The following is a 45,984-nucleotide window of genomic DNA, read 5'->3' as shown; positions in this document are numbered from 1 at the left end:
CCCACGTTTCTCTTTCTTCTCATATTCAATTGTCAAAAAACAGACCACTCAAAGCAGTCAAAAAATCAAACCCCCAAGGCTCAAAACCCCGGAAACCAACAAGCATTCAGCTCATCAACTTGATTTATTTAGAACGAAAGACTTCGTCGCCAGCAGCGCCGCCGCCCTCGTTCAGTGAGCGGACTTATAAGAGAACCGCACCGAACAAGTCAACAGCCCAAATTCGAAAAACTTACAAAAACATACAAACGACTGTAATTAAAAGGTAATTTGAGATTTATCGTATAAATTAACGGCTTTTAACGATTTCAGGCTCGCGGGCCGCAAGCTATGATGGGCTTCCCCTATATAGGGTTTGTATTTGGCCCTAACAGGCCAGCGGCCCCATGCGGAAATCAATCGGAAGATGGGCTGAAACGGGCGACCAGCGCATGCGCATTTCCCGGATAGGTAAAACGCACATAGGTGACCGCGCCTGAATTGCTCCAGGTGCGACGCTCCACGACAAGACAGGCCTGCCTGTCCGAAATAGCGAGCAGGCGCGCGATCTCCCTGGATGGCGTTTCGGCGCTGATCCGGTGTTCGGCGGTACTCCATGGCACATGGCCAAGCAGCCAGGGGCCGGGTGCGATTTCGCTGAAGTCGGTTTCAGCCGCTTCCGGCACGGCGGCCAGATTGATGAGGCGCTGTTCGACACAAAATTCGCGCGCGCCCGCGAAATGGATGCAGATGATTTCGAGCAGGTCTGTGCCGGCGGAAACGTCGAGCCTTTCACGATCCCCGCTTTTGGCGCTGCGTCTCGTGCCTTCCAGGACTTTGAAACCATAGTCGAGACCGAGCGATTCAACCTCGGCCCCGATGTCATGAATCTGAAGAACGGCGGACTGGATCTGCGGCTGGCGAACGAAACTGCCGGACTTCTTGCGGCGTTCGATCAAACCGGCCTTGGCGAGCTGGCCCATGACCTTGTTCACGGTCATGCGCGAACAATGATATTGATCGGCAAGGTCAACCTCGAAAGGCAGCCGATGACCCGGCGGCCATTCTCCCGAAACGATCCGGCCCTCGATGTCGCTGAGGATTCGCTGGTGCAGGGTCTGCCCGGCCGATGATTTCGTCACGTCCGAAATGCCTTTCCCCACTGGCTTTTTTCCGTTGCTGCCGAGGCCATATCAGCTATCGAGGAGTTCGGCCATGACCTTGTTAAAGCGACCGGATATTTCACGGCGACGGATATGCTGGCCGGCCTGCACCAGTTTTTTGCCGCGCACCCAGACGGAATCGACCGCGATGCCGCCGGCAAATATCCACTGATCGAGAATCTGGGAAGTTGGAAGATAGGAGACGGCGGACACATCGAGAGCGACAAAATCGGCGCTTTTTCCCTTTTCCACGCCATTTGGCGATGCCAAAGCCCTGCCACCGCCTTCGAGCGCCTGCAGGAAGAGTTTTTCACCCGTGGAACAACCGGCATCGGCGATGACGTTACGCGCCCGAAGCGAGAGGCGCTGCGAATATTCAAGCGTCCGCAACTCTTCCGGTACGGAAATCAGGATATTGGAGTCGGATCCGACACCGTAATGGCCGCCTTCGGCGAGAAAGACCGGGGCCGGGAAGATACCGTCACCGAGATTGGCCTCGGTGATCGGGCAGAGACCGGCAATGGCACCCCTTTGCGCCATACGTTTCGTTTCGGTTTCCGTCATATGCGTCGCGTGGATAAGGCACCAGCGGCCATCGACTGACGCATTGTCCAGCAGCCATTCCACCGGCCGGGCGCCGGAAAAGGCGAGCGAATCGTCCACTTCCTTCGTCTGTTCCGCCACATGAATATGGATCGGCCCACCCTTTGCCAGCGGTTCGATGGCCGCCAGCTCGTCGCCGGTCACGGCGCGCAGGCTGTGCGGCGCGATGCCAAGCATGGCGCCCGGCAGGCTGTCCACCACGGCTTGGGCGCCCTGTATCAGCTTTCCGTAACTGTCGAGTGAATGGATAAAGCGTTTCTGCCCGTCGATCGGCGCCTGACCGCCAAAACCGGAATGGGCGTAAAAGACCGGCAGCAATGTGAGACCGATGCCCGTCTGCGAAGCGGCCGCGCCGATACGCTCGGCCATTTCTGCGATATTGCCGTAGTGCGAACCGTCCCTGTCATTATGCAGGTAGTGGAATTCGCCGACCCGGCCGAAACCCGCCTCGAGCATTTCCATATAAAGCTGGGCGGCGACCGCCTCGACATGGTCCGGTGTCATGGAGAGCGCGAATTTATACATGACCGTGCGCCAGCTCCAGAAACTGTCGTCACCGGGGCCGCGAATTTCGGCAAGCCCGGCCATGGCGCGCTGAAAGGCGTGACTGTGAAGGTTGGGCATGGCCGGAACGATGACGGCGTGGCGCTCATCCTGGGGCTGCGGAGAAACGCCGGTTTCGACGGATGAAATAACGCCGTCCTCGCAGATGATGCGAACATCTTTCGCCCATCCACCAGCCAGAAGCGCCGCGCCCGCGTGAATTGCCGTCATGCCACCCTCTCCTTTGGTTCTTTCCGGCAAGGCCATTTCAAACCCGAAATTGCAGCTTGCCAAGCCGATTATTATGTATATACATTTAACTCACAAAGGAAAGGCGAAAAGCAAATGCCAGGGAACAATTCTACGAAGGGAACGGCGATGGGGAACGCCACGGCTTTGTGGCGCAACGCCCGGCTGGCGACTTTCAATCCTGCCATTGCCGGCATCGGCGCTGTCGAAAATGCCGTCATTGCCGTGCGTAACGGCCGCATTGCCTTTGCTGGCCCGGAAAGCGATCTGCCCGCCGATCTCTCGACAGCCGATGAGACAACCGATTGCGGCGGCCGCTGGATCACACCCGCCTTGATCGACTGCCACACCCATCTCGTCTTTGGCGGCAATCGCGCCATGGAATTCGAGATGCGGCTGAATGGCGCCACCTATGAAGAGATCGCCAAAGCGGGCGGCGGCATCGTTTCTTCGGTGCGCGACACGCGCGCGCTTTCGGAAGAGGCATTGGTCGCGCAGGCGCTGCCGCGTCTCGACACGCTTCTTTCCGAAGGCGTTTCCACCATTGAAATCAAATCCGGTTACGGTCTCGACATCGAAACCGAGCTGAAAATGCTGCGTGTCGCCCGCAGGCTTGAGACGCTGCGCCCGGTGCGCATCGTCACCAGCTACCTCGCCGCACACGCGACACCCACAGACTATAAGGGCCGCAACGCCGATTACATTACTGAAGTCGTTCTGCCCGGGCTGGAAAAGGCCCATGCGGAAGGACTGGCGGATGCGGTGGATGGTTTTTGCGAAGGCATCGCCTTTTCCGTCGCGGAAATCGATCGGGTTTTCGCGGCAGCGAAGCAGCGGGGGCTCCCCGTCAAACTGCATGCCGAGCAGCTTTCCAATCTCGGCGGCGCCGAGCTTGCGGCATCCTACAACGCACTTTCGGCCGATCATCTGGAATATCTCGATGAAACCGGTGCGAAGGCGCTGGCAAAAGCGGGAACGGTGGCCGTGCTTCTGCCCGGTGCCTTCTATGCGCTCAGGGAAAAGCAGCTGCCACCGATGCAGGCGCTGCGTGATGCCGGAGCCGAGATTGCGCTCGCAACGGATTGCAACCCCGGCACCTCGCCGCTCACCTCATTGCTGCTGACCATGAATATGGGCGCCACGCTTTTCCGCATGACCGTGGAAGAGTGCCTGACGGCGACGACGCGCAATGCGGCAAAGGCGCTCGGTCTGCTTGCGGAAACCGGCACACTGGAGGCCGGAAAATCCGCCGATTTTGCCATCTGGGATATCGAGCGCCCGGCCGAGCTTGTCTATCGCATCGGTTTTAACCCGCTCCATGCCCGTATTTTCAAGGGACAGAAGGTTTCCCCATGACCATGAAAACCATCACGCTTCATCCAGGCGCCGTGACGCTTGCCGATCTTGCCGCGATCTACTGGGAAAACGGTTCGGCAAAGCTCGACCACTCCTTCGATGCCAGCATTAAAAAAGCGGCTGCCCGCATCGCCGAAATCGCCGCCGGCAATGCGCCGGTCTATGGCATCAATACCGGTTTCGGAAAGCTTGCTTCCATCAAGATCGACGCCGCCGATGTGGCGACGCTGCAGCGCAATCTCATCCTGTCGCATTGCTGCGGGGTTGGCGCACCGCTTCCTGAAAATATCGTGCGGCTGATCATGGCGCTGAAGCTGGTTTCGCTCGGCCGCGGCGCGTCCGGTGTGCGGCTGGAACTGGTTCGGCTGATCGAAGGTATGCTGGAAAAGGGCGTCATCCCCGTCATTCCCGAAAAGGGTTCGGTCGGCGCATCCGGCGACCTCGCGCCGCTTGCCCATATGGCCGCCGTGATGATGGGCGAAGGCGAGGCCTTTTATGAGGGCGTGCTTCTTTCCGCCGGCGAGGCACTCGCTAAAGCCGGGCTGACCCCGGTGGTTCTTGCGGCAAAAGAAGGGCTGGCGCTGATCAACGGCACACAGACTTCTACGGCGCTGGCGCTGGCCGGTCTTTTCCGCGCCCATCGCGCCGCACAGGCAGCGCTGATTACCGGCGCGCTTTCCACCGATGCCGCCATGGGCTCATCCGCGCCCTTCCATCCCGATATTCACAGCCTGCGCGGCCACAAGGGCCAGATCGACGCCGGTGCAGCTTTGCGCCGGCTGCTCGAAGGTTCGGAAATCCGCGTCAGCCACATTGAAGGCGACGAGCGGGTGCAGGACCCCTATTGCATCCGCTGCCAGCCGCAAGTGGATGGCGCCTGCCTCGATCTTCTGCGCCAGGTGGCCCGCACACTGGAAATCGAAGCCAATGCGGTGACCGACAATCCGCTGGTACTATCGGACAATTCGGTCGTTTCCGGCGGCAACTTCCACGCCGAACCGGTGGCCTTTGCCGCCGACCAGACGGCGCTTGCCATTTGCGAAATCGGCGCGATCGCCCAACGCCGCGTGGCGCTGCTGGTCGATCCGGCGCTTTCTTATGGTCTGCCCGCTTTTCTTTCCAAGAAGCCCGGGCTGAATTCCGGCCTGATGATCGCCGAAGTCACCTCCGCTGCGCTGATGAGCGAGAACAAGCAGATGGCGCATCCGGCCTCGGTCGATTCGACACCGACTTCGGCCAATCAGGAAGACCATGTCTCCATGGCCTGCCATGGTGCGCGGCGTCTGCTGCCGATGACGGATAATCTCTTTGCCATTCTGGGCATCGAGGCGCTTTCCGCCGTTCAGGGTGTGGAACTGCGCGGGCCGCTGAAAACCAGCCCCGAGCTGCAAAAGGCGATTGCCGTGTTGCGTGCAGCGATCCCTTCGCTGGAAGAAGACCGCTATATGGCGCCGGATTTGAAAGCGGCGGCAGAGCTGATCGCCTCCGGCGCGCTGGTCTCAACCATTTCGGGCGGCATTCTGCCGAAGCTGGAGGTTTGAGATGATGGACGTTTTATCCTCCTCCAACTCCGTTTGTGAACTGGGGTTACCCCCGACAGAAAGGGCTGATCGATGACCACCCCTTTTTCTCTTCACCAGGGCACCTCACCCATCATCCTCGGCCTGCCTCACACCGGTACGGATGTGCCGGCGGACATCCGGGATCGTCTGAACGACAACGGCAAAATTCTCGCCGATACGGATTGGCATATCCATGAGCTTTATGCCGGGCTTCTCGACAACGCGACGACCGTGCGGGCCACCTTCCACCGCTACGTGATCGATGCCAACCGCGATCCGGCCGGCGTGAGCCTTTATCCGGGCCAGAACACGACCGGCCTTATCCCGGAAACGGATTTCGACGGAAAGGCCATCTGGAAAGAGGGAGCGGAGCCGAACGAAGCCGACATCGCCTATCGCCTTGAAAACTTCCACGCGCCCTATCACTCAGCCCTTGCGGCGGAAATCGAACGGGTGAAATCCATTCATGGCATCGCCATTCTTTATGATTGCCATTCGATCCGCTCACATATCCCCTTCCTGTTCGAGGGTAAGCTGCCGGATTTCAACATCGGCACGGATATGGGCAAGGCCTGCGATCCGGCGATCGAGACAATCGCCGTCGAGGTGACTGCAGCAGCAAAGGGCTATGACAGCATTCTGAACGGCCGCTTCAAAGGCGGCTGGACGACGCGCCATTACGGAAAACCGGAGACCGGCGTGCATGCCATTCAGATGGAGCTGGCGCAATCCACCCATCTTCAAAACGAGCACCCGCCTTTTGCCTATGACACGGGTAAAGCAGAACGGCTTCGCACCCATCTCAAGACCATTCTCACGCGCATGGAAAAATTTGCGCTCGACACGAAATGATAAGGGGAAAGCACATGAACAATCCACGCCACAATATTCGCGACGTCCGCGCACCGCAGGGCACTGAACTCAATGCCAAAAGCTGGATGACGGAAGCGCCGCTGCGCATGCTGATGAACAATCTCGATCCTGACGTCGCCGAGCGCCCGCATGAGCTGGTGGTTTATGGCGGCATCGGCCGCGCCGCCCGCACCTGGGACGATTTCGACCGTATCGTCGCGACGCTGAAGGACCTGAACGAGGACGAAACCCTCATCGTGCAGTCCGGCAAGCCGGTCGGCGTGTTCCGCACCCACAAGGATGCACCGCGCGTGCTGATCGCCAACTCCAATCTGGTGCCGCATTGGGCGAACTGGGATCATTTCAACGAGCTGGATAAGAAGGGCCTTGCGATGTACGGCCAGATGACGGCCGGTTCGTGGATTTACATCGGCACGCAGGGCATTGTGCAGGGCACCTATGAAACCTTCGTCGAGGCTGGCCGCCAGCATTATGACGGCAACCTGAAGGGCAAATGGATCCTGACCGGCGGCCTTGGCGGCATGGGCGGTGCGCAGCCGCTGGCCGCCGTCATGGCTGGCGCCTGCTGCCTTGCCGTCGAATGTGATGAAACGCGCGTCGATTTCCGCTTGCGCACCCGTTATGTCGATGCGAAGGCGCATACGCTGGATGAGGCGCTGGCGCTGATCGACCAGTGGACCAAGGCAGGCGAGGCGAAATCCGTCGGCCTGATCGGCAATGCCGCGGAAATCTTCCCGGAACTCGTCCGTCGCGGCGTCCGCCCCGATATCGTCACTGACCAGACCTCGGCACACGATCCCGTGCATGGCTATCTTCCCGCCGGCTGGACCGTTGCCGAATGGCGCGCCAAGCAGGAAAGCGACCCGAAGGCCGTTGCCGCTGCCGCCCGCGCCTCGATGAAGGTGCATGTTCAGGCCATGGTCAGTTTCTGGAATGCCGGCGTTCCGACGCTCGATTACGGCAACAATATCCGCCAGGTCGCCAAGGATGAAGGGCTGGAAAACGCCTTCGCATTCCCGGGCTTCGTGCCGGCCTATATCCGCCCACTCTTTTGCCGCGGCATCGGCCCGTTCCGCTGGGCTGCCCTTTCCGGTGATCCGGAAGACATCTACAAGACCGACGCCAAGGTGAAGGAACTGCTGCCCGACAACAAACACCTGCACAACTGGCTGGATATGGCGCGCGAGCGCATCGCTTTCCAGGGCCTGCCGGCGCGCATCTGCTGGGTTGGGCTTGGTGACCGCCATCGCCTCGGGCTTGCCTTCAATGAAATGGTCAAGAACGGTGAATTGAAGGCACCGATCGTCATCGGCCGTGACCATCTTGACAGCGGCTCCGTTGCCTCACCCAACCGCGAGACCGAAGCCATGAAGGACGGCTCGGATGCCGTTTCCGACTGGCCGCTTCTCAATGCGCTGCTCAACACCGCATCCGGCGCGACCTGGGTTTCGCTGCATCACGGCGGCGGCGTCGGCATGGGTTTCTCGCAGCATTCCGGCATGGTCATCTGCGCCGATGGCACGGATGATGCCGCGCGCCGACTGGAACGGGTGTTGTGGAACGACCCGGCCACCGGCGTCATGCGCCACGCCGATGCCGGTTACGATATCGCCGTGGAATGCGCCAGGGAGCAGGGCCTGCGCCTGCCCGGCATTCTCGGCAATTGATCCTCCCACGGCCGGGGATGGGGAACACCATTTCCGGCCGATCCTTCTTAGAGATGGAAACCATGACCCTGCTGCGCGCAAGCGACTACAAGCGAATGCCCTGGAAAAATGGTGGCGGCGAAACAGTGGAAATCGCCATTTTTCCGCCCGGCTCTTCCGTGGAGGACTTCGACTGGCGCATCAGCATGGCAACGGTTGCGAGCGACGGACCGTTTTCGATCTTTCCCGGAATAGACCGCACTCTGTCGATTCTTCAGGGAAACGGTATGGCGCTTTCGATCGCGGCTGGCGATCCGCTGCTGCTGACGAAGGAAAGCCCGCTCCTGCCCTTTCCGGCCGATGTTCCGGTGAACGCGACCTTGCCGTCTGGCCCGATTACCGATCTGAACGTCATGACCCGGCGCTCAACCTTTCGTCATGTGGTGGAAAGGCATTCCGGGCCATTTTCAGGCGAAGCAGCCGGAAACATCACACTTGTTCTCGCGCTGGAACCTCTGACGGTCTCCACCGGCGACAGTAAGAGCCGTCTGGAGAAGCTCGATGGCCTGCTGATGGAAGCTGGTTTGCCGTTCTCCATCGAAGCGGATCAGAGCGAAGACGCGTTTTTTCTGATCACGCTCGAGCATATCTGAAGTCTTTCCAGAACATGTGTCGCGGTTCCGCTTAGACAAGGCGCAAACTGCTAACGCCTCAATCCAGACCTAGCGGATCGGCCACGCGCGGCCAGAGTTCAAGGCTCGCCTTGCGATAGGGCGTTTTTGCCGGATCGGTCGGATAGGACGTCGGAGCCGCTATATAAACGATTTCGGAGGCGATCGGCGCAAAGCCGGCGTGAAAATGGTTGGTCGATTTGACCAGCAGCACATTCTTCTTCGCGAAATCGATGCCGAGATTGGAAAAGATATCCGGCTCATAAGTCTGCGTTCGGCTGGTGATGAGGATAATATCGATCTCCGTGCCGAGCGGCCGGACGACAGCGGCGCGGCCAAGCGTTACGCGGCTATTGCGGAAACTCTGCCAGCCGGCCTCGGCCGTGCGCATCACCCTTATGCGGAAATCGAGCGGCTCCCCGCCCTCGGGGCTGGATTTACCTCCGATGCGCAGATCGATCTCGGCCCCCTCGCCTGCGGCGTGACAGAAAGACACTGCAATCGGATCCCAGATCGTCGCGACGGCAAAATTGTCCATGCCGCGCTCCACCATGCGCCGCAGAATATGAGTGGCGTCGCCGGCAACACCGCCGCCGGGATTATCCCATATGTCCGATACGACGACCGGCTTCTCCGGGTTGTTGCTGCGAAGGTTGAGAACGAGGTCGAGGCCCGATTCCGTATCCAGCATCGGCATCGCGGTCAGCTTGCGCATGGCATAAAGCTCGTGGCCGAGTTTTTCGGCCAGCGCATCACCCTTTGCCTTGTCATTGTCGGTGACGACAACGATCCGGGTCCCCATATCCGGTACGTCGCCGGCCATGAAGCCGTGAATGACGGAAATCGACAGGACACCGTCCTTGCCCTCCATCGCCTTCAATCGGTCGACATAAGAACGCATCGGTTCGCGGCTGGTCGGGTAGATGGTGATCATGCGGCAATCGAAAGTGGAGATGACCGGACTGATCTCCCCCCGAAGCGTACGCAGCGCCATTTCCACGACATGCTCGCCGCGTTCCTCAAAATCCGTATGCGGAAATTCCAGAAATGTTGCCATGATATCGAGATTTTTGACCCGAAGCGCCGTCAGATGGCTGTGCGGATCAAACTCCGCCGCGACCAGCACATCCGGTCCGACCAGAGCCCGAACACGGGACAGGAAATCCCCTTCAGGGTCGTCATAACCCTGTGCCACCATGGCGCCATGCAAGCCAAACACCACGGCATCGACCGGCAGGGCCGCAGCAAGCTCGGCAAGAATGGTATCCCGCAACGTTTCATAGGTCTGGCGCTGGATGAGACCCGCCGGTTCCGCCCAGCAGGAGGTACCTTCGATCACCGTAAACCCTTCCGCCTTGCCGCGACGGCGCAAAATCGGCACGGGTGACGAGCAAAGCGTCGGCGTTTCCGGATGCTCCCCCGGTCCGGCATAAAAAGCCGCGCGAAATGCATCCATATCCGTCGGGACGGGTGAAAACGTATTGGTTTCCGTGGCGAGCGACGCCGTGAAGATGCGCATGTCTTTCGATTCTCGTTGCCGGTATCTGCATTCCCGCAGCTTCCGATTCAAAATTTACTTAGCCGGGTAATTTTACCAGACCGTTCCCCGCGCCGCGACCTCTTCAACCCGCGTTACAACGCCGTTTCGATGAAACACCATCCGGTCGAAAAGATTGCTGACGACGCAGGTGTGGTTCGGCACGACCTGGAGCACATCACCGATTTCAGGCCGACCCCCGGTGCAGCCGGATAGATCGACAACCGCATGCTCTTCAGAAAGCGAGATGATTTTTGCGCCCTCGTAACCCTCGATCAGCCCATAATCGCTGAAACCCAGAAGATCTGAGGTCAGGGCCTTGGAACCGCAATCCAGTACCGCCCGATCGGCGGTCGGCCTTGATACGACCGTGGCGAGAACATGCATTGCGAGATCGCCAGCGCTGCAATGCCCGGCGCGCAGCATCGAACGGTCATTATAGACATAGGTGCCGGCCCGATGTTCGGTGGCGGAAGGAACGAGATGGGCGGAATAAAAATCCGGTGAGCCGCCGCTGGATCGAACCGGGCAATCTACTCCCCTTGCCGCAAGCAACGCCATGGTCTCACGAATGAAGTTTTCCACCGTCTCGGCGCCGCCCGGTGCCGGATAGGTCAAAATGCCCTTGAATGTCAGGCCCGGTGCCGCAACGATCTGTTCCGCAAGCGCCAGTGCCGCTTCCGGCGTCTGCACACCACAGCGCTTGCCGCCCGTATCGCATTCAACGAGCACGGCCAGCGGTCTTTCCACATCGAATGTATCGGCAAGGCCGGCAATCGTCACGGCGCTGTCGGCCACGACACTCAGCCTGCCGATGCGTGTATTCAGCGTCTTCAACCGCGAAAGCTTTACCGCACCGAGAATATTATAGGTGATCAGGATATCATCGAAACCGGCATCCGCGAAAACCTCTGCCTCACTGACCTTCTGGCAATTGATGCCGATCGCGCCCACCTGAAGCTGCTGTTTGGCAATGGCGGGTATCTTGTGTGTCTTGATATGCGGCCGGAACGCCTTGCCATGCGCATCCAGATAGGATTGCGCCCTGAGGATATTGGCGGCGAGCCTGTCCTCATCAATGACGGGCATGGGCGTCGAAATCGCGTTGAGGGCTGTGCCCGCATCAGGCCAGGGATAGCTCATGATCTACTCGCAAAATTGCAAAATCGGAGGCTTAAGCCAGCGGCTTATAGGCGATAACGTCCATTTCCACCTTGGCATCCACCATCAGCGGCGATTGCACGGTCGAGCGCGCCGGCGGATGATCGATGAAATGTTTCTGGAAAACGGCGTTAAAGCTTGAGAAATCCCGCGCATCATCCAGCCAGACATTGACCTTGACCACATCGGCAAGCGTACAATCGGCAAGCGCCAGAACATCCCTGATATTGGCGACGACCTGCTCCGTCTGCGCGACGATGCCGCCAGTCACGACCTCACCGTCGACGGTCGGCACCTGACCGGACACGTAAACGAAATCGCCAGCCCGCACGGCCTTGGCAAAGGGCCGACGCTGTCCGCCCGCCTGATTATCGGCCGTCTCGTATCTTACCAGTTTCTGTTTTTCCACGCGCCCTCGCAAATTATTTTCATAATCTCAGAATATTTCAGCTTTTGTAGCCGATTTTATGGCGCATTTCCATAAGTCATGTAAATTATTTAGCGCACCGCAATCGTGCGCGCATGTCGTACCGTTGGGCCTCATTCTCATTTACAGGCATGAAATACGCGGTTCGCTTACGGAAGCGGGCTCTATCTCAATAGGAATACCGCCCTTCTACAGCGCGCGCCAACCTGCGCAATACCTTCACGCACGGTTCTCCAGCTCGTGACCGGCATGTCGCAAGCTTCCACACACAAGCGCGAAAAGTTTGCCGCGGCTAACATGGCGCGAGATCTTTACCGCCCGCCCGCGACAAGAGGCTATATGTTTCAGCTGGCCCTTTCAGCCCATCAGCCCCGCGCGGAAACCCGATCGATTGTCGAAACGACCTTGTCGGTGACGATCTGCGCAATCTTCTGCGCCTGCACGCGAATATCCGGAACAGCGGTTATTTCCCAGAACCGGCCCGCCGTCAGCGCACCGGCGGCAAACAGACCGAGCCAACGTTTCCCGTCTGTCCGCAACAAACGGGACTCATCATCCACCTCGACCCCCAGCCCGAAGGGATCGAGCACAAGAACCCCGTCATCCCGCATGGTTTCAAGAAGGCGCGAGTGGCCGATACCGGCCCGCTCCATGCCCGTGCAGTTGATGACCCAATCCACCTGCAGCTCCTTCAGCACCTGCGTGTGCCTGCGGCGATAACGCACCGCAATCCCCTCCTCCTGTTCCTCAATCGCGCGAAGGTAACCCGCATGGATCTCCAGAACGCCATCCGAGAGCAATTTCGCGAAAGCATCGGAAACTTCAGGCGCGATGCGGTGCCGGTGAATATTCCACCATGGCAGGGCATGCCGAAGGAAACGGCTGCGTTGCGCCGGTGTAAGGCTCTGCCAAAGCGTTTGCGTTCTTGGCCGCAAACCATCCATCACGGCGCGCCACGGCGTTCCCTCTCCCACCTGCCTGCGCAGGGTCTGCAATATCCGGCTGATTTCCAGCGCACCCTGCGGCAAGTTCGGCTCCGCGGGAGGCGATGGCGGACTGACATGTGGGTGCGGTACTAATCCACGACGGGACAGGACATGGATCGGCCCCTGATGCCCCTTCCCCCGTAGCGTCAAAACCTGATCGATCATCGTCAGGCCTGAACCCAGAATGCAGATGCGATCACCCGCTTTCACTTTGGACAGCCATCCCGGCTGCCAGCAATGGCTGACGATACGGTGTGGCTCACCTTCGTCCTTCGCAACAGTTTGCACCGGCAAACTGGCCGCGCCGACGCCGAGACATAAAATCACATTCTTCGCATGTAGCTGCTCGTCATTTTCCAGGACAAAAGAAAAGCCACCGACACCGTCCGGCCGACAGGCGGAAGCCTTGGCCCGGATGAAATCCACCCTTGCGCGCTGCTCCCTGCTTCTCAGCAGGTTTGCCAGTCTGTCTCGAAGATAGAGGCCATAGTCCCCGCGCGAAGCGAAGGCCAGCGGGTCTCTCGTGATACCGTTCTCTATCAGCCAGTCGACAAAGTCTTGGGGCCGATCGGGAAAGACGCTCATTCTTCCCGCTGGCACATTCAGCCGGTGATAGGGCAACTCCGTACGATAAGCAGTGCCACGACCGAAATCCGATTCATCACCAACGATGGCAATCGACGCCTCCGCCGGCAATGAGGATAAAAGATGAGCGGCCGTACAGATGGCCGAGAAACCCGACCCGACAAGAGCGACATCATAGGACATTCATTCCTCCAACCTGCGACAGTTTAGACAAGCGAGCGGCGGGCGCCCAACTGAACAATACCCTAGTCAACAAGTAGAGATTAAACGCCCGCCAATGTCTACCCCACACTTTCCGCCATTATGATTCATTATATGGGGCACAGATCGAGCCAAAAGTTAGCCGCGGCAAACTTCAGTGGCAGGCGCTAGCCACCCGGAAACAATCCAGCCGTTGCTCCATTATTGACGTCGAGAAAGAAAAGTTAGCCGCGGCTAACCGTCAAACCGTCACAAAAACCAAATGTGATTCTTCCACAATGCCTTAGCGGCACTTTCGCACCTGAGAAAAAAGCCTATTGCGCCAAAAAGAGAATCGGCGCTTATATCTCAGTTGCGGAAAAAACCGCCTTTTTCGAAAAAAACCGCTACTGCAATTTCGAGCGAAAGAAGACCGATGACACAGAGTGCCGATTTAAGACGTGCCGCAGGAGCACCGGACCTGACCAGTCTTATACAACAGCATTCGGCTGCATTGTCAGCCCAATTGCAGGCTCATAATGCAAATACATTTTCACCCCATACCGAAAAGAGCATGCGCCATTTTTCGCCGGCCGAAACCGCACGGTTGATCGGCATTGGCGAGGCCTATCTGCGCCAGATCGCCGCCGAGCGTCCCGAGCTCGACGCAGCGCAGGCTTCCGGCCGCCGTTCCTATTCGGTTGAGGATATGGACGAGATCAGAAAACTGCTTGATCAGGGTGCACGCGGCACCCGCCGTTATCTGCCGCATCGCCGGGACGGCGAAGAGTTGCAGGTCATCGCGGTCATGAATTTCAAGGGCGGTTCGGGGAAAACCACGACCTCGGCGCATCTGGCACAATATCTGGCACTGCGCGGTTATCGCGTGCTTGCCATCGATCTCGATCCGCAGGCCAGTCTCTCCGCCCTCTTCGGCCATCAGCCGGAGATCGATGTCGGCCCGAACGAAACACTTTACGGCGCGATCCGCTACGACGATGAGCGCCGCCCGATCGCCGAGATCGTTCGCGGTACCTATATTCCCAATCTCCATATCGTTCCTGGCAACCTGGAACTGATGGAGTTCGAACATGATACGCCCCGCGCGCTGATGCGCCGCGCTCCCGGTGATACGCTGTTTTTTGCCCGCATCGGCCAGGCCATCGCCCAGGCGCAGAACTTCTACGATGTCGTCGTCATCGATTGCCCGCCGCAGCTCGGTTATCTGACGCTTTCAGCGCTGACGGCCGCCACATCGGTTCTCGTCACCGTTCACCCGCAGATGCTGGACGTCATGTCCATGAACCAGTTTCTTGCCATGACCGGCGATCTTCTCGCGGAAATCGGCAGGGCCGGTGCGCGTTCGGATTATAACTGGATGCGTTACCTGATCACCCGCTTTGAGCCGAGCGACGGGCCACAGAACCAGATGGTCGCTTTCCTTCGCTCTATCTTCGGGGAAAACGTCCTCATCCACCCCATGCTGAAAAGCACGGCGGTTTCGGATGCGGGACTGACCAACCAGACACTTTTCGAAGTCGAAAGAACCCAGTTCACCCGGTCTACCTATGACCGCGCGCTGGAAGCCATGAACAATGTAAACGCTGAAATCGAAGGACTGATTAAAAAAGCGTGGGGTAGGGCAGCATGAGCAGAAAACAGATCTTCGCCAATCTTGGCACCCCGGCCGCAGATAGCAATGACACCGCAGCCGAGCGGTCGCGTCCGCGCATCAGGCCCATTCTCGGCTCTCCTGAGCTCGTGACGGATGTTCTGAATTCACCGGTCGGCATGATCGGCCAGTCGCTCAACGAAGTCTCCGAACGCGCCAAGCGGGCGGAAGAGATCGAAAAGCAGCTTGCGGAAGGCCTGACGATCGTTTCGCTCAGCCCTGCGGATATCGATCCATCCTTCATACCGGATCGCATGCCAGCTTCTGAAGAGGCCGATGCGGGTCTGGTGGAAGCCATTCGCGAGCAGGGTCAGCAGGTTCCCATTCTGGTTCGCCCGCATCCCGATTTCCCCGGCCGTTATCAGGTCGCCTTCGGCCATCGCCGTCTGCGTGCGGTTTCGAGCCTCAGTATTCCGGTCAAGGCGGTCGTTCGCGATCTGAGTGACGAACAGCTGGTCGTCGCCCAGGGTCAGGAAAACAACGAGCGCCGCGATCTCACCTATATCGAAAAGGCGCGCTTCGCCCAGAAACTGCAGATGCGGTTTCCGCGCGACACGATCATGGCTGCCATGTCGCTGCACAAGGGCGATCTTTCCAACATGCTATCGGTTGTCGGCCGCATTCCGGAGGATCTGGTCGATCTCATCGGCCCGGCGCCAAGTGTCGGCCGCCGCAACTGGATGGACCTTGCCGACCAGCTTTCCTCATCACAGGTCAAGGAAGCGGCCCGCGCCTATGTAAAGGATGCGTCCGTTGCTGCTCTGCCATCGGAAGAACGGTTCAAGTCACTGCTCGATTTTCTGAAGCCCAAGGCACAGGCCAAAAAAATGGGCGTCTGGTCTTCGGAAACCGGGGGGCGACTAGCAAAGGTGGTCGAGAGTGATCGCAAGGTGGATATCTCGATCGACAAGAACGAAGCCCCGGAATTTGCCGAATTCGTTCTCGAACATCTTCAGACGCTGTTTGCCGAATACCGGTCCAAACAGTGAGTTTTAACGCGAACGACTAACAGGAGACGCATCACAAAAGAAAAAAGCCCCCGAACGTTGCCGCGCGGAAGCCTTTCTTTGATTTAAGCACCCGAAGAATCTCATTTCCGCGAATCATAGTCAAGAGTCTTGGCATCGAATTTTTCGGTGAGCGATTTTCTTTTGCCTTGTGAAAGGTGAAAGACATGGACAGCACATGTGTAACGACGCCCTTTGGGCGGCGAGCGATGTCGTTTGGCGTCCTCGCAACTCAGTTTGCCGCGCAGAAAACCAGGAAGGTTGAAGCGGTCGACAAATGGAAACTCTATCGTTCGGTCTGTGAAGCCCGGCCTCTGCTCGGTGTGACCGATCGTTCCCTTGCGGTTTTGAACGCGCTTTTGAGTTTTTATCCGAAGAACGAACTTTCCAGCGAAGCCGGCCTGGTCGTGTTTCCATCAAACACGCAATTGTCGCTGCGAGCACATGGCATGGCCGAGCAGACATTGCGCCGGCATCTTTCGGCACTTGTCGAAGCCGGTCTCATCATTCGCAAGGATAGCCCGAACGGAAAACGCTACGCCCGCAAACACAGGGGAGGGGAGATCAGTGAAGCCTATGGTTTTTCGCTGGCGCCGCTTCTTACCCGCAAAGCGGAAATCGAGGAACTGGCCGAGCGTATCATTCGTGAACGGCTCGATCTTCAGCGGCTTCGTGAAAGCATCAGCCTTTGCCGCCGCGATATCCAGAAACTCTGCGAAATGATTGCCGCACGTGGTGATGTTGAAATCTTCGAAGGGTTTCAGACCCGCTACAATGCCATTGCACGCTCTCTCGGCCGCAATTCGAAGCCTGCGGAACTCAAGGAAATCGCCGGTTTTCTGGCATCCTTGCGTGCGGAGGTAACCAACTATCTGGAAAATATTGAAAAATCGGAAAAAACGGGCGGCAATGACTGCCAAAATGAGCGCCTCATAAAGAATTCAGAATCCGAATCCATATCTGAACGGCACGATTTGCGTGAGGCGGTTACGGTTGCACCTGCCAGCACCGCCATCGTCCAGCCAGCATATGCGGCTCCCGTCACCGCAAAAGCTGAACCACCATCGCCAAAGGCTGTTCTTCATAAGCAATTTTTTGTTCCTGATATTGTTTTGGTTTTGAAGGCTTGCCCGGATATCTCGCTCTATGCGCCCGGTGGAGCCATCACCGGCTGGCGTGATCTCGAAGTCGCGACCTCGGTGATCAAAACCATGTTCAACATCAGCCAGTCGGCCTATCAGGAGGCGCTTACCACCTTCGGCCGGCAGGGAACGGCGGCCATTCTTGCCTGCCTGTTGCAAAAGGCGGACCAGATAAGCTCGCTCGGCGGATATCTGCGTAATCTGACGCGCAAGGCCCAGGACGGTAGTTTCGAGGTGCAGACCATGCTTCTGGCGCAGCTGCGCGGGCGTCAGGACAAGATGGAGGTGGACATGGCGAGGTGAGTTCGTGAGGGCCTGTAAAACGTCCCGGCTTGCGGAAAAACCAGTCCGAAGTTACATTAACACCGTTTCCACAGGTACCAGAGATTCGCTTTCAGGCTGCCGACATCAAGAGTCCAGTCAGGGGTTTCCTATGGTTAATGCAAAGTAATGAAAGTTAATTACGATTTAGCTTTCGTTTGCGTTTTTTCCTGATTGGTTTCAATCCCTTGAGTCTGCGTGATTTTTGCCGGGAACTGCGCCGGCAGGGGTAGAATGAGGCGGGTTTCCGTATCAAGCTCACTTCGGAATTCGCGCATGGCGCCGGTTGAAACATGAACCTGCTACCTCCGATGCCGTGATTTGGTTGTCGGAAGTAACCCTTCAGTATGAAGGCAATCTATTCCCCCACCGGAAGCGCGGTGGCTGAACCTTCTGCGGGGTTCCGCGTTTGCCTTGATTGTTTCAAGGGATCGCGGCTGATGATTTTTCCAGATGATGTGGAACTAGCTATCGCTCTCTACATGGCGGACCATGCCTTGCCCCGTCATGGGGCCATTGAAAAACTCGTGAGAGCAGAGCTTGAAAAGACAGGCCATCTGCCCGGCGGTGAAGGACGGCCACCCGAAATTGTCGATGGGCGGCCAAGCGCCGATTATGTGCAATATCGTTCCTATCTTGAAGGCGATAACTGAAAGGGTGGCGGAATCAAAGCAGCCGCAGGCTGTACTCACTTCACAGCACCACATTACGGATGTTTATGTGGTCTGGTCGGGCCGCGTTCTTATCCCGACAGTGTACCGGCGCTGAAAAGAGCGGTGGCCAATGCCTGAGCCGGATCAGGCTTGAACCAGATTGCGCGCCCTATTGTTCCAGAGCTGCAGGCTGCGGGCATAAGCCTCCTCAAAGGGCAGGGCCATATCCTTGACCAGCATCAGCGCGATGGCGGCCGTGGAGATGATGATGGTCTCCGCCCTTTCGTCCCTTGCGGCACCCGTCCACACTGCCCGCCAATATTCGAAGGTGGTGAACATGGTCGGCATTTCGGCGGGCGGGGTTTCGCGGGCGGGAATGAGCAATTCGACATCCCTGCCTTTTGAAAGGCCGAAAATCCGGGTGGCGCGGAACGGTGTGAACTGCGCAAAATCCCGGGTATTGCCGAGAATGGCAAGGTTCTCCACCGAAAGCAGCCGCGCGGTATCGCGGTGGAGCTCCTGATAGGAGGGGCGGGCCACACCGATCATGGTGCTTCTGGCACGAAGCGGATTGAGGAGATGGACGACCGTGTTGAGCGGCAGGCGCATTTCCAGAATACCATGCAGGCCAAGCAGGCTCTGGAATTGCAGAGACAGGCCGCCGATTGGCAGATAGGCGATGCGCTGCGAGGACGCAACCTCCCTCGCCTCGGAAAGAGAATGGCAAAGAGGAATGCCGCAGGCCTGTGCAGCGAGTTCCAGCTTGCCGCCATTGTCTCCCTGGCCGACATGGCCGTGCAGCAGGACGCTATATCCCGCCATGGAAATCAGACGGGCGGAATGCAGGAACCATGGCGCATCGCGATGTTTCGGTGAAATATAGGCTGGCCAGTCGAGATCGACGGATGCGGGTGGTTGCCGCTCCCTGTCGATATGCTGCCACATGGCTTCGATGAAGCCCGCAAGTTCTGCCGCGGTCACGCCGCGATAATGCATGGTAGCGAGCAGTGCGCCGACCTGTATGGGGTCGGCTTCGCCGTCGAGAATGATCGACAGCGCATCCATTGCCTCCTCCTGGGCAAGCGGGCGGCTGTTGCCTATGCCCATCGCCGAGGTCGCGATATATTTTGCGAGCCGGTGCAGCGGATCGGCATTGTGGCCGATGCGCGCGAGCCGGTCGGCAATGTGCTCCGGAGTCGGCTGGCCTTCCAGAAGAACGCTGGGACGAAGCGAAAGCGGTGGCGCCTTCATCAGCACCGGCTGTTCCCAACCGCTTTTATCCGGTGCCGCTGGCCCTTCCGGTTTCTCCTGCGAATACTCGATCAGATTTTCCGCTTCCGCGGCCAGCGAGCGGATACGCAGCCGCATGTTTTCGGCAAAGGGGGTGGGGCGCAGGCCCTGGCCGGTGCGCAGGAAAAGCTGATCGCCATATTTTTCCCGGAGTTGCTGCAATATCCGGCTCATGGAAGATGTCAGCAGTCCCATACCGGCCGCAGCCCGGCTGACGCTGCCTTCCCGTAACAACGCATCGAAAGCGACAAGTAATTTCAGCTGTCCAAGCCTGTCGGGTTTTACCGTGGAGGCTGGTTCTTCTTTTCTCTTGCCGGTTGTCATCTTGCGATTTTTTACTCCGCCGCTTTATCCGGGGAGCCCTTTTTGCAATTTCTGGAATTTAGAACTGTTCGAAAACAAACGCATTGCGCCCGCACCCCCTCCTAAATAAGTGGGGTCTAATTCTCAAGTTAAATGCGGGGGCATAACATGGAATTGAAGTACCGCAGCCAGAACGGGACTGCGACAATAATAAAGGCCGGTGTTTCGGCCGCAATGGCGGGCACTGCTTTGGGTTTCGCTCTGCCGGCTTTCGCGCAGCAGGCATCCAACGGAACCACGGTTCTTCAGCAGATCGTCGTTACCGCATCCGGCTTCGAGCAGAATGTGAAAGATGCACCGGCCAGCATCACGGTCGTGACGCGGGAGGATCTGGAAAAGGGGTCCTATCGCGATCTGACCGACGCGTTGCGGGAAGTGCAGGGTGTGTCCGTCACCGGCATCGCCAATGAAAAGGATGTCTTCATTCGTGGCCTGCCCGGCGCCTACACGTTGATCCTCGTCGACGGCAAAAGGCAGAGCACGCGCGACGCCCGCACCAATGGCAATTCCGGCTTCGAACAGAGTTTCCTGCCGCCGGTCTCGGCAATCGAGCGCATTGAAGTGGTGCGCGGGCCGATGTCCTCGCTTTATGGTTCGGATGCCATGGGTGGCGTCATCAACATCATCACCCGCAAGGTCGGCGATGTCTGGTCCGGCTCCGTCACCACTGAAGGCACGGTCCAGCAGCATTCCAGGTTCGGCAATAGCAGCCAGGTTTCCTGGTATGCCAACGGGCCTATCCTGAAGGATCAGCTTGGCCTGCAGGTCTGGGGCAGGGGCTTCACGCGCGGCGAGGACGGCATTCTGAACGGCACTACGGGCGCCAAGGAATATGATTTCAACGGCCGCCTGACGTTTACGCCGAATGAAGATCACGACATCTATCTGGAAGGCGGCAAGACCCGCCTGCGCCGCGACGCCGAACCCGGCGAGACGCTGGCGGCGACGGATGCCAACAGCACCTACAACACCAATACCCGCGATCACTGGTCGCTTTCGCATACCGGCCGCTGGGGACCGACCACGTCCGAATTCTCGTTCCAGCAGGAATGGGCGGAGCGCACCAATTTCACCAGAAACACCCGTACTGGCAGGGTTACGGAAAATCCGCGCTCGCCGGAGGTCCGCAACACCGTCCTCGATGGCAAGTTCACCACGCCGTTCGAACTATTCGGCAACCACACGCTGGTGACCGGCGGGCAATATTTCGAGGCGCGGCTGACGGACCAGAATCCGGGCCGCCGCGCCGGCCTCGACGAAACCTTCTCCGCAACGCAATGGGCGCTTTTCCTCGAGGATGAATGGCGCATCGTTGATAATTTTGCGCTGACGGGCGGTCTCCGTCTCGATAATCACGAGAAATACGGCAATCATTTCAGCCCGCGGCTTTATGGTGTCTGGAGCGCCACAGATGAGCTGACGATCAAAGGTGGTGTTTCCACCGGTTTCCGCGCTCCTGAAATCCGACAGATCGCGCCGGGTTACGCCTATACGACGGGCGGCGGCGGTTGCAGCTATGGCCCTAGCGGCACCTGCGGCGTGATCATCGGTGACCCGAATCTCGAAGCGGAAAAGAGCACGAGCTATGAAGTGGCCGCTCTTTGGGACAATGGCGACGTTGCTCTCGGCGCCACCTATTTCTACACTGATTTCAAGGACAAGATTTCCAACGCGCTGGTGCTCAATCCGGATGGAACGCCGGCCCGCTGGAGCGAGGATCGCAACTATCGTCTCTGGTACAATTACAACATCGACGATGCGGTCATTCAGGGCGTGGAGCTGACGGCGACCTGGTATGCGACTTCGGAACTGACGCTGCGCGGCAACTACACCTATACGCATTCCGAACAGAAGACCGGTGATTATGAAGGTTTCCCGCTGGCGCGGACACCGAAACATATGGCCAATCTGCGCGGTGATTGGGTAACCCCAATCGATGGGTTGGAAGCCTGGGCTTCGCTGAATTACCACGGATCGGAAATCAATGCCGGCCCGCGCATCGGCACCAACGGCACGCCGGTGACGATCAACGGCAAGTCCGGACGTAAATACGACGCCTACACCACGCTGGATATCGGCGCGAAATATGCGGTCGCTGAAAATGTCGACCTCAATGCCGCCATCTATAATGTCTTCGACAAGGATGTCGGCACCGACGATTTTAACACGGTCATGGAAGGCCGCCGTTTCTGGATCAGCATGACGGCGAAGTTCTGACTGCGCCATCATCGCCGAATTTCAGGGGCGCCCGCCGGGCGCCTCTTTTTTTGCCCATTCGCCTATTGACCTCAACTATAGTTGAGGAATTATACCGGCTGCTCTTCGACGCTTTTCCGCATCTTTCGAGCGGAAATCGTTCCGGAAGCAGGAGCAAGAATGGAAAATACCATCTTCAAACACAGCCTGTCGGTGGGGGATGTTGCGCGCCGCAGCGGTATTGCCGTTTCCACCATCCATTTTTATGAGGCAAAGGGGCTGATCGAGGGCTGGCGCACCGCCGGCAACCAGCGTCGTTATCACCGCGCCGTCCTGCGGCGCATCGCCATCATCCGCATCGCGCAGCGGGCCGGCATTCAGCTCAGCATCATCAGGGACGCGATGGCTGATCTGCCGCAGGACCGGGTGGCGACGACGGCGGACTGGCGAAGGTTTTCGCAGTCCTGGCGGGAAATGCTCCAGACGCGCATCAACAATCTGGTGATGCTGCGAGATCAATTGACCGGCTGCATCGGTTGCGGTTGCCTGTCGCTGGAAGAGTGTCCCCTGCGTAATCCGGACGATGTTCTGGCAGATGACGGCGCTGGGCCGCGCCGCCTCGTATCCGCCGAATGAGCCGATGTCAGGGTTGAGAAGGCCGATCCTTATTCGGTATCGGCGGGAACCCAGACACTGACGCTGCCGCCATTTGTCGGGAATGTGCCTTTGCCGCTCTCATCGAGGGTGATCTGCTCCTCACGGTGATCGAGAAAATCGCGCCAGACCGATCCCGCCCGCTCCGGGCCGAGGTCGGCCTGCTTTTCGCCCGGTTCGCCATTCGACATCACCACCACGCAGCCCGGTGCATCGGCGGTGCCGTGGCGGATAAAGGCGGCGCAGCTGGCATCGTCGAACATGTCCGTCTGGGGACCGTTGGCAAAGCGGCTGCGAGCCTCGATGAGCTTCGGCAGGCATTCGATGGCGGGCATATCGATCTTATACTCGTTGCCGTCATTGCCGGTGTCGGTATAGCTCGTGCCGAACAGATCGGGATAAAAGATGCAGGGAACGCCCTCTTCGCGCAGCAGGATGATCGCGTAGGCGAGAGGCTTGAACCAGGGCTCCACCGGCGCTTCCAGCGATTGCAGCGGTTGCGTGTCGTGATTGTCGACCAGCGTGACGGCATGGTCGGGAACGGCGGAGACAAGCGAGCCATCGAAGATGCTGCGCATGTCGAAATCGCCGCCCTGTTTCGAAGCGTCATGGAAACTGTGGTGAAGGGCGACGTCAAAAAGCATCAGCTGTTTGTCGACCAATTCGAGGTAGCTTTTCAGCGCTTCGAGATCGGGGTGCCAATATTCCGCGACCACAAAAAGATCGGGATCGACCGTCTCGCGCATATGGCCCACCCAATCGCGGAAGAACCATGCCGGAATGTGTTTGGCGGCGTCGAGACGGAAGCCGTCCACCTGTACCTGCTCGAAGAGCCAGCGGCCCCAATATTTGAGCTCCTCATAAACCGTCCGGTTTCTGAACTCGACGTCCGCGCCCATCAGATAATCGAAATTGCCGTTTTCCTCATCGACTTCTTCATTCCATTCGCCGTCGCCATATTCGTTGACGAGACGGAATATGCCGTCTTCGGTCGGCTCCTCGATGTGGTCGACACCGCTGAAGCACTTGAGGTCCCAGATGAATTTGGAATGTTTGCCGTTACGGCCGGGAAAGGTGAAGCGCGTATAGGCGAGCGCTGCGAAATCCTCATCGTCAATATCGGTTCGGTCTTCGGGATTGACGCGGCGAACCCGGACTTTTTCCTTCTCGTCGGCACCCATCTTGTGATTGAGAACCACGTCGTGAATGACACGGATGCCATTCTCTTTCAGCGTCTTGCCGGCATGTTCGAGGGCGCCGCGATCACCGTATTTGGTTGCGACCGTGCCCTTCTGGTCGAATTCGCCGAGGTCGAAGAGATCGTAGGTGTCGTATCCCACCGAATAACCGCCGGCGGCGCCCTTATAGGCGGGCGGCAGCCAGACGTCGGTGATGCCCATTTTGGCAAGGCTTTCGGCCTTTTCGGCCACCTCGCTCCATAATTTCCCCCCGTCCGGATAATACCAATGGAAGAATTGAAGCAAGGTGCGTCCGGCCATATTTCCCTCACGATGGTTAGCAGGTCGCGCCATAAACGGACCGGCGGCGAAAGGGTTCCGCCGCCGGTGCCGTGCGATCTGCGATTGTGAGGCCGGCGCGCCGGCTGTATATTAGCCGGCTATATCGATAAGGGATGCTCCCGCCTGCAGGTAATCGCCTTCCTTGACGATCAGGCGAACCTTGCCGGCCCGGGTGGCGACAATCTGCGTTTCCATCTTCATGGCTTCCATGATCGCCAGAAGATCACCTTCGGAAACCGTGTCACCGTCCTTCACCTTGAAAGATTGCAGTGTGCCGGAAACGGGGGCGGTAATTTCGCCTTCCTTTTTCTCGACCGCAGCACCGGAAGCGGATGCATTGCCGCCGCTGACGCTGCCGAGGCTGGAGAGCAGAATGCTGGGCAGGCCAACTGAAACACGCTTGCCGTCGATCTCGAGATAGGTCCGGGTGATCGACGGATCATCGGCCGGTGCCGGTCGTTCCATGGTGTCGGGCATGGCGGCGAAATCGGTCTCGATCCAGCGGGTATGAACCTTGAACCCATCCGTGCCGATGAAATCATCCGTCTCGATTGCGGCACGATGGAACGGCAGGACCGTGGCGATGCCCTCGATGCGGAATTCCTTCAGCGCGCGGCGGGCGCGGCGCAGAACCTGATCGCGATCCACACCCGTGACGATGAGCTTGGCCATCAACGAATCGAAGACGCCGGGCACGCTGGAGCCGCTGACGACACCGCTATCCATGCGAATGCCGGGGCCGGAGGGTGCATCAAAAACCGAGATCGAACCGGGCGTCGGCAGAAAGCCGCGGCCCGGATCTTCGGCATTGATACGGAATTCCATCGAATGGCCACGGGGTTCCGGTGTTTCGAGGACCCGCAGCTTTTCGCCTTCGGCAATACGAAACTGCTCGATGACGAGATCGATGCCAGTGGTTTCTTCGGTAACGGGATGTTCCACCTGCAGGCGGGTATTGACCTCGAGGAAGGAGATCGTGCCATCGACGCCGAGCAGGAACTCGACGGTGCCGGCGCCGGAATAACCGGCTGCGGCGCAGATCGCCTTGGCGGCCGAGTGGATTTTCTGGCGCTGTTCATCCGACAGGAACGGGGCGGGTGCCTCTTCGATCAGCTTCTGGTTCCGGCGCTGCAACGAGCAATCACGGGTGCCGAGCACCAGCACATTGTCGTGTTTGTCGGCCAGAACCTGTGCCTCGATATGGCGTGGCCGGTCGAGGAAACGCTCAAGAAAACACTCGCCGCGGCCGAAGGCGGCGGTCGCCTCGCGCACGGCGGATTCGTAGAGATCGGCGATCTCCTCCATTTTCCACGCAACCTTCAGGCCGCGTCCACCGCCGCCATGGGCCGCCTTGATGGCGACGGGCAGGCCGTGCTGTTCAGCGAAAGCGGTGACTTCGGCGGCGGAAGAGACGGGGCCATCGCTGCCGGCAACCAGCGGCGCGCCGACGCCGGTGGCGATGCGCCGTGCTTCGACCTTGTCGCCTAATGCCTCGATAACCTTCGGGTCGGGGCCGATCCAGATCAGTCCGGCATCAAGAACAGCCTGGGCAAACTCCGCACGTTCGGACAGGAAGCCATAACCGGGATGCACGGCGTCCGCGCCGGCGCGTTTGGCAATCGCGATCAGCTTGGTGATGTCGAGATAGGTCTCGGCGGGACGCACGCCCTCCAGCGCATAGGCCTCATCCGCCAGCCGGACKAAAAGCGCGCCCTGATCGGGGTCGGCATAAACGGCGACCGATTGCAGGCCGTAATCGCGACAGGCGCGGATGATGCGCACCGCGATCTCGCCGCGATTGGCAATCAGCACTTTTTTCATCGCTTTTCTCCTCGGAATTCTGTGTTTTGGGCCGCGATTTCGGCAAAGGGGCCGATCGGGCGGAATTTGATTCTGGCGTTGACGGGGATCTGCCCGGCAAGATCGAGATGATATTCCGCCACCGCGCCGATGACGGGGTAACCCCCGGTCAGAGGGTGATCGGCGAGGAAAAGAACCGGCTGACCACTATGGGGAATCTGGATCGCCCCTGTCGCGGTGCCTTCGCTCGGCAATTCGGCGCTGTCCTTGCGTTCCACCGGCACGTCGCCGGCAAGGCGAATGCCAACGCGGTTCGATTGAGGGGTGACCTGCCAGAGCTGGCCGGTCAGTGTCTCGATACCCTTTTGCGTGAACCAGTCGGTGCGGGGCCCTAGTACGACATCGAGTGTCACGACTTCGCCGGTTGCCGGTGGTTCAAAGGCCGGAATCTCGCCGATCGATACGCTGGAAAGACCAGACTTTTCGTTCTTAAGCGGCAGGATGGCACCGGCACCCACCGGCTCTGGGCCGACGACAGCCAGTGTATCCGTCGCAAAACTGTCGAGCACCGGCTCGACATCGAAGCCGCCACGGACGGCAAGATAACAGCGCATGCCCTTCGGCGGCTGGCCGAAAGTGACCACGTCACCGGCCTCAAGGGAGACCGGGCCATGGGTTTTGACGGCGAAGCTGCGATCCGCCGTCTTGATCATAACGGAGCAGGGGGCGCCGGTAATGCCAATGACGGCGCGACTTGCGCTTTTGAAGGAAAAACCGCCGAGCGTCAGTTCAAGGCACGGCGTATTGACCGGATTGCCGACGATGCGGTTTGCGGCGTTGAACGCACCGCGATCCAGCGCGCCGGAGGCGGAAACACCCTGGCCGGTCTGGCCGAAACGGCCGAGATCCTGAAAGATGGCGGGCATGGGCGCGGCAAGCACCTCGAAATGCGGGCCGTCTTTTTTCGGTTCTTTCCTGTCCGGTGCCGGGGTAGGGATTTCGACCGTTCTGCCGGCCTTGTCCATATCGAAGAAACGCACCCGGTAACCCGGCTGGAACAGCGCCCCGGGATCACGATCTATATCCCACATCTTGACCGGCGTGGTGCCGATGATCTGCCAGCCGCCGGGGCTGTTTTGCGGATAGACGCCGCTGAAGGCACCGGCCAGCGCCACGGAGCCGGCTGGAATGCGGGTGCGCGGGCTTTGCCGGCGCGGCACATGCAGGGTCGGGTCACCGCCGACCAGATAACCGAAACCGGGGGCGAAACCGCAGAAGGCCACGGTAAACTCGCTTTCGGTATGGCGCCGGATGACCTCTTCGACGCTCATGCCGGTCAGTTCGGCGACGTCGGCGAGATCTTCACCGTTATAGTGGACGGGGATTTCCACGAGATTGTCGGAAGGCGCGATCTTTGCGGAGAGATCGCGGCTTGCGAGCTGCGTGGCCAGCATCTCCGCACCGATCTTTTCGGGGCGGAAACGGATCATCAGGGTGCGGGCAGCCGGCACCGTTTCTTCGATGCCTTCGACCGGGTCACTCTGAAGCGAGGCGAAAAGCGCCAGTGTTTCATCGAGATCGGCGAGTTCGACAAGAATGGTGGTGAGGCTGACGGGGAGAAAACGCATCATATCCTCACGCGTGATAGGCGGAATCGGGAATATCGGTGATGAACATGTGGCCCGGCGCATGGGTGATGGCAAAGGGCACACCCGACGCCATCACGGCGGCCTGCGGGGTCACGCCGCAGGCCCAGAAGACCGGAACTTCACCCGGCTCGATCCGCACCGCATCGCCGAAATCAGGCTTGGCAAGGTCGGAAATACCGATTTCCTCCGGCGCACCGACATGCACGGGCGCACCGTGCACGGCCGGAAAACGCCCGGAAATCGTGGCCGCATCCGCCACGCGCGATGCCGGGATCGGCCGCATGGAAACGACCATATTGCCCTTCAGCCGTCCGGCCGGGCGGCAGGGTCGGTTCGTCAGATACATCGGCACATTGCTCTTGTCGGTCATGTGGCGGATTTCGATACCCGCTTCCACCATCGGCGTCTCGAAGGTGAAGCTGCAGCCGATGAGGAAAGCGACGAGATCGTCGCGCTCCGCCCAGGCGGCCGTCGCATCCGCGGTTTCTTCGGCAAGCTTGCCGTCGCGCCAGATGCGATAGAGCGGCAGGTCGGTTCTCAGATCGGCACCGGGCGCCAGAAGCGTGGTGGGCGAACCGGGATCGGAGACGTCAAGCACCGGGCAGGGTTTTGGGTTGCGCTGCGCATAAAGCAGGAAATCGAAGGCCCAGTCACGCGGCAGCACGATCATGTTCGCCTGCGTGAAGCCGGGTGCGATGCCGGACGTGGGGGCGACAAGGCCATCGCGATAGGTAGCACGGGCCGTTCGTGCGGCCTCGGCATCCGTATGGTTGAGATAAGATGTTGGTATCGTCATCGGCTATCCTTTCAGCGATCGGAAGCGAAGGAGCGGATTGCGATACCATCAGCTTCGAAACGGCGGTGGATTTCCTGGGCGATGGCGACCGCGCCGGGGCTGTCTCCATGCACGCAGATGGATTGCGCCTCGATTTTTATGATGCTGCCATCGATCGCCTCCAGCGTGCCTTCGCGGGCAAGCTGGACCATGCGGTCGGCGATTTTCGCCGCATCATGCAGCACGGCACCGGCTTCGCGGCGGGAGACGAGCTGGCCCTGAGGCGTATAGGCGCGATCCGCGAAAGCCTCGGCAACGACGGCAAGGCCCGCCTTGCGGGCAAGGTCGAGAATGGGCGCGTTGGCAAGGCCCATCAGCACCAGTGAAGGATCGATGGCCTTGATGCCGTCGATGACGGCCTGCCCCTGTTTCGCATCATTGGCGATGCGATTGTAAAGCGCGCCATGTGGCTTCACGTAACGCACCGTGGTGCCGGCAGCTGCGGCGACACCTTTCAGCGCGCCGATCTGGTAAATGACGTCTGCAATCAGCTCTTCCGAGGTTGCGTCCAGATCGCGGCGGCCGAAGCCGACGCGGTCGGGATAGGAGACATGGGCGCCGACAACCACGCCTTTTTCGGCAGCGGCCTTGACGGTGCGGTAGATACCGGCCGGGTCACCGGCGTGAAATCCGCAGGCTATGTTGGCGCTGGAAACGATGGCGAGCATCGCCTCGTCATCGCCCATGCGCCACGCGCCGTAGCTTTCGCCAAGATCGCTGTTGAGATCGATAGCGGCCATGTTTGCCTCCCTTTGATTTTATCAGTAGCCGAGCAGGGCAAAGATCGCGCCCGCCGACTTATAGGCCATATACCAGGTGAGTGCGCAGGTCAGCACGCCAAGCACCAGCAGCCAGCGCGGGTAATGATACCCGTGCATCAGATCAGCGCGTTTCCAGGCGGCATACATGAAGATCGAAAGGCCGATTGGCAGAACGAGACCGTTGAGGCCGCCGACGAAGACGAGCATGGCTGCAGGCGGTGTGGTGATGATGATATAGGCGATCAGCGAGATGGCGATGAAGCCAACCGTTGCCAGATTGCGCTGGCGCTCCGTTATGTCAGGCTTGAAAGCGGTCAGGAACGACACGGAGGTATAGGCCGCACCGATGATGCTTGTCATGGCCGAGGCGAGGAAAACCGCGCCGAAGAGGCGGAAGCCGATATCGCCGGCAGCGGCATGGAAGGCCTGGCCTGCGGGGTTTGCTGCCTTGCCCGAGAGATCGATGACCACGCCGCTGGCGACGACACCGAGGATGGCGAGGAACAGGATGTAGCGCAGCACGCCGGTAATGGCGATGCCGCTCAGCGCCGCGCGATTGACCGCGTTGATATTTTCAACGCCTACCATGCCCTTGTCCAGCAGGCGATGTGCGCCGGCATAGGTGATGTAACCGCCGACCGTGCCGCCGACGATGGTGGTGATGGTGACGAAATCGATGGTATCAGGCAGGAAGGTCTGGCGGAAAGCTTCCGCCACCGGCGGGCCGGAGACATATGCCGCATAAAGGATCAGCGCCAGTTTGACGAAGGCAGCGACGAAAACCACGCGGTCCATGGCGATGCCCGCCCGGCGCGACAGGAAGATGCCGATGGCGGCCAGCGCGCCGATGGCGCCGCCGATCTTCGGATCGAGATCGATCATGGCGTTGAAGCCGAGGCCGGCGCCGCCGATATTGCCGATGTTGAAGAACAGGCCGCCGATGATGACGAGGATGGCAAGCAGGTAACCCGAGCCCGGAATGGCGGCATTGGCAATCGCCGGCGCCCGCATGCGGGTGATGGTGACGATGCGCCAGATATTGGCCTGCACGACGAAGTCGATCAGGATGGAAATGATGATGGCGAATGCGAATGCGGCGCCCAGTTTCACCGTGAAATTCGCAGTCTGGGTGATGAAGCCCGGTCCGACGGCCGACATCGACATCAGGAACATTGCCGAAAGCAAGGCATAACGCTGATTCTTCGCCTTGCGCGCAACCTCGTTCGGGTCGGCGGGTGTGGGCATTTTCTGCTCCATGGATTTTCTCCGCTCCAATCGCAATCCGCCCCTCGCGGATGCTTTATGCGGTCGAGTTTGTCCTGTTCCGTGAAATTGTCAACATTGTTCAACAATAAATAATAATCGTTCTCTCATTTTGTCTATTTGTTGGACGGTATGCGCATGAATTCATCACGTTTTTTTCGTGCTTTGCTAATGCTTTGTGCTATGGGCAGATCATGCCGTGTCCGAACATGCCTGTCACGGAATTCCCGATGCTGCATTGCTCTTAAGAAAGGAGCGCCATGACGGAAACGATAGAGGGTCTGCCGCTTGCGGATCGATTGGCCAAGGGTATCCGCACCCTGCTGATCTCCGGCGAGCTGGCGCCGGGGCAGCGCCTTTCAGAGGCAGCCTTCAGCGAACGTTTCGACGTCTCCCGCAATTCGCTGCGCGAAGCCTTCCGGCTTTTGACCAAGGATGGCCTGTTGCGCCACGAGGCCAATCGCGGCGTGTTCGTCGCCGTGCCCACCATGTCTTCGGTCATCGATATCTACCGTGTGCGGCGCATGGTGGAATGCGGCGCGCTGCGTCAGGCCTGGCACAAGCACCCCGCCATAAAGGCGATGCGTGCAGCCGTCGAGGATGCCAAGGTCAAGCGCGAGGTTGCCGATTGGCTGGGTGTGGGCAGCGCCAACATGAAATTTCATGCGGCGGTGGTCGATCTCCTCGACAGCGCCCGGCTCAGCGATTTTTACGAACGCATCGCCGCCGAACTCAGGCTTTGTTTCGGGCTCTTGAAAGATCCTGAACAGCTTCATTCCCCCTTTGTCGACATGAACAGCAAGATCCTGTCGCTGATGGAGGAAGGCAAGGCGCAGGAAGCGGGCGACGAGATGGAAATCTATCTCAATCTTTCCGAGCGCACGGTCCTGAAGGCACTTGAGCGCGCCGTCGAACACGCATCCTGATATGACGGGCGGCAGGTGGGAAAACCTCCCTTGCCGCTCCGCTCCATTTTTGCCCGCTCAGGCGATTGCCAAGTTTGCTGCGCTGCGTCATCAATGCTGACATGACGCTTCGCGACCTGACCATTCTTGTCATAGACGAAAACGCGATCCGCGCCTCCATTATCGAGGAGGGGCTGCGCGAGGCCGGCTATCAGCGCGTCACTGTTATCCATGAGGTGAACGGGGTGGCGCGCACCATCGAGACGCTGCAGCCCGACGTCATTTTCATCGATCTCGAAAATCCCAACCGTGACATGATGGAGCATCTGTTCCAGCTGACCCGCACGGTCGGTCGCCCCATCGCCATGTTCGTCGATCGTTCCGATACCGCCTCCATCGAGGCGGCCGTCGAGGCGGGAGTGTCGGCTTATGTGGTGGACGGGCTGAAGAAGGAGCGGGTGAAACCCATTCTCGATATGGCGGTCAGCCGCTTTAATGCCTTCAGCCGCCTGCAGCGGGAACTTGCCGATGCCAAATCGGCGCTGGAGGAACGCAAGGTCATCGAGCGGGCCAAGGGCATCTTGATGAAGATGCGCGGCCTTTCCGAAGAGGAAGCCTTTGCGCTTCTGCGGCAGACGGCGATGAACGAGAAAAAGAAGATTTCCGAGATCGCGCAAAGCGTGGTCACCGCGGCCGGTCTGTTGATGTGACGAACCCCCCGGTCGGACAGTGTGGAGTGTAGGATATGGCGGTACCGGAAAAAACGGCTGGATCGGGAAGCGCGGCAACGTCGGCCCTCGGCGCACCCACGCTGGTGGGTAGCGACCGACAGAAAATCCTGCGCGCCGGTTTTATCCCGCTTGTCGATGCATCCGTTTTGATTGCCGCCGCCGAATTCGGTTTTGCCGAACGCGAAGGACTGGTGCTCGATCTCGTCAAGGATGTTTCGTGGGCGAATGTGCGCGACCGGCTGGCCTTCCGGCAATTCGATATCGCCCATATGCTGTCGCCCATGCCGGTCGCCTCCATGCTTGGGCTCGGCTCCAATCCGTCGCCGACGATCACGCCCTTTTCGCTTGGACGCGGCGGCAACGCGATTACGCTTTCGACCCGTCTCTTTGCCCGCATGAAGGCCTTGACCGGGCTTTCCGAGGTGGCGGGAGCGCTCGAAAATGCCAAGGCCTTGAAGCGGGTGCTCGATGATATGCGGGCGCGTGGCGAACCGCCGCCGACGCTTGGTATGACCTATCCGTTTTCCTCGCATAATTACGAATTCCGTTATTGGCTTGCTGCCGGCGGCATTCATCCAGATCATGACGTCAAGCTGGTGGTGGTGCCGCCGCCCTTGACCTCGGATGCGCTCGCTGCGGGGGCCATCGATGGTTTCTGTGTCGGTGCGCCGTGGAACATCGTCGCCGCCGAGCGTGGCGTTGGCCGGATTGTGGCGGCCAAGCAGGATTTGTGGCCTTCCGCACCGGAAAAGGTCATCGGCATGCGACCCGAATGGGCGGAAAGTCAGCAGGAAACGGTCGGCCGGCTGCTGACAGCGCTCGACGCCGCCGCCCGCTGGTGCGACCTGGCGGACAACCACGATGCGTTGAGCCGGGCGTTGGCCGACTCTCGTTATATTGGCGCGCCGGAAAGCATCATCCGTCATGTACTTGCCGGTGAATTCAGCATCGACAGTCAGGGTAACCGACGTGTGATCGACAAATATTTCACCTTCCATGGCGACCATGCCAATTATCCCCGGCAAAGTCAGGCATTGTGGATTTATAGCCAGATGGTCCGCTGGGGGCAGGCGGAACTGTCTCAGGCGGGCGTAGATGCCGCTCTTTCCGCCTATCGCCCGGATATTTATCGGGCGGCATTGGGCGACGGGAAAGCGCCTGACGATGCCGATATCCGCATCGAAGGGCAGGAAGGGGGAGACCGTTTCGTGGATGGTATGGTCTTCAACCCTGCTGACATCGAGGGCTATGTGAACGGCTTTTCCGTGCGCACATCCGCGCCGGTTTCCCCCGCTTCGGGAGAGGCATGATTGGCTTCCCACTTCGCAGGCTGCGCAAATTTCAAGCGTGAATTTTTCCAGTTTGCACAAACGGAAGACAAAAAAATCGCTGATTAAAATTTAATCACGTATTTTGTTTTCGTAAATTACCATCTATTTTCAATATCTTATACTTTATTTTATAAACTGGCACGGCTCTTGCTTCTTCCTGTTTGCACCGGTCAACGGCGATCGGAGCAAGCAGGGCGCGGCATAGGCGCCTTCAGAAGACACAGACGTCGCAAGGTTTTGCTGCCCGGAACACCTCCCGTTCCGCCGGTGCAAACACCGAGCGGCGTTTTTTTATTTTCAGGTTTTTTCGCAAGCGAAAACGTCACCCGCAGAGGTGGCCCAATAAGGGGAACATGCGAATGAAAAAGATATTCTCCGGCGCTGTCAGCCGCCGCACGATACTGAAGACGACAGCCACCGCAGCCCTCGTCAGCGCCGTGCGCACGGCCTTTCCGTCGGGCGCTTTCGCAGCCACTGCCGAGCCGGAAGTGAAGGGTGCAAAAATCGGTTTCATTGCGCTCACCGACGCCGCGCCGCTCATCATCGCGGCCGAGAAGGGACTTTTCGCCAAGCACGGCATGCCTGACGTCGAGGTTCTGAAACAGGCCTCCTGGGGTGCGACGCGCGACAATCTCGTACTGGGCGGTGCATCGAACGGCATCGATGGCGCGCATATCCTGACGCCGATGCCCTATCTCATGCATACCGGCAAGGTGACTCAGAACAATGTGCCGGTGCCGATGACAATCCTCGCCCGCCTCAATCTCGACAGCCAGGGCATTTCCGTCGCCAAGGAATATGCAGAGACCGGCGTCCAGCTCGATGCTTCCAGGCTGAAGGCGGCTTTCGAGAAGAAGAAGGCCGAAGGCAAGGAAATCAAGGCTGCCATGACCTTCCCCGGCGGCACGCATGATCTGTGGATCCGTTATTGGCTCGCCGCCGGTGGCATCGATCCCGACAAGGATGTTTCCACCATCGTCGTTCCGCCGCCGCAGATGGTCGCCAACATGAAGGTCGGCAATATGGACGTCTTCTGTGTCGGCGAGCCGTGGAACGAGCAGCTCGTCAATCAGGGCATCGGTTTTACCGCCTGTACCACCGGCGAACTCTGGAAGGGCCATCCGGAAAAGGCGCTCGGCATGCGCGCCGACTGGGTGGAAAAGAACCCCAACGCCACCAAGGCGCTGCTGATGGCCGTCATGGAAGCGCAGCAATGGTGCGACGAGATGGCGAACAAGGAGGAGATGTCCACCATTCTCGGCAAACGCCAATGGTTCAACGTGCCGCCGAAGGATGTTCTTGGCCGCCTCAAGGGCAATATCAATTACGGCAACGGCCGCGTGCTGGAAAATACCGGCCTGCAGATGAAGTTCTGGCAGGACCACGCTTCCTATCCTTTCCGTAGCCACGACAGCTGGTTCATCACCGAAAACATCCGCTGGGGTAAATTTGCCTCTGACACCGATGTGAAGGCGCTGGTGGAGAAGGTGAACCGCGAGGATATCTGGCGCGCGGCGGCCAAGGATCTCGGCGTTGCCGATCTTCCCGCCTCCACCTCGCGCGGCAAGGAAACCTTCTTCGACGGCAAGGTCTTCGACCCTGAAAACCCGTCGGCTTATCTCGAAAGCCTGTCCATCAAGGCGGCCTCCTGAGGAGGAGACCCGGGGGTCGCCCTTCATCCGCCAGCGCCTGCCGGTCAACAGCCGAGACTGAAGACCGGATGAGGGGCGAGCCCCAGACCGCAACCGAAATCAAGAGGAAATGCCCATGTCCGCATTGGCCCGAAAATTCAAGGAAGAGCCGCAGCAGCCGGTGGCGCAGAAGGCAAACGTCGTGGCGCTTGCACCGAAACCCGCATCGCAGATCGACCCGCGTAAATGGGGCGCCGCTGCCGCGCGCAATGTCATCCCGCCATTGGTTGTCCTCGCCATCCTGCTCGGTATCTGGCAGTTGCTCTGTTCCGCCCCCGGCGCATCCCTGCCGCCGCCGAGCCAGGTTTTCGAGGAAAGCTACGATCTCATCGTATCGCCGTTTTTCCATAATGGTTCGCAGGATATCGGGCTTGGTCTGCGTGTGCTGGTGTCGCTCGAACGGGTGGCTTACGGTTTCGGCCTCGCTGCCATCGCCGGCATCGTGCTCGGCGCGGTGATCGGCCAGTCGGTCTGGGCGATGCGCGGTCTCGATCCGATCTTCCAGGTGCTGCGCACCGTGCCGCCGCTCGCCTGGCTGCCGCTTTCGCTGGCCGCATTTCAGGACAGCAACCCTTCCGCCATTTTCGTAATCTTCATCACCTCCATCTGGCCGGTCATCATCAATACGGCGGTCGGTGTGCGCAACATTCCACAGGATTACCGCAACGTGGCGAAGGTGCTGCGGCTCAACCAGCTCGAATTCTTCTTCAAGATCATGCTGCCATCGGCAGCCCCCTACATCTTCACCGGTCTGCGCATCGGTGTCGGCCTTTCCTGGCTCGCCATCGTCGCGGCGGAAATGCTGACCGGCGGTGTCGGCATCGGCTTCTTCATCTGGGATGCGTGGAACTCCTCGCGCCTGCCAGACATCATCGTGGCACTCGCCTACATCGGCGTCGTCGGCTTCATGCTCGACAAGCTGGTGGCGGCGCTTGGCAAGGTCATCACCCGCGGCGCTGCGGCCAACTGAGAGGGCGACCATCATGAACGCTTATCTGAAGCTCGATCATATCGACAAATATTTCGACAAGGGCGGTTCGCGCGCTGAGGTGCTGAAAGGCATCAACCTCACCATCGAAAAAGGCGAATTCGTCTCCGTCATTGGCCATTCCGGCTGTGGCAAGTCCACCATGCTCAACCTCATCGCCGGTTTGACGAAGGTTTCGGCCGGTGCCGTGCTTCTCGAAAACCGCGAGGTCAACGAGCCGGGTCCGGAGCGAGCCGTCGTGTTCCAGAACCACAGCCTGCTGCCATGGCTTTCGGTCTATGAAAACGTCAATCTCGCCGTCGACAAGGTGTTTCGCAACACCAAGACCCGGACTGAGCGGCACGACTGGGTGATGCGCAATCTCGACCTCGTGCAGATGGCCCATGCCAAGGACAAAAAGCCGTCCGAAATTTCCGGCGGCATGAAGCAGCGTGTCGGCATTGCCCGGGCGCTCGCGATGGAGCCGAAAATCCTGCTGCTGGATGAGCCTTTCGGTGCGCTCGACGCCCTGACCCGCGCCCATCTTCAGGACGCCGTGATGGAAATTCACGCCCGGCTCGGCAACACCATGGTCATGATCACCCATGATGTCGACGAGGCGGTGCTGCTCTCGGACCGCATCGTGATGATGACCAACGGCCCCGCCGCCCATATCGGCGAAGTGCTTGATGTGTCGCTGGCTCGCCCGCGCAACCGTATCGAGCTCGCATCCGACAAGACCTACCTCAAATGCCGCGAGGCCGTGCTGAAGTTCCTTTACGAACGTCACCGCTTTGTCGAAGCTGCGGAGTAACGACCATGACGCAAAAACTCGTCATCATCGGTAATGGCATGGCGCCGGGGCGCATGCTGGAAAACCTGTTCGAAACCGCCCCCGGTCTTTACGACGTCACCATTTTTAATGCCGAGCCGCGCGTCAATTACGACCGCATCATGCTCTCGCCGGTGCTCTCCGGTGAAAAGAGCTATGAGGACATCGTCATTCATAATGACGAATGGTACGTGGCCAATAATGTGACCTTGCACAAGGGCGCGAAGGTCACCGGCATCGACCGGGACAAAAAGACCGTCACCAGCGAAAACGGCATCACGGTTTCCTACGACAAACTGGTGATCGCTACCGGCTCCTTGCCCTTCATCATCCCCGTTCCCGGCCATCAATTGTCTGGCGTACTCGCCTATCGCGATCTCGACGACGTCACGAAGATGCTCGAAATCGCCGAGGGGAAAGGCCGCGCCATCGTCATCGGCGCCGGTCTTCTTGGGCTGGAAGCGGCCTATGGCCTCAAGCGTCAGGGCATGGATGTCACCGTCATCCACCTGATGCCGACGATCATGGAGCGTCAGCTCGATCCGGCAGCGGCCTATCTCCTGGAAAAGGCGCTGAACGAGCGTGGCATCGACATCATCACCAAGGCCAACACCAAATGCATCCTCGGTGAAGATAAGGTCGAAGGCATAGAGCTGGAAGACGGCCGCGTTATCAGGGGCGATATGGTGGTGATGGCGGTCGGCATCCGTCCCGCTTCCGGTCTCGCAAAGGAAGCCGGCATCGCCGTCAATCGCGGCATCGTCGTGGATGACGGCATGATGACGTCCGACGCTTCGATTTACGCGCTCGGCGAATGCGCCGAGCATCGTGGCATGTGTTATGGGCTGGTCGCGCCACTTTATGAATCGGCCCGCGTGCTCGCCGACCGGCTTTGCGGCGGTTCGGCCGAATATCACGGCTCCGTCACCAATACGAAGCTGAAGGTCACCGGCATCAACCTTTTTTCCGCCGGTGATTTCGCGGAGGGTGACGACCGCGAAGAAATCGTGCTGCGCGACGCCACCGCCGGTGTCTACAAGCGCCTGATCCTCAAGGAAAATCGTATCATCGGCGCGGTGCTTTACGGTGAGACGGCGGACGGATCGTGGTTCTTCGATCTGATGAAGAAATCGACCGATATTTCCGCCATGCGCGAAACCCTGATCTTCGGCCAGGCCTATCAGGGAGGGTCACCGCTGGACCCTATGGCGGCCGTTGCAGCCTTGCCGGATGATGCGGAAATCTGCGGCTGCAACGGCGTTTGCAAGGGTAAGATCACCTCGGTTATCACCTCCAAGGGGCTGACCTCGCTGGATGATGTGCGCGCCCACACCAAGGCGTCCGCCTCCTGCGGCAATTGCACCGGCCTTGTCGAGCAGCTGATGACGCTGACGCTGGGCGACAGCTACAACCCCGCCGCCGTGCAGCCCATGTGCAAATGCACCGATCTCGGCCATGACGATGTGCGCCGTCTCATCAAGGCCAAGGGCCTGAAAACCATTCCCGCGGTAATGCAGGAACTGGAATGGAAGACCTCCTGCGGCTGCGCCAAGTGCCGGCCGGCGCTCAATTATTACCTCGTCTGCGATTTCCCCGACGAATATGCCGACGATTACCAGTCGCGTTACATCAATGAGCGCGTCCACGCCAATATCCAGAAGGACGGTACCTATTCCGTCGTGCCGCGCATGTGGGGCGGGGTCACCTCCTCCTCCGAACTTCGGGCAATTGCGGATGTGGTCGACAAGTTCGATATCCCGATGGTGAAGGTGACCGGCGGCCAGCGCATCGATCTTCTCGGCATCGAAAAAGAGGATCTGCCCGCCGTCTGGGCCGATCTCGGCAAGGCCGGTTTCATCTCCGGGCAGGCCTATGCCAAGGGGTTGCGCACGGTAAAGACGTGTGTCGGCCAGCAATGGTGCCGCTTCGGCACGCAGGATTCCACCGGCCTCGGCATCCGCATCGAAAAATTCATGTGGGGCTCATGGACGCCCGCCAAGCTGAAGCTTGCCGTTTCCGGCTGTCCACGCAACTGCGCGGAGGCCACCTGCAAGGATATCGGTGTCATCTGCGTCGATTCCGGTTTCGAGATCCATTTCGCCGGTGCCGCCGGTCTCGATATCAAGGGCACGGAAGTTCTGGGTCTTGTCCATACCGAGGACGAGGCGCTGGAGCATATCGTGGCGCTGACCCAGATGTATCGTGAACAGGCGCGGTATCTTGAGCGCATCTACAAATGGGCCAAGCGCATCGGTTACGACGAAGTCCGCCGCCAGATCATGGACGATGCCGAAAAGCGCAAGGCCTATTTCGACCGCTTCGTCTTCAGCCAGAAATTCGCGCAGGTCGATCCCTGGTCGGAACGTGTCTCCGGCCACGACAAGCATGAATTCAGGCCCATGGCGGCAATCGGTTTCAATCAGGCAGCGGAGTGAGAACGATGGACAGCAACTGGATCGATATTGGCGACATCTCCGATATTCCGCTGCGCGGAGCGCGTTGCGTGAAGACGCCGATGGGCAAGATCGCCGTGTTCCGCACGGCGGAAAATCAGGTTTTCGCCATCGAGGACCATTGCCCGCATAAGGGTGGGCCGCTGAGCCAGGGTATCGTGCATGGGGCTTCGGTGACGTGTCCGCTGCATAATTGGGTCATTTCGCTGGAGACCGGCAAGGCGCTGGGGGCAGACGAGGGCGAGGTGCGGACCATTCCGGTGCGCAATCTGGATGGACGGCTTTCCATCGCGCTTGAAACTTTGATGATTGCGGCGGAGTGAATTGCGATGGCGGCGATGGCGAAGATACCCCCCTCTGTCCTGCCGGACATCTCCCCCACAAGGGGGGAGATCAAAAGCCGCAGACTGAGAGGGCAAGCCCATGCCCGCTGAAACAAAAACCACCTGTCCCTACTGCGGCGTAGGCTGCGGGGTTATCGCTACCGTTAACGATAATGGCGTCGTTTCCGTCAGGGGCGATCAAGACCACCCCGCCAATTTTGGCCGCCTGTGTTCCAGAGGTTCGGCTCTGGCGGAAACCACCGATCTCGACGGTCGCCTCCTCCACCCGGAAATCGCCGGCCGCCGGGTGGCATGGGATGAAGCGCTCGATCTCGTCGCTTCCCGGTTTTCCGAGGCAATTGCCGAACACGGCCCGGATTCAGTCGCCTTTTACGTCTCCGGCCAATTGCTGACGGAAGATTATTATCTGGCGAACAAGCTGATGAAGGGTTTCATCGGCTCGGCCAATATAGATACCAATTCAAGGCTCTGCATGTCGTCCTCCGTCGCCGGCCACCGCCGCGCCTTCGGGGCGGATACGGTGCCGGGAACTTATGAGGATATGGAGCTTGCCGATCTGGTGATCCTCACCGGTTCCAACCTCGCATGGTGTCACCCCGTTCTCTATCAACGTCTTGCCGCAGCCAAGGCCGCGCGGCCGGAGATGAAGGTGGTCGTCATCGATCCGCGCCGGACGATGAGCGCTGATATTGCCGATATGCACCTTGCTATCCGCCCGGATGGAGACGTGGCGCTGTTTACCGGCCTGCTGGCGCATCTCTCGGGCGGTAGTGCGATAGACCGCGCTTATGTCGAAAGCCACACGGCCGGTTTTGAAACCGCGATGTGGGCCGCAAGCGAGCACAGCCTGCCGGAGATCGCCGAGGCGACCGGCCTGACGCTTGCGGAGCTTATCTCCTTTTACGAATTGTTCGAGCGCACGCAAAAGACCGTCACCTGCTACAGCCAGGGCGTCAATCAGTCTGAAAGCGGCACCGACAAGGTCAACGCCATCATCAATTGCCATCTCGCCATTGGCCGCATTGGCCGGCCGGGCATGGGGCCGTTTTCACTGACCGGCCAGCCGAACGCCATGGGCGGACGCGAGGTCGGCGGGCTGGCGAACATGCTGGCCGCCCATATGGCCATCGAAAGTGCTGAAGATCGCAACCGCGTGCAGCGCTTCTGGGCCTCACCTGCCATCGCGCAGAAACCCGGCCTCAAGGCGGTGGATATGTTCCGGGCGGTGGCCGATGGCCGTATCAAGGCGCTGTGGATCATGGCCACAAACCCGGTCGTATCCATGCCGGATGCCGGTGCCGTCGAGGCGGCGATCAAGGCCTGTCCTTTCGTCGTTGTGTCCGATGTCACGGCCGATACGGATACCGCCCGCCACGCCCATGTTCTTTTGCCCTCGCTCGGCTGGGGCGAAAAGGACGGCACCGTCACCAATTCCGAGCGGCGCATTTCCCGCCAGCGCGGCTTTCTCGATGCGCCCGGCGAAGCGAAGGCCGACTGGTGGCAGATGGCGGAAGTGGGCCGGCGCATGGGTTTCGACGCTGCCTTCACTTTTGGTCAGGCATCGGAGATTTTTGCAGAGCATGCGGCTCTTTCCGGTTTCGAGAATGCAGGGAGCCGCGATTTCGATATCAGCGGCATCGATGGGAATTCCTACGATGGGATGGCACCCTTCCAATGGCCGAAAGTCGGCCCCGGCGAGGCTGAAGTGACCCGCTTTTTCGCGGATGGCCGGTTTTACCATGCCGATGGCAAGGCCCGCTTCATCGCCACCGCCTTGCCGAAGACAGGCAGGACATCGGCAGACTATCCGCTGACGCTGAATACCGGCCGCATTCGCGATCAATGGCATACCATGACCCGCACCGGCAAAAGCGCCCGCCTCACCGCCCATATCGCCGAGCCTTTCGCCGAGCTCCATCCGCGCGACGCGCAGGCACTGGGCATAAAAAGTGCTGATCTGGTGGAGCTGGAAAGCCCGCATGGCAAGGTGCTGCTGCGGGCGCTGGTAAGCGAAAGGCAGGCGCGCGGCTCGGTCTTCGCGCCGATGCACTGGAACGATCAGTTTGCCTCGAAAGCGCGGATCGATGTGGTGGTCGCGCCGGTAACGGACCCGCATTCCGGTCAGCCCGCTTCGAAAAACGTGGCGGTGAAAGCAAGGCGTTTCGAAGCGAATGCCTATGGTTTTGCCATTTGCCGCAGCCGGCCCAACGCACCGGATTGTGCCTATTGGGCCATGGCCAAAGCGGATGGCGGCTATCGCATGGAGCTTGCTTTCGAGAGCGAGCCCCAGGACTGGACGCTCTGGGCGCGGCAGGTTTTCGGCATCGACGTCCGCATCGAGCCGCTTGGTTACAACGACCGGCAGACGGGTGACCTGCGCCTCGCCTTCTTCGATGGTGAGACACTGCTTGCGGCATTGTTTATCGCCAAAGAGCCGGTCGCCGTTGCCCGCAGCTGGGCGATATCGCAGTTGAACGAGCGCCACGAGGATTTGCGCATGCGTTTTGCGCTGGTCGCCGGCCGTCCCGGTGCCGGCCGTGCCGATCCGGGCGCAACTGTCTGCTCCTGCTTTAATGTCGGGGTGAACCAGATCACCGCCGCCATCCGTGATGGTTGCCACAGTGTCGAAGCCATCGGCAAGGCGTTGAACGCCGGAACCAATTGCGGCTCCTGCCGCGCCGAAATCAGGGGGATCATCGATGGATGCCTTAAAACCGCAGCGGAATGAACCGGCCCGCATGGAAAGACTGGCCAAGCTGCCGGTCTTCTGGGGGCTCGAGGGCAAGCGTGTGGTTCTGGCGGGCGGATCGGAAGGCGCTGCCTGGAAGGCGGAACTTCTGCTGGCCTGCGGGGCGGAGGTGCATGTCTATTGCAGCAAAGGCGATTTGTCGGGGACCTTTGCGGCTCTTGTCGCAAGAAACTCATGCCTGAACATCCATGACCAGCCTTGGCATCCGGGCATATTCGAAAATGCCGAACTTGCGCTGGCGGATTGCGAAACGGATGTGGAGGCTGAAGCCTTTTATTCCGCCGCACGGGGGGCCGGTGTACCCGTCAATGTCATAGACAAGCCGGAATTCTGCCAGTTCCAGTTCGGCTCCATCGTCAATCGCTCGCCGGTGGTGGTGTCAATCTCCACCGATGGCGCCGCCCCCATCTTGGCGCAGGCCATCCGCCGGCGGATCGAGACATTGTTACCGCTGTCGCTGAAAGATTGGGGCGCGCTTGCCCAGACAATCCGCGAGCGCGCCAATCGACGTCTCGCGCCCGGACCGGCGCGGCGGTCTTTCTGGGAAAAATTCGTCGATCGCGCCTTTACCGAGAGGCTGGATGAGGACACCGAAGAGCGGCTGCTTGCGGATATCGCAACGCAGGCCGCGCGGAGGGAGCCGGCTGGCGGAAGGGTGACGCTGGTGGGCGCCGGACCGGGGGATGCCGAGCTGCTGACGCTGAAGGCAGTGCGCGCCCTGCAGGCGGCGGACGTCATCCTGTTCGACGATCTCGTCTCGGCAGAGGTGCTGGAACTGGCGCGGCGGGAAGCCAAGCGCATGCTGGTCGGCAAACGTGGCGGCCGGGAAAGCTGCAAACAGGAAGACATCAACGATATGATGATCCGTCTTGCCAAGGCCGGCAAACGGGTGGTGCGGTTGAAATCCGGCGATCCGATGATCTTCGGGCGCGCCGGCGAGGAGATTGCGGCACTGGAGGCCGAAAACATCCCGGTCGAGATCGTGCCCGGCATCACTGCCGCAAGCGCCATGGCCTCACGCCTTGGTGTTTCCCTGACACATCGAGATCATGCCCAGTCGGTTCGCTTCGTCACCGGCCACTCCCGGCAGGGAAAGCTGCCGGAGAATATCGACTGGAAATCGCTTTCCAACCCCTCGATAACCACCGTCTTTTATATGGGCGGGCGAACCGCAGCCGGGATTCAATCCTCCCTGCTTGCGCATGGCATGCCTGCCTCAACGCCCGTTGCGATCATGATTTCCGTCAGCCGTTCAAATGAACGGCGCTGGTGCGGTTCGCTCGAGCAATTGGCTGCAGCGATTGAGAGGCTGGGCGCGAACGAGCCTGTGCTGATCGGCATCGGTGATGCGTTTGGTGCCGCATCCCCGGCAGTTTCGGGCCTTGGTGCTGAGGGGTCGGTTGCGGCACCAGTTCAAAGAGCCGGCTAATAAGTTTATCGGGTGGTACGGGCGTGTCTTTCGCGCGTGCCCGCAAGTTGGTTGTTTTTGCCGCCACAAGACCCTCCCTTGACATTGGTTTTTCGTTCGCTCTTCAATAAAACGAAAAATTTGAAAGAGGAGGGAGGGTGAAATGCTGCTCACACCGCGTCAGGATGAAATCGTTGCGCTGGCGAAAGCGAACGGGCGGGTGCTCGTCGATGAGCTGGCGGCGCGGTTTTCCGTCACCCCCCAGACGATCCGCAAGGACCTCAATGATCTTTGCGATACGCGGGTGCTGACGCGCATCCATGGCGGCGCGCTTTTCCCGAGCGGCAATGAAAACGTCAAATACGAGGCGCGCCGGGCGATTGCTTCTGTCGAGAAACAGGCGATCGGGGCCGCTGCCGCTGCTCTCATCCCCAACAACTCGTCGCTTTTCATCAATATCGGCACGACGACCGAAGCGGTGGGCGAAGCGCTGGCGGACCATCACGAATTGATGGTGATCACCAATAATATAAACGTCGCCAACAGGTTAAGGGTATTTCCGGGCATAGAGGTGGTGATTGCCGGCGGCGTGGTCCGGGGCTCCGATGGTGGTATCGTCGGCGAGGCGGCGGTGGATTTCATCCGCCAGTTCAAGGTCGATTTCGCCGTCATCGGCGTTTCGGCGATCGATGAGGACGGGGCTCTGCTGGACTTCGACTTCCGGGAGGTCAAGGTGGCGCAGGCGATCATCTCCAATGCCCGCCATGTCATTCTGGTGTCGGATTCGCTGAAATTCGAACGCACCGCGCCGGTACGCATAGGCCATCTTTCGCAGGTTCACACCTTCATTACCGATCATTGTCCGGTTGATTCCATCCGCAGCATCTGTGCCGATCATGATGTCCGGTTGATCGAAACAGAGGCCCGCGACGCCTGATTCACGGGGCGTCGGAATTTCGTTTGACATTCGTTTTGTCTTCGAATTAGATGGTCGTGCTTTCAATATATCGATGAGGAGAGCATCGATGAAAGCACGGGAGGGTGCATGTCTGACGAGGCAATTCACGATATTTTCGTGATCGGCGGCGGTATCAATGGCTGCGGCATTGCGCGCGACGCCGTCGGCAGAGGCTATTCCGTCGCACTTGCGGAAATGAACGATTTTGCCTCCGGCACCTCATCCGCCGCCACCAAGCTCATCCATGGCGGTTTGCGTTATCTCGAACATTATGAATTCCGCCTCGTGCGTGAAGCCTTGATGGAACGCGAGGTCCTGTGGGCCATGGCGCCGCACATCATCTGGCCGATGCGCTTCGTGCTGCCGTTCCAGAAGGGGGGCGTGCGTCCGGCCTGGCTCGTGCGGCTCGGGCTTTTCCTTTACGATCACCTCGGCGGCCGCAAGCTTCTGCCGGCCACCCGCTCGCTCGACCTGCGCCGTGATCCTGCCGGAAAGCCGTTGAAGCCGATTTTTGCCCGCGCGTTCGAATATTCCGACGGCTGGGTGGACGATGCCCGTCTGGTGGTGCTGAACGCCCGCGATGCCGCCAATCGCGGTGCCCTGATCCTTAACCGCACACAGGTTGTTTCCGCACGGCGCGAAGGCGGCTTCTGGTGGGTCGAAACGAAAAATGCGGACGGCGAAAGCAGGACCCACCGGGCGCGTATGCTGGTGAATGCTGCAGGCCCATGGGTCGACAAGGTTCTGTCTTCGACCTTCGGCAAGAACAATGTCCACAATGTCCGCCTCGTGCAGGGCAGCCACATCATCGTTCGCAAGAAATTTTCCGATCCGCGCGCCTATTTTTTTCAGAATCCGGACGGCCGCATCATCTTCGCCATCCCCTATGAACAGGACTTTACCCTGATCGGCACGACGGATCGCGACTATACCGGTGACCCCCGGGCTGTTAAGATCAGCGATGAGGA

At 59.5% G+C, this 45,984-nt stretch carries 36 protein-coding genes (1 of these 36 running past the window's edge); 23 read left to right on the top strand and 13 right to left on the bottom strand.

Annotated elements, in window-relative coordinates:
- Positions 1 to 395: 395 nt before the first annotated feature.
- Positions 396 to 1,121 (bottom strand): histidine utilization transcriptional repressor HutC, encoded by a 726-nt coding sequence (gene hutC, locus QD336_RS18485; protein ID WP_499171665.1) that lies wholly within the window; start codon positions 1,119 to 1,121, stop codon positions 396 to 398.
- A 51-nt stretch (positions 1,122 to 1,172) separates the two neighbouring features.
- The gene (locus tag QD336_RS18480; RefSeq protein ID WP_499171664.1) at positions 1,173 to 2,519 is read right to left on the bottom strand and encodes a formimidoylglutamate deiminase; all 1,347 of its coding nucleotides are present in this window, start codon (positions 2,517 to 2,519) and stop codon (positions 1,173 to 1,175) included.
- A 147-nt stretch (positions 2,520 to 2,666) separates the two neighbouring features.
- On the opposite strand from QD336_RS18480, the gene hutI reads away from it, so the two are divergent.
- The 5 genes from hutI (at position 2,667) to QD336_RS18455 (ending at position 8,627) form a co-directional block, all read left to right on the top strand.
- Positions 2,667 to 3,893, top strand: a complete 1,227-nt coding sequence (hutI, locus tag QD336_RS18475) for an imidazolonepropionase (RefSeq protein ID WP_499171663.1) — start codon at positions 2,667 to 2,669, stop codon at positions 3,891 to 3,893.
- Positions 3,890 to 5,434, top strand: coding sequence for a histidine ammonia-lyase (gene hutH / locus QD336_RS18470; protein WP_499171662.1), 1,545 nt, complete (start codon positions 3,890 to 3,892; stop codon positions 5,432 to 5,434). The genes hutI and hutH overlap by 4 nt, the downstream gene beginning before the upstream one ends.
- Before the next feature lie 72 nt (positions 5,435 to 5,506).
- On the top strand, positions 5,507 to 6,307 hold the full coding sequence (gene hutG / locus QD336_RS18465) for an N-formylglutamate deformylase (RefSeq protein ID WP_499171661.1): 801 nt from the start codon (positions 5,507 to 5,509) through the stop codon (positions 6,305 to 6,307).
- A 14-nt stretch (positions 6,308 to 6,321) separates the two neighbouring features.
- Positions 6,322 to 7,995, top strand: coding sequence for a urocanate hydratase (gene hutU, locus QD336_RS18460; protein ID WP_499171660.1), 1,674 nt, complete (start codon positions 6,322 to 6,324; stop codon positions 7,993 to 7,995).
- A 62-nt stretch (positions 7,996 to 8,057) separates the two neighbouring features.
- Entirely contained in the window at positions 8,058 to 8,627 is a 570-nt protein-coding gene (locus QD336_RS18455; RefSeq protein WP_499171658.1) for a HutD/Ves family protein, read from the top strand.
- A 58-nt stretch (positions 8,628 to 8,685) separates the two neighbouring features.
- On the opposite strand, the gene QD336_RS18450 is transcribed toward QD336_RS18455, so the two are convergent.
- The 4 genes from QD336_RS18450 to QD336_RS18435 all read right to left on the bottom strand — a co-directional run bounded on the left by QD336_RS18450 (position 8,686) and on the right by QD336_RS18435 (position 13,524).
- Positions 8,686 to 10,164, bottom strand: a complete 1,479-nt coding sequence (locus tag QD336_RS18450) for a M81 family metallopeptidase (RefSeq protein ID WP_499171657.1) — start codon at positions 10,162 to 10,164, stop codon at positions 8,686 to 8,688.
- A 72-nt stretch (positions 10,165 to 10,236) separates the two neighbouring features.
- Positions 10,237 to 11,325, bottom strand: coding sequence for a D-TA family PLP-dependent enzyme (locus QD336_RS18445; protein ID WP_499171656.1), 1,089 nt, complete (start codon positions 11,323 to 11,325; stop codon positions 10,237 to 10,239).
- 31 nt (positions 11,326 to 11,356) lie between these two features.
- Positions 11,357 to 11,752 carry a RidA family protein gene (locus QD336_RS18440; protein WP_269346357.1) on the bottom strand — a complete coding sequence of 132 codons (396 nt, stop codon included), beginning with the start codon at positions 11,750 to 11,752 and terminating at the stop codon, positions 11,357 to 11,359.
- A gap of 383 nt (positions 11,753 to 12,135) precedes the next feature.
- Positions 12,136 to 13,524 carry an FAD/NAD(P)-binding protein gene (locus tag QD336_RS18435; protein WP_499171655.1) on the bottom strand — a complete coding sequence of 463 codons (1,389 nt, stop codon included), beginning with the start codon at positions 13,522 to 13,524 and terminating at the stop codon, positions 12,136 to 12,138.
- 433 nt (positions 13,525 to 13,957) lie between these two features.
- Between QD336_RS18435 and repA the strand changes: the two genes are divergently transcribed.
- From repA to QD336_RS18415, 4 genes are all read left to right on the top strand, one after another.
- Complete coding sequence (repA, locus tag QD336_RS18430; protein ID WP_269346360.1) at positions 13,958 to 15,172, top strand: plasmid partitioning protein RepA; 1,215 nt, start codon at positions 13,958 to 13,960, stop codon at positions 15,170 to 15,172.
- Positions 15,169 to 16,182: a plasmid partitioning protein RepB gene (gene repB, locus QD336_RS18425; protein WP_499171653.1), complete on the top strand. Its 1,014-nt coding sequence runs from the start codon at positions 15,169 to 15,171 to the stop codon at positions 16,180 to 16,182. The genes repA and repB overlap by 4 nt, the downstream gene beginning before the upstream one ends.
- Before the next feature lie 185 nt (positions 16,183 to 16,367).
- A complete protein-coding gene (gene repC, locus QD336_RS18420) occupies positions 16,368 to 17,645 on the top strand; it encodes a plasmid replication protein RepC (RefSeq protein ID WP_499171652.1) in 1,278 nt (425 codons plus the stop codon).
- Between the two features lie 458 nt (positions 17,646 to 18,103).
- Complete coding sequence (locus QD336_RS18415) at positions 18,104 to 18,316, top strand: hypothetical protein (RefSeq protein WP_499171669.1); 213 nt, start codon at positions 18,104 to 18,106, stop codon at positions 18,314 to 18,316.
- A 144-nt stretch (positions 18,317 to 18,460) separates the two neighbouring features.
- Here QD336_RS18415 and QD336_RS18410 read toward each other — a convergent pair whose 3' ends face one another.
- Positions 18,461 to 19,930, bottom strand: coding sequence for a glycosyl transferase family protein (locus QD336_RS18410; RefSeq protein WP_499171651.1), 1,470 nt, complete (start codon positions 19,928 to 19,930; stop codon positions 18,461 to 18,463).
- A 147-nt stretch (positions 19,931 to 20,077) separates the two neighbouring features.
- Here QD336_RS18410 and QD336_RS18405 point away from each other — a divergent pair, with 147 nt between their 5' ends.
- Positions 20,078 to 22,186, top strand: coding sequence for a TonB-dependent receptor domain-containing protein (locus tag QD336_RS18405; RefSeq protein WP_499171650.1), 2,109 nt, complete (start codon positions 20,078 to 20,080; stop codon positions 22,184 to 22,186).
- A gap of 159 nt (positions 22,187 to 22,345) precedes the next feature.
- A complete protein-coding gene (gene soxR, locus QD336_RS18400; RefSeq protein ID WP_499171649.1) occupies positions 22,346 to 22,801 on the top strand; it encodes a redox-sensitive transcriptional activator SoxR in 456 nt (151 codons plus the stop codon).
- Positions 22,802 to 22,830: 29 nt separating this feature from the next.
- Here the strand turns inward: soxR and amyA are convergent, their stop codons facing one another.
- From amyA to QD336_RS18370, 6 genes are all read right to left on the bottom strand, one after another.
- Positions 22,831 to 24,318 carry an alpha-amylase gene (gene amyA / locus QD336_RS18395; protein ID WP_499171648.1) on the bottom strand — a complete coding sequence of 496 codons (1,488 nt, stop codon included), beginning with the start codon at positions 24,316 to 24,318 and terminating at the stop codon, positions 22,831 to 22,833.
- A gap of 111 nt (positions 24,319 to 24,429) precedes the next feature.
- Entirely contained in the window at positions 24,430 to 26,160 is a 1,731-nt protein-coding gene (locus tag QD336_RS18390; RefSeq protein ID WP_499171647.1) for an acetyl/propionyl/methylcrotonyl-CoA carboxylase subunit alpha, read from the bottom strand.
- Positions 26,157 to 27,767, bottom strand: a complete 1,611-nt coding sequence (locus QD336_RS18385) for a 5-oxoprolinase subunit B/C family protein (RefSeq protein ID WP_499171668.1) — start codon at positions 27,765 to 27,767, stop codon at positions 26,157 to 26,159. Before QD336_RS18385 ends, QD336_RS18390 begins: the two co-directional genes overlap by 4 nt.
- Before the next feature lie 7 nt (positions 27,768 to 27,774).
- Entirely contained in the window at positions 27,775 to 28,584 is an 810-nt protein-coding gene (locus QD336_RS18380) for a putative hydro-lyase (protein WP_499171646.1), read from the bottom strand.
- A gap of 11 nt (positions 28,585 to 28,595) precedes the next feature.
- A complete protein-coding gene (locus QD336_RS18375) occupies positions 28,596 to 29,363 on the bottom strand; it encodes a LamB/YcsF family protein (RefSeq protein WP_499171644.1) in 768 nt (255 codons plus the stop codon).
- A 21-nt stretch (positions 29,364 to 29,384) separates the two neighbouring features.
- Positions 29,385 to 30,641, bottom strand: a complete 1,257-nt coding sequence (locus QD336_RS18370; RefSeq protein WP_269346371.1) for an NRAMP family divalent metal transporter — start codon at positions 30,639 to 30,641, stop codon at positions 29,385 to 29,387.
- Positions 30,642 to 30,907: 266 nt separating this feature from the next.
- Here QD336_RS18370 and QD336_RS18365 point away from each other — a divergent pair, with 266 nt between their 5' ends.
- From QD336_RS18365 to QD336_RS18310, 12 genes are all read left to right on the top strand, one after another.
- Positions 30,908 to 31,573 (top strand): GntR family transcriptional regulator, encoded by a 666-nt coding sequence (locus QD336_RS18365; RefSeq protein WP_499171643.1) that lies wholly within the window; start codon positions 30,908 to 30,910, stop codon positions 31,571 to 31,573.
- Between the two features lie 101 nt (positions 31,574 to 31,674).
- Positions 31,675 to 32,262 (top strand): ANTAR domain-containing response regulator, encoded by a 588-nt coding sequence (locus QD336_RS18360; RefSeq protein WP_006699921.1) that lies wholly within the window; start codon positions 31,675 to 31,677, stop codon positions 32,260 to 32,262.
- Positions 32,263 to 32,297: 35 nt separating this feature from the next.
- On the top strand, positions 32,298 to 33,593 hold the full coding sequence (locus QD336_RS18355) for a CmpA/NrtA family ABC transporter substrate-binding protein (protein ID WP_499171642.1): 1,296 nt from the start codon (positions 32,298 to 32,300) through the stop codon (positions 33,591 to 33,593).
- 380 nt (positions 33,594 to 33,973) lie between these two features.
- Positions 33,974 to 35,266 carry a CmpA/NrtA family ABC transporter substrate-binding protein gene (locus tag QD336_RS18350; RefSeq protein WP_499171640.1) on the top strand — a complete coding sequence of 431 codons (1,293 nt, stop codon included), beginning with the start codon at positions 33,974 to 33,976 and terminating at the stop codon, positions 35,264 to 35,266.
- A 115-nt stretch (positions 35,267 to 35,381) separates the two neighbouring features.
- Positions 35,382 to 36,275 carry a nitrate ABC transporter permease gene (ntrB, locus tag QD336_RS18345; RefSeq protein ID WP_499171639.1) on the top strand — a complete coding sequence of 298 codons (894 nt, stop codon included), beginning with the start codon at positions 35,382 to 35,384 and terminating at the stop codon, positions 36,273 to 36,275.
- Positions 36,276 to 36,288: 13 nt separating this feature from the next.
- Positions 36,289 to 37,086, top strand: a complete 798-nt coding sequence (locus QD336_RS18340) for an ABC transporter ATP-binding protein (RefSeq protein WP_269346376.1) — start codon at positions 36,289 to 36,291, stop codon at positions 37,084 to 37,086.
- 5 nt (positions 37,087 to 37,091) lie between these two features.
- Positions 37,092 to 39,539 carry a nitrite reductase large subunit NirB gene (gene nirB, locus QD336_RS18335; protein ID WP_499171637.1) on the top strand — a complete coding sequence of 816 codons (2,448 nt, stop codon included), beginning with the start codon at positions 37,092 to 37,094 and terminating at the stop codon, positions 39,537 to 39,539.
- Between the two features lie 5 nt (positions 39,540 to 39,544).
- Complete coding sequence (gene nirD, locus QD336_RS18330; RefSeq protein WP_003519747.1) at positions 39,545 to 39,880, top strand: nitrite reductase small subunit NirD; 336 nt, start codon at positions 39,545 to 39,547, stop codon at positions 39,878 to 39,880.
- Positions 39,881 to 39,980: 100 nt separating this feature from the next.
- The gene (locus QD336_RS18325; protein WP_499171636.1) at positions 39,981 to 42,629 is read left to right on the top strand and encodes a nitrate reductase; all 2,649 of its coding nucleotides are present in this window, start codon (positions 39,981 to 39,983) and stop codon (positions 42,627 to 42,629) included.
- The gene (cysG, locus tag QD336_RS18320; protein ID WP_499171634.1) at positions 42,601 to 44,079 is read left to right on the top strand and encodes a siroheme synthase CysG; all 1,479 of its coding nucleotides are present in this window, start codon (positions 42,601 to 42,603) and stop codon (positions 44,077 to 44,079) included. The genes QD336_RS18325 and cysG overlap by 29 nt, the downstream gene beginning before the upstream one ends.
- Before the next feature lie 142 nt (positions 44,080 to 44,221).
- A complete protein-coding gene (locus QD336_RS18315; protein ID WP_010973411.1) occupies positions 44,222 to 44,995 on the top strand; it encodes a DeoR/GlpR family DNA-binding transcription regulator in 774 nt (257 codons plus the stop codon).
- A 108-nt stretch (positions 44,996 to 45,103) separates the two neighbouring features.
- Positions 45,104 to 45,984, top strand: the 5' portion of a protein-coding gene (locus tag QD336_RS18310; protein ID WP_499171633.1) for a glycerol-3-phosphate dehydrogenase. The gene runs 643 nt beyond the window's last position; the window shows 881 of its 1,524 coding nt (coding positions 1-881); the start codon lies at positions 45,104 to 45,106; its stop codon lies beyond the right edge, outside the window.

Origin of the sequence: Rhizobium sp. BR 250, from assembly GCF_047445855.1 — a bacterium.
Lineage (GTDB): Bacteria > Pseudomonadota > Alphaproteobacteria > Rhizobiales > Rhizobiaceae > Agrobacterium > Agrobacterium tumefaciens_I.
Note: the sequence above shows the minus strand (reverse complement) of the source record. Positions and strands in the feature narration are given on the sequence as shown.

Bases quoted from the DNA above. Each gene is read 5' to 3' on its own strand.
- hutH (WP_499171662.1), top strand. From the start codon at position 3,890: ATGACCATGAAAACCATCACGCTTCATCCAGGCGCCGTGACGCTTGCC.
- QD336_RS18355 (WP_499171642.1), top strand. From the start codon at position 32,298: ATGGCGGTACCGGAAAAAACGGCTGGATCGGGAAGCGCGGCAACGTCG.
- QD336_RS18445 (WP_499171656.1), bottom strand. From the start codon at position 11,325: ATGAGCTATCCCTGGCCTGATGCGGGCACAGCCCTCAACGCGATTTCG.
- nirD (WP_003519747.1), top strand. From the start codon at position 39,545: ATGGACAGCAACTGGATCGATATTGGCGACATCTCCGATATTCCGCTG.
- nirB (WP_499171637.1), top strand. From the start codon at position 37,092: ATGACGCAAAAACTCGTCATCATCGGTAATGGCATGGCGCCGGGGCGC.
- QD336_RS18370 (WP_269346371.1), bottom strand. From the start codon at position 30,641: ATGGAGCAGAAAATGCCCACACCCGCCGACCCGAACGAGGTTGCGCGC.
- amyA (WP_499171648.1), bottom strand. From the start codon at position 24,318: ATGGCCGGACGCACCTTGCTTCAATTCTTCCATTGGTATTATCCGGAC.
- QD336_RS18405 (WP_499171650.1), top strand. From the start codon at position 20,078: ATGGAATTGAAGTACCGCAGCCAGAACGGGACTGCGACAATAATAAAG.
- QD336_RS18325 (WP_499171636.1), top strand. From the start codon at position 39,981: ATGCCCGCTGAAACAAAAACCACCTGTCCCTACTGCGGCGTAGGCTGC.
- QD336_RS18375 (WP_499171644.1), bottom strand. From the start codon at position 29,363: ATGGCCGCTATCGATCTCAACAGCGATCTTGGCGAAAGCTACGGCGCG.
- ntrB (WP_499171639.1), top strand. From the start codon at position 35,382: ATGTCCGCATTGGCCCGAAAATTCAAGGAAGAGCCGCAGCAGCCGGTG.
- hutI (WP_499171663.1), top strand. From the start codon at position 2,667: ATGGGGAACGCCACGGCTTTGTGGCGCAACGCCCGGCTGGCGACTTTC.
- QD336_RS18360 (WP_006699921.1), top strand. From the start codon at position 31,675: ATGACGCTTCGCGACCTGACCATTCTTGTCATAGACGAAAACGCGATC.
- QD336_RS18415 (WP_499171669.1), top strand. From the start codon at position 18,104: ATGATTTTTCCAGATGATGTGGAACTAGCTATCGCTCTCTACATGGCG.
- hutG (WP_499171661.1), top strand. From the start codon at position 5,507: ATGACCACCCCTTTTTCTCTTCACCAGGGCACCTCACCCATCATCCTC.
- soxR (WP_499171649.1), top strand. From the start codon at position 22,346: ATGGAAAATACCATCTTCAAACACAGCCTGTCGGTGGGGGATGTTGCG.
- QD336_RS18410 (WP_499171651.1), bottom strand. From the start codon at position 19,930: ATGACAACCGGCAAGAGAAAAGAAGAACCAGCCTCCACGGTAAAACCC.
- QD336_RS18350 (WP_499171640.1), top strand. From the start codon at position 33,974: ATGAAAAAGATATTCTCCGGCGCTGTCAGCCGCCGCACGATACTGAAG.
- QD336_RS18435 (WP_499171655.1), bottom strand. From the start codon at position 13,524: ATGTCCTATGATGTCGCTCTTGTCGGGTCGGGTTTCTCGGCCATCTGT.
- QD336_RS18340 (WP_269346376.1), top strand. From the start codon at position 36,289: ATGAACGCTTATCTGAAGCTCGATCATATCGACAAATATTTCGACAAG.
- QD336_RS18380 (WP_499171646.1), bottom strand. From the start codon at position 28,584: ATGACGATACCAACATCTTATCTCAACCATACGGATGCCGAGGCCGCA.
- QD336_RS18315 (WP_010973411.1), top strand. From the start codon at position 44,222: ATGCTGCTCACACCGCGTCAGGATGAAATCGTTGCGCTGGCGAAAGCG.
- QD336_RS18365 (WP_499171643.1), top strand. From the start codon at position 30,908: ATGACGGAAACGATAGAGGGTCTGCCGCTTGCGGATCGATTGGCCAAG.
- repC (WP_499171652.1), top strand. From the start codon at position 16,368: ATGGACAGCACATGTGTAACGACGCCCTTTGGGCGGCGAGCGATGTCG.
- QD336_RS18455 (WP_499171658.1), top strand. From the start codon at position 8,058: ATGACCCTGCTGCGCGCAAGCGACTACAAGCGAATGCCCTGGAAAAAT.
- repA (WP_269346360.1), top strand. From the start codon at position 13,958: ATGACACAGAGTGCCGATTTAAGACGTGCCGCAGGAGCACCGGACCTG.
- QD336_RS18450 (WP_499171657.1), bottom strand. From the start codon at position 10,164: ATGCGCATCTTCACGGCGTCGCTCGCCACGGAAACCAATACGTTTTCA.
- QD336_RS18480 (WP_499171664.1), bottom strand. From the start codon at position 2,519: ATGACGGCAATTCACGCGGGCGCGGCGCTTCTGGCTGGTGGATGGGCG.
- repB (WP_499171653.1), top strand. From the start codon at position 15,169: ATGAGCAGAAAACAGATCTTCGCCAATCTTGGCACCCCGGCCGCAGAT.
- cysG (WP_499171634.1), top strand. From the start codon at position 42,601: ATGGATGCCTTAAAACCGCAGCGGAATGAACCGGCCCGCATGGAAAGA.
- hutU (WP_499171660.1), top strand. From the start codon at position 6,322: ATGAACAATCCACGCCACAATATTCGCGACGTCCGCGCACCGCAGGGC.
- QD336_RS18385 (WP_499171668.1), bottom strand. From the start codon at position 27,767: ATGCGTTTTCTCCCCGTCAGCCTCACCACCATTCTTGTCGAACTCGCC.